At 68.2% G+C, this 50,025-nt stretch carries 51 protein-coding genes, 1 other RNA gene and 3 pseudogenes; 21 read left to right on the top strand and 34 right to left on the bottom strand.

Features of this window, described 5'->3' with window-relative positions:
• Positions 1-100: 100 nt before the first annotated feature.
• Positions 101-472, bottom strand: coding sequence for a cupin domain-containing protein (locus Q0480_RS16715; protein ID WP_299134654.1), 372 nt, complete (start codon positions 470-472; stop codon positions 101-103).
• A gap of 7 nt (positions 473-479) precedes the next feature.
• On the opposite strand from Q0480_RS16715, the gene ssrA reads away from it, so the two are divergent.
• The 3 genes from ssrA to Q0480_RS16730 all read left to right on the top strand — a co-directional run bounded on the left by ssrA (position 480) and on the right by Q0480_RS16730 (position 2,241).
• Positions 480-832, top strand: a transfer-messenger RNA (tmRNA) gene (gene ssrA, locus Q0480_RS16720).
• A gap of 273 nt (positions 833-1,105) precedes the next feature.
• Positions 1,106-1,537, top strand: a complete 432-nt coding sequence (locus Q0480_RS16725) for a ClpXP protease specificity-enhancing factor SspB (protein ID WP_299134657.1) — start codon at positions 1,106-1,108, stop codon at positions 1,535-1,537.
• A complete protein-coding gene (locus Q0480_RS16730) occupies positions 1,534-2,241 on the top strand; it encodes a gamma-glutamylcyclotransferase (protein ID WP_299134659.1) in 708 nt (235 codons plus the stop codon). The genes Q0480_RS16725 and Q0480_RS16730 overlap by 4 nt, the downstream gene beginning before the upstream one ends.
• 20 nt (positions 2,242-2,261) lie before the next feature.
• On the opposite strand, the gene Q0480_RS16735 is transcribed toward Q0480_RS16730, so the two are convergent.
• From Q0480_RS16735 to Q0480_RS16745, 3 genes are read right to left on the bottom strand one after another with little or no spacing between them, the layout of a single operon-like run.
• Positions 2,262-3,584 carry an MATE family efflux transporter gene (locus Q0480_RS16735; protein ID WP_299134661.1) on the bottom strand — a complete coding sequence of 441 codons (1,323 nt, stop codon included), beginning with the start codon at positions 3,582-3,584 and terminating at the stop codon, positions 2,262-2,264.
• Entirely contained in the window at positions 3,574-4,083 is a 510-nt protein-coding gene (locus tag Q0480_RS16740; RefSeq protein WP_299134663.1) for a PaaI family thioesterase, read from the bottom strand. The genes Q0480_RS16735 and Q0480_RS16740 overlap by 11 nt, the downstream gene beginning before the upstream one ends.
• A complete protein-coding gene (locus Q0480_RS16745; RefSeq protein WP_299134665.1) occupies positions 4,083-4,517 on the bottom strand; it encodes a PaaI family thioesterase in 435 nt (144 codons plus the stop codon). The genes Q0480_RS16740 and Q0480_RS16745 overlap by 1 nt, the downstream gene beginning before the upstream one ends.
• A gap of 223 nt (positions 4,518-4,740) precedes the next feature.
• Here Q0480_RS16745 and Q0480_RS16750 point away from each other — a divergent pair, with 223 nt between their 5' ends.
• Both Q0480_RS16750 and pth read left to right on the top strand, forming a co-directional pair.
• Positions 4,741-5,346 (top strand): 50S ribosomal protein L25/general stress protein Ctc, encoded by a 606-nt coding sequence (locus Q0480_RS16750; RefSeq protein WP_299134667.1) that lies wholly within the window; start codon positions 4,741-4,743, stop codon positions 5,344-5,346.
• Between the two features lie 99 nt (positions 5,347-5,445).
• Positions 5,446-6,168 carry an aminoacyl-tRNA hydrolase gene (gene pth, locus Q0480_RS16755; RefSeq protein WP_299134669.1) on the top strand — a complete coding sequence of 241 codons (723 nt, stop codon included), beginning with the start codon at positions 5,446-5,448 and terminating at the stop codon, positions 6,166-6,168.
• A gap of 183 nt (positions 6,169-6,351) precedes the next feature.
• On the opposite strand, the gene Q0480_RS16760 is transcribed toward pth, so the two are convergent.
• Positions 6,352-6,702 (bottom strand): hypothetical protein, encoded by a 351-nt coding sequence (locus tag Q0480_RS16760; protein ID WP_299134671.1) that lies wholly within the window; start codon positions 6,700-6,702, stop codon positions 6,352-6,354.
• A gap of 117 nt (positions 6,703-6,819) precedes the next feature.
• The gene (locus Q0480_RS16765; RefSeq protein ID WP_299134673.1) at positions 6,820-7,353 is read right to left on the bottom strand and encodes a LuxR C-terminal-related transcriptional regulator; all 534 of its coding nucleotides are present in this window, start codon (positions 7,351-7,353) and stop codon (positions 6,820-6,822) included.
• 215 nt (positions 7,354-7,568) lie between these two features.
• Between Q0480_RS16765 and Q0480_RS16770 the strand changes: the two genes are divergently transcribed.
• Complete coding sequence (locus Q0480_RS16770; RefSeq protein WP_299134675.1) at positions 7,569-8,180, top strand: hypothetical protein; 612 nt, start codon at positions 7,569-7,571, stop codon at positions 8,178-8,180.
• Positions 8,181-8,221: 41 nt separating this feature from the next.
• On the opposite strand, the pseudogene Q0480_RS18005 reads toward Q0480_RS16770, so the two are convergent.
• The 7 genes and pseudogenes from Q0480_RS18005 to Q0480_RS16800 form a co-directional block, all read right to left on the bottom strand.
• A pseudogene (locus Q0480_RS18005) lies at positions 8,222-8,443 on the bottom strand (hypothetical protein); the annotation flags it as partial.
• Positions 8,444-8,741: 298 nt separating this feature from the next.
• Positions 8,742-9,962 (bottom strand): tryptophan synthase subunit beta, encoded by a 1,221-nt coding sequence (gene trpB, locus Q0480_RS16775; protein WP_299134677.1) that lies wholly within the window; start codon positions 9,960-9,962, stop codon positions 8,742-8,744.
• 312 nt (positions 9,963-10,274) lie between these two features.
• Positions 10,275-11,843, bottom strand: a complete 1,569-nt coding sequence (locus tag Q0480_RS16780; protein WP_299134678.1) for an AMP-binding protein — start codon at positions 11,841-11,843, stop codon at positions 10,275-10,277.
• A 239-nt stretch (positions 11,844-12,082) separates the two neighbouring features.
• A complete protein-coding gene (gene phbB, locus Q0480_RS16785; protein WP_299134679.1) occupies positions 12,083-12,808 on the bottom strand; it encodes an acetoacetyl-CoA reductase in 726 nt (241 codons plus the stop codon).
• A 111-nt stretch (positions 12,809-12,919) separates the two neighbouring features.
• A pseudogene (locus Q0480_RS16790) lies at positions 12,920-13,075 on the bottom strand (acetyl-CoA C-acetyltransferase); the annotation flags it as partial.
• A 184-nt stretch (positions 13,076-13,259) separates the two neighbouring features.
• Positions 13,260-14,531: an alpha/beta fold hydrolase gene (locus tag Q0480_RS16795; protein WP_299134681.1), complete on the bottom strand. Its 1,272-nt coding sequence runs from the start codon at positions 14,529-14,531 to the stop codon at positions 13,260-13,262.
• On the bottom strand, positions 14,528-14,728 hold the full coding sequence (locus Q0480_RS16800) for a hypothetical protein (RefSeq protein ID WP_299134683.1): 201 nt from the start codon (positions 14,726-14,728) through the stop codon (positions 14,528-14,530). Before Q0480_RS16800 ends, Q0480_RS16795 begins: the two co-directional genes overlap by 4 nt.
• Positions 14,729-14,842: 114 nt before the next feature.
• Here Q0480_RS16800 and phaR point away from each other — a divergent pair, with 114 nt between their 5' ends.
• Positions 14,843-15,424 carry a polyhydroxyalkanoate synthesis repressor PhaR gene (phaR, locus tag Q0480_RS16805; RefSeq protein WP_299134685.1) on the top strand — a complete coding sequence of 194 codons (582 nt, stop codon included), beginning with the start codon at positions 14,843-14,845 and terminating at the stop codon, positions 15,422-15,424.
• On the opposite strand, the gene Q0480_RS16810 is transcribed toward phaR, so the two are convergent.
• Positions 15,411-15,725 (bottom strand): hypothetical protein, encoded by a 315-nt coding sequence (locus Q0480_RS16810; protein WP_299134686.1) that lies wholly within the window; start codon positions 15,723-15,725, stop codon positions 15,411-15,413. The two genes, phaR and Q0480_RS16810, sit on opposite strands and share 14 nt — an antisense overlap.
• A gap of 422 nt (positions 15,726-16,147) precedes the next feature.
• Here Q0480_RS16810 and Q0480_RS16815 point away from each other — a divergent pair, with 422 nt between their 5' ends.
• Positions 16,148-16,912 carry a Bax inhibitor-1/YccA family protein gene (locus tag Q0480_RS16815; RefSeq protein WP_299134687.1) on the top strand — a complete coding sequence of 255 codons (765 nt, stop codon included), beginning with the start codon at positions 16,148-16,150 and terminating at the stop codon, positions 16,910-16,912.
• An 82-nt stretch (positions 16,913-16,994) separates the two neighbouring features.
• On the opposite strand, the gene Q0480_RS16820 is transcribed toward Q0480_RS16815, so the two are convergent.
• Both Q0480_RS16820 and Q0480_RS16825 read right to left on the bottom strand, forming a co-directional pair.
• Positions 16,995-17,681 (bottom strand): D-lyxose/D-mannose family sugar isomerase, encoded by a 687-nt coding sequence (locus Q0480_RS16820; RefSeq protein WP_299134688.1) that lies wholly within the window; start codon positions 17,679-17,681, stop codon positions 16,995-16,997.
• 95 nt (positions 17,682-17,776) lie between these two features.
• Positions 17,777-19,321 carry a CYTH and CHAD domain-containing protein gene (locus tag Q0480_RS16825; protein WP_299134689.1) on the bottom strand — a complete coding sequence of 515 codons (1,545 nt, stop codon included), beginning with the start codon at positions 19,319-19,321 and terminating at the stop codon, positions 17,777-17,779.
• A gap of 402 nt (positions 19,322-19,723) precedes the next feature.
• On the opposite strand from Q0480_RS16825, the gene Q0480_RS16830 reads away from it, so the two are divergent.
• Positions 19,724-20,239, top strand: a complete 516-nt coding sequence (locus tag Q0480_RS16830; protein ID WP_299134691.1) for a hypothetical protein — start codon at positions 19,724-19,726, stop codon at positions 20,237-20,239.
• Positions 20,240-20,339: 100 nt separating this feature from the next.
• Here Q0480_RS16830 and Q0480_RS16835 read toward each other — a convergent pair whose 3' ends face one another.
• The 9 genes from Q0480_RS16835 to Q0480_RS16875 form a co-directional block, all read right to left on the bottom strand.
• Positions 20,340-20,822 (bottom strand): histidine phosphatase family protein, encoded by a 483-nt coding sequence (locus tag Q0480_RS16835; protein ID WP_299134693.1) that lies wholly within the window; start codon positions 20,820-20,822, stop codon positions 20,340-20,342.
• A 26-nt stretch (positions 20,823-20,848) separates the two neighbouring features.
• On the bottom strand, positions 20,849-21,646 hold the full coding sequence (gene cobS, locus Q0480_RS16840; protein ID WP_299134695.1) for an adenosylcobinamide-GDP ribazoletransferase: 798 nt from the start codon (positions 21,644-21,646) through the stop codon (positions 20,849-20,851).
• Complete coding sequence (gene cobT / locus Q0480_RS16845) at positions 21,643-22,656, bottom strand: nicotinate-nucleotide--dimethylbenzimidazole phosphoribosyltransferase (protein WP_299134696.1); 1,014 nt, start codon at positions 22,654-22,656, stop codon at positions 21,643-21,645. The genes cobS and cobT overlap by 4 nt, the downstream gene beginning before the upstream one ends.
• Before the next feature lie 64 nt (positions 22,657-22,720).
• Positions 22,721-23,611, bottom strand: a complete 891-nt coding sequence (locus Q0480_RS16850) for a DMT family transporter (protein ID WP_299134697.1) — start codon at positions 23,609-23,611, stop codon at positions 22,721-22,723.
• Between the two features lie 67 nt (positions 23,612-23,678).
• Positions 23,679-23,969 (bottom strand): HU family DNA-binding protein, encoded by a 291-nt coding sequence (locus Q0480_RS16855; protein WP_299134743.1) that lies wholly within the window; start codon positions 23,967-23,969, stop codon positions 23,679-23,681.
• A 179-nt stretch (positions 23,970-24,148) separates the two neighbouring features.
• The gene (locus Q0480_RS16860) at positions 24,149-25,639 is read right to left on the bottom strand and encodes an AMP nucleosidase (RefSeq protein WP_299134698.1); all 1,491 of its coding nucleotides are present in this window, start codon (positions 25,637-25,639) and stop codon (positions 24,149-24,151) included.
• Positions 25,640-25,652: 13 nt separating this feature from the next.
• Entirely contained in the window at positions 25,653-27,449 is a 1,797-nt protein-coding gene (gene ade, locus Q0480_RS16865; protein ID WP_299134699.1) for an adenine deaminase, read from the bottom strand.
• A gap of 177 nt (positions 27,450-27,626) precedes the next feature.
• Complete coding sequence (locus Q0480_RS16870; protein ID WP_299134700.1) at positions 27,627-28,976, bottom strand: ammonium transporter; 1,350 nt, start codon at positions 28,974-28,976, stop codon at positions 27,627-27,629.
• Between the two features lie 28 nt (positions 28,977-29,004).
• A complete protein-coding gene (locus Q0480_RS16875; protein ID WP_299134745.1) occupies positions 29,005-29,343 on the bottom strand; it encodes a P-II family nitrogen regulator in 339 nt (112 codons plus the stop codon).
• Between the two features lie 364 nt (positions 29,344-29,707).
• Between Q0480_RS16875 and Q0480_RS16880 the strand changes: the two genes are divergently transcribed.
• Positions 29,708-31,651 (top strand): transglycosylase domain-containing protein, encoded by a 1,944-nt coding sequence (locus tag Q0480_RS16880; protein WP_299134701.1) that lies wholly within the window; start codon positions 29,708-29,710, stop codon positions 31,649-31,651.
• A 50-nt stretch (positions 31,652-31,701) separates the two neighbouring features.
• Here Q0480_RS16880 and Q0480_RS16885 read toward each other — a convergent pair whose 3' ends face one another.
• Complete coding sequence (locus Q0480_RS16885) at positions 31,702-32,541, bottom strand: hypothetical protein (RefSeq protein WP_299134703.1); 840 nt, start codon at positions 32,539-32,541, stop codon at positions 31,702-31,704.
• Complete coding sequence (locus Q0480_RS16890; RefSeq protein ID WP_299134705.1) at positions 32,538-33,632, bottom strand: GSCFA domain-containing protein; 1,095 nt, start codon at positions 33,630-33,632, stop codon at positions 32,538-32,540. The genes Q0480_RS16885 and Q0480_RS16890 overlap by 4 nt, the downstream gene beginning before the upstream one ends.
• 181 nt (positions 33,633-33,813) lie before the next feature.
• Between Q0480_RS16890 and fabI the strand changes: the two genes are divergently transcribed.
• The 3 genes from fabI to Q0480_RS16905 are packed head-to-tail and all read left to right on the top strand — an operon-like array spanning position 33,814 to position 35,639.
• Entirely contained in the window at positions 33,814-34,641 is an 828-nt protein-coding gene (gene fabI, locus Q0480_RS16895; RefSeq protein ID WP_299134707.1) for an enoyl-ACP reductase FabI, read from the top strand.
• Between the two features lies 1 nt (position 34,642).
• Positions 34,643-35,143, top strand: a complete 501-nt coding sequence (gpt, locus tag Q0480_RS16900) for a xanthine phosphoribosyltransferase (protein ID WP_299134709.1) — start codon at positions 34,643-34,645, stop codon at positions 35,141-35,143.
• Between the two features lie 7 nt (positions 35,144-35,150).
• Positions 35,151-35,639 carry a DUF2127 domain-containing protein gene (locus Q0480_RS16905; protein ID WP_299134712.1) on the top strand — a complete coding sequence of 163 codons (489 nt, stop codon included), beginning with the start codon at positions 35,151-35,153 and terminating at the stop codon, positions 35,637-35,639.
• A 115-nt stretch (positions 35,640-35,754) separates the two neighbouring features.
• Here Q0480_RS16905 and Q0480_RS16910 read toward each other — a convergent pair whose 3' ends face one another.
• On the bottom strand, positions 35,755-36,210 hold the full coding sequence (locus Q0480_RS16910; protein ID WP_299134714.1) for a hypothetical protein: 456 nt from the start codon (positions 36,208-36,210) through the stop codon (positions 35,755-35,757).
• Positions 36,211-36,344: 134 nt separating this feature from the next.
• On the bottom strand, positions 36,345-36,569 hold the full coding sequence (locus Q0480_RS16915; protein WP_299134715.1) for a hypothetical protein: 225 nt from the start codon (positions 36,567-36,569) through the stop codon (positions 36,345-36,347).
• 558 nt (positions 36,570-37,127) lie between these two features.
• Between Q0480_RS16915 and Q0480_RS16920 the strand changes: the two genes are divergently transcribed.
• The 4 genes from Q0480_RS16920 (at position 37,128) to Q0480_RS16935 (ending at position 41,031) form a co-directional block, all read left to right on the top strand.
• Positions 37,128-37,400 (top strand): lipid-A-disaccharide synthase N-terminal domain-containing protein, encoded by a 273-nt coding sequence (locus Q0480_RS16920; protein WP_299134717.1) that lies wholly within the window; start codon positions 37,128-37,130, stop codon positions 37,398-37,400.
• Positions 37,397-38,965, top strand: a complete 1,569-nt coding sequence (locus Q0480_RS16925) for a glycosyltransferase family 39 protein (protein WP_299134720.1) — start codon at positions 37,397-37,399, stop codon at positions 38,963-38,965. Before Q0480_RS16920 ends, Q0480_RS16925 begins: the two co-directional genes overlap by 4 nt.
• Before the next feature lie 105 nt (positions 38,966-39,070).
• Positions 39,071-39,730 (top strand): response regulator transcription factor, encoded by a 660-nt coding sequence (locus tag Q0480_RS16930; protein WP_299134723.1) that lies wholly within the window; start codon positions 39,071-39,073, stop codon positions 39,728-39,730.
• Complete coding sequence (locus Q0480_RS16935) at positions 39,727-41,031, top strand: histidine kinase dimerization/phospho-acceptor domain-containing protein (protein WP_299134726.1); 1,305 nt, start codon at positions 39,727-39,729, stop codon at positions 41,029-41,031. The genes Q0480_RS16930 and Q0480_RS16935 overlap by 4 nt, the downstream gene beginning before the upstream one ends.
• A 118-nt stretch (positions 41,032-41,149) precedes the next feature.
• Here Q0480_RS16935 and Q0480_RS16940 read toward each other — a convergent pair whose 3' ends face one another.
• The 4 genes and pseudogenes from Q0480_RS16940 to Q0480_RS16955 all read right to left on the bottom strand — a co-directional run bounded on the left by Q0480_RS16940 (position 41,150) and on the right by Q0480_RS16955 (position 45,003).
• A complete protein-coding gene (locus Q0480_RS16940; protein WP_299134728.1) occupies positions 41,150-42,673 on the bottom strand; it encodes an FAD-dependent monooxygenase in 1,524 nt (507 codons plus the stop codon).
• Positions 42,674-42,980: 307 nt separating this feature from the next.
• A complete protein-coding gene (locus Q0480_RS16945) occupies positions 42,981-43,529 on the bottom strand; it encodes a TetR/AcrR family transcriptional regulator (protein ID WP_299134730.1) in 549 nt (182 codons plus the stop codon).
• 145 nt (positions 43,530-43,674) lie between these two features.
• Positions 43,675-43,826, bottom strand: a pseudogene (locus tag Q0480_RS16950) (IS3 family transposase); the annotation flags it as partial.
• A gap of 79 nt (positions 43,827-43,905) precedes the next feature.
• On the bottom strand, positions 43,906-45,003 hold the full coding sequence (locus tag Q0480_RS16955; protein ID WP_299134731.1) for a tRNA-dihydrouridine synthase: 1,098 nt from the start codon (positions 45,001-45,003) through the stop codon (positions 43,906-43,908).
• A gap of 471 nt (positions 45,004-45,474) precedes the next feature.
• On the opposite strand from Q0480_RS16955, the gene Q0480_RS16960 reads away from it, so the two are divergent.
• The 4 genes from Q0480_RS16960 (at position 45,475) to Q0480_RS16975 (ending at position 48,919) form a co-directional block, all read left to right on the top strand.
• Positions 45,475-46,575 (top strand): ABC transporter substrate-binding protein, encoded by a 1,101-nt coding sequence (locus Q0480_RS16960; protein WP_299134732.1) that lies wholly within the window; start codon positions 45,475-45,477, stop codon positions 46,573-46,575.
• Between the two features lie 88 nt (positions 46,576-46,663).
• The gene (locus tag Q0480_RS16965) at positions 46,664-47,728 is read left to right on the top strand and encodes an iron ABC transporter permease (RefSeq protein ID WP_299134734.1); all 1,065 of its coding nucleotides are present in this window, start codon (positions 46,664-46,666) and stop codon (positions 47,726-47,728) included.
• Positions 47,725-48,492, top strand: coding sequence for an ABC transporter ATP-binding protein (locus Q0480_RS16970; RefSeq protein ID WP_299134736.1), 768 nt, complete (start codon positions 47,725-47,727; stop codon positions 48,490-48,492). Before Q0480_RS16965 ends, Q0480_RS16970 begins: the two co-directional genes overlap by 4 nt.
• The gene (locus tag Q0480_RS16975) at positions 48,473-48,919 is read left to right on the top strand and encodes a pseudoazurin (protein ID WP_299134738.1); all 447 of its coding nucleotides are present in this window, start codon (positions 48,473-48,475) and stop codon (positions 48,917-48,919) included. The genes Q0480_RS16970 and Q0480_RS16975 overlap by 20 nt, the downstream gene beginning before the upstream one ends.
• 199 nt (positions 48,920-49,118) lie before the next feature.
• On the opposite strand, the gene Q0480_RS16980 is transcribed toward Q0480_RS16975, so the two are convergent.
• Positions 49,119-50,025, bottom strand: a 907-nt coding sequence (locus Q0480_RS16980; RefSeq protein WP_299134741.1) for a CopD family protein, incomplete at its 5' end; no start/stop codon positions are given.

Raw genomic sequence — 50,025 nt, forward strand, 5'->3', positions numbered from 1 at the left:
CGCTCACCGCCGTCATGCGGAAGCTCATCATCCTCGCAAACGCTCTTCTCAAGGCCGATCGAACCTGGACCCCCGCAAAGCCCTGATCATCACGGATACTCTAGTCGGCGTCGAGGATCGCGTAGATCTTCGTCACCCGCCCGATCGATTCCCAGGTGCCGCGAAAGCCTGGCTTGATCAGGAACGCCTCACCCGGACCGAAGGTGACGGACCCGGTTTCGTCGGTCAACCGCGCATTGCCCTCGATCAGCACGCAGAGCTCGGTCTCGGAATAGTCGACGGCGATCACTCCCGGCTCGGCCTGCCAGTGACCGACATGGAACCGGCCCGCGGGATCGGAAAAGCAGTTCCAGACCCGCGCCTCGCCCGAACCCTCGCGCAACCGATCGCTGGGCGCGTCCGCCGCCTCTGGCGCGTGGATGCGCGAGACGAGCAGCACATGCTCCAGCGGATGGGTGATGTCGCTTTCCATGATCGGGGCCCTTTCGTTTCAATGCGACGCGCACTATATTGGGTCCGTTCCAGCAATGGGACTATGGTGATAAACGCGCACGGAATAAGCGGATCGGACCCGGGGGCGGTACCCGGCGGCTCCACCAGACGCCCTTCGTTGGGGGCAAGCGGGGCCGAAACAGGATCGACGGACGTGTAAAGGTGTTTGCTTTCACTCGGCAGGACGCCACCGTTATCGGCTCAAGAGCAATAGTTGCCAACGACAACCATGCTCCGGTCGCGCTCGCCGCGTAAGCGGTAGGCAAGACCAAGTCTGAAGTCCTGGGCCTTAGCCGGTCCAGGCGGGGTTCGCAGGCACCTGGCAACAGAAGCCTGCACTTCCCGCCCTCGCCTTTCGCCGCGGATGCTCCGCCGTCAGCGAGGTGTCGGTTCGCGGCGCCGAGGTGACGATCGGGGGCGCCCGTCTCAGCCAGTTCGACGCCCCGGACTTCATTCCCTGACCGACCCGTGACCGGATCCCGACCGGCTCCCCCCCGGGTGGCGGGGACCGCCGCGCGGGAGCGTGATCGGCGGCGCACCGGCAGCGCGGCGTTTCCATCTTTTCTGTCCGGAAGAATCGGCTAAGGTCTCGCGGAGAACAAGGAGCCGCGCCATGGCCAAAGGGATCGACTACGGCCAGCTGATGAACAAGGCGTTCCGCCGGTTGATCGCCGACGTGCTGACCCAGGTCGCGCGCGACGGCCTGCCGGGCAAACATCACTTCTTCATCTCCTTCGACACCGCCCACCCGGGCGTCGACATGTCCAACCGGCTGCGCAAGCTTTATCCGGGCGAGATGACGATCGTCCTGCAGGAATGGTTCACCGATCTCGCGGTGATGAAGGACCGTTTCACCGTCACCCTCAATTTCGGCAATATCCCGGAACCGATCGTGATCCCGCTCGACGCCATCGTCTCCTTCATGGATCCGTCGATCAAGATCGGCTTCAAGTTCGACGAGCGCGAACGGCTCGGCGAAGAGGACGACGACGAGGCCGCCGAGCCGGAGGTGGTCGTCAGCCTGGACAAGTTCCGCAACCGGTGACGCGCGGCGCGATGCGCCTGACGCCGGAGCTCGTCGCGCGCTGCTTTCGCGTGGTCGAGGACGCCGGCCCGGGTCCCGGCTTCACGCCGATGCCGGAGGAGGAAGCGGCGGCCCTGACCGACCGCGTTCTGGCGCAAGGCGGGATCGACGCCGGCGCGGCGCCGCTCCGGGTCTTCGCCTATGGCTCGCTGATCTGGAAGCCCGGGTTCGAGGTCGCCGAGACCGAGCGGGCGACGCTTCGCGGCTGGCACCGGTCCTTCTGCATCCGGCTGAACCGCTGGCGGGGCGATCCCGCCGCGCCCGGACTGATGATGGCACTGGAACGGGGCGGGACCTGCGTCGGCGCGACGCTGCGGCTGTCGGACCCGCGGGCCGATCTCCTGACGCTGATCCGGCGCGAGATCCCGCATCGCGAAGGCGCCGACATGGTGCGCTGGGGCGAGGTCGAGACGCCGCGCGGCCGCGAACAGGCGCTGGTCTTCTGGGCGGGGCCGAAGGGTCCGGGCATCGAGCACCGCCTGCCCCTGACGATCGTCGCCGCCCGGCTGGCGCGGGCTTGCGGCCAGGCTGGGTCGGGGGCGGACTATCTCTACCAGACGGTCGCGCATCTCGAGGCGCTCGGCATCCGCGACCGCAACCTCTGGCGGCTGCAGGCCCTGGTGGCCGACGAGATCGGCCGCCTGGCCCACCCCGTTTCCGGCTGACGCCGCGCCGCCGTTGGCTCTCAGGCGGCCCGCGCCTCCAAAGCCGGATAGCGCAGGCCGAGCGTCACGCCCCGTGTCATGTTCAGCACCATGAGCGCCGCCCAGAGACCATGATTGCCGATCGCCGGCAGCAGGATGGCGAGCGCGCAGGCATAGACCGCCACCGAGATCATCGCCGCGTTCCGCATCTCGCGGGTCTGGGTCGCGCCGATGAAGATCCCGTCGAGCATCCAGGCCGCGATGCCGATCAGTGGCGCCGCCACCAGCCAGGGCAGATAGTGTCGCGCCGCCTCGCGCACGTCGGGCGCCGTTGTCATCAGGTCGATCAGCGCCGGACCGAAGGTGAGGAACACCGCGGCCAGCACCAGCGCGAAGCCGACGCCCCATTGCGAACTGACGATCGCCGCCCGCCGCAGATCGGCCCGCGCATGCTGGCCCATCGTCTGGCCGACCAGCGCCTCGGCCGCGAAGGCGAAACCATCGAGCGCGTAGGCGGTGATCTCGAGGAACTGCAGCAGCACCTGGTTCGCGGCCAGCGTCACGTCGCCGAGCCCCGCGCCGAAGAACATGAAGGCGGTGAAGCTCGCCTGCAGCACCACCGAGCGGATCATGATGTCGCCATTGACCCGCGCCATCCGCGCCAGCTTCTCCCGGTCGAACACCCGCCCCCAGTCGCGCCATTGCGCCCCGGCGAATGCCGCGCGACAGAGCCAGAGGCCGAAGGCGAGGCCGGACCATTCCGCGATCAGCGTTCCCGTCGCAACGCCGGGGATCCCCCAACGCAGGCCGAGCACGAACCAGACCGTCAGCGCCACGTTGATCCCGTTCGTCAGCAACTGGAGCATCAGCACGCCGCGGGTGCGCTCCATGCCGATCAGCCAGCCAGTGACGGCATAGGCGCCGATCGCCGCCGGCGCGCCCCAGATGCGGATCGAAAGATAGGTCCGCGCCAGCCCCTCGACCTCGGCCGAGGCCGGCGCGACACGAAAGGCGGCCCAGAGCAGCGCCGCCTGCCCGACGATCATCAGGCCGCCCGCCCCGGCCGCGATCATCAGCGCCCGGGTCAGCAGCGCGCCGGTCTCGGCCGCGTCGCCCGCGCCCCGCGCCTGAGCGACGAGGCCGGTCGTGCCCATCCGGAGAAAACCGAACACCCAGTAGATGGTGACAAGGATGATCGCGCCGAGCCCGACCGCCCCGATCGGCGCCGCCTGCCCGAGCTGCCCGATCACGGTGGTGTCGACCGCGCCGAGAATCGGCACCGTGGCGTTGGACAGCACGATCGGCAGGGCGATGTTCAGCACGCGGCGATGGGTGACCGCCCCGCTCGGCCCGCTACGCCCCATTGGACGGCATGAGGAAATGGCCGGTCGCCTGGGCGAACAGTCGCGCGCGGTTGTCCTGCCAGGCCTCGACATGGACACTGGCATAGCGTCGGCCCATCCGGTTCACCCGCCCCCGGGCATAGGCGTCGCGCGGTAGTCCCGCGCGCAGATAGTCGACCGTGATGTCGATGGTCCGGGGCAGCGGCGGAAAGCGCCCGGCCTCGATCTCGGACGCGGCGGCGCCGCCGTTCTCCATCCGCTCCCAGACCACCGTCCAGGCGAGCTCCATGATCGCGGTGATCTCGAGAAAGGCGCCGATCGCCCCGCCGTGCAGCGCCGGGATCCGGGAATTGCCGATCAGCCTTTCGTCGAAGCGCAGCTGCGCGGTCAGTTCATCGCCGCGTCGGTCGAAGCCGACGCCCAGCCGCTGGATATAGGGCACGCTCGCCACCATGCGGGCCAGCGCCGCGTCGCGTCGATTCTTCAGCACCTGCACCGGTTCGATCGGACCACGCGCCATCAGCGCCCCTCGACCGTGAAGGCGCCGGCCGCGGCCGCCACCGGCTCGGCCTCGTCGTCGGTATAGGCATAGGCCCGGGTAAAGGCGACCGTGCGCGTCACCCGGTAGCATTCCGCCCGCGCATGCAGCCGCGCGCCCGGCGCCGCCGGCCGCATGTAGTCGATGCGAAGATCGATCGTCGCCGTTCCCGCCGGCGCCACCGGATGGCTCATCACCGCCGCGCCGCAGCAGGTGTCGAGCAGCGCCGTCACCACGCCGCCATGCAGCACCCCGGTATCCGGATCACCTACCAGCATGGGATCGTAATCGAGCGCCATAACCGCGGTGCCGGCCCCGACCGAAACGACCTTCATGCCGAGATCGCACGCGTGCGGCAGCGCGTCGATGAACCGCTGCGCAAGCCCGGCCTTGCCGTCGGCGTCGTCCTGGGACATGTCTCTTTCCACTGCTCCTCCGGGGGACAAGGCCACAATCCCGCGCCGGGTTCAAACCGAAACCACACCAGCCAGGCGGTGCGCGACGTCCGGTCAGGGCTCAGGCATGACCACGAGGCGGGGAAGCCCCTTTCCATTCCGCCGGCGATCGCGTATAGGCGCCGCTCGCGGTCCCGCACCCTTGGAGGCGGCCGCGACCAATGCCATTCTAGGAGCAAGCACAATGGCTGAGACACCAGTTCTCGAAGCCCTGGCGCGCGAGGGGGTCGGCAAGGGGGCCGCCCGTTCCGCCCGCCGCGAGGGATACGTTCCCGGCGTGATCTATGGCGGCGGGTCCGCGCCCGAGCCGATCAACGTCAAATTCAACACCCTGCTGAAGCAGCTGAAGGCGGGCAAGTTCCTGTCGACGCTGCTCAACGTCAAGATCGACGGGCGCGACAACGTCGTGATCTGCCGCGGCGTGCAGCGCGACGTGGTCAAGGACCTGCCGATCCATGTCGATTTCCTGCGGCTGGCGGACAATTCGCGGATCAACCTCTTCATCCCGGTCGAGTTCATCAACCGCGAGAAGTCTCCGGGCCTGAAGCGTGGCGGCGTGCTGACCGTGGTGCGCCAGGAGGTTGAGCTCGTCGTGACCGCCGGTGACATTCCGGAGCGGCTGGTGATCGACCTCGCCGGCACCCAGATCAACGACACGCTGCATATCTCGAACGTGACGCTGCCCGCCGGGACCCGCCCGACGATCGCGGACCGCGACTTCGTGATCGCGAACATCCAGGCGCCGTCGGGCCTCAAGTCCGCCGACAACGAGGAAGCCGAAGAGGCCTGATCGGCTGAAAGCGTGGCCATGGTTTCCCGGGCCGATCGTGATAGACAAAAGCGCGCCGCGGAGATTTCGAGGCGCGTTCGCGTCTGGGCGGAAGGGTCGATGAAACTCTGGGTCGGTCTCGGCAATCCCGGTGCGCAATACGCGCGCAACCGGCACAATATCGGCTTCATGGCGGTCGATGCGATCGCCGACGTCCATGGCTTCGGCCCCTGGCGGTCCAAGTTCCAGGGTCAACTGGCCGAGGGCCGCGTCGGCGGCGAAAAGATCCTGCTCCTGAAGCCCGAGACCTTCATGAACCTGTCCGGCGACAGCGTGCGGGCGGCGCTCGCCTTCTTCAAGCTCGCTCCGGGCGACGTCACCGTCTTCCATGATGAGCTCGACCTCGAAGCCGGACGGACGCGGGTCAAGGCCGGCGGCGGCCACGCGGGCCACAACGGGCTGCGCTCGATCGACGCCCATATCGGCCCCGCCTTCCAGCGCGTCCGCCTCGGCATCGGCCACCCCGGCGACAAGCGTCTGGTCACGAACCACGTGCTCGGCGATTTCGCGAAATCCGACGCGGACTGGCTCGACCCCTTGCTCACCGCCGTCGCGAAAGCCGCGCCCGCCCTCGCCGCCGGCGACCCGAGCCGCTTCCAGTCGCAACTCGCGCCCGCGCCGGCGCCAAAACCGGCGAAGGTGGCGCGACCCGCGGCGGAGACATCACAGCCGGAGGCGGCGGGCGGAACGCCGGAACCGGGCGCCAAGTCGGCAAACGCCGGCCCGGACGCGGTGGAAGACCCTTTGTCCGCCCTCCGCCGCCTCGCCGACCGTTTCCGATAGGGGCAAGGGTCCGGTCATCCGACAAATGTCTCGGCCGAAACGACTATCCCGTTCGGCCAGCCATCATTCAGCGCCGACGGCGAGCGTTCCGCGGCTCACATCCGAGGCGCACGACAAGCCGCTGTCCGGGGGTTTACCCCGAACCTCGATCTCCCCCAGGTTCAGACCCGGGGCGACGACGCCTCAGCTGTCCTTGCGGAAGAACTTCTTTTCGCGCGGTTTGCCATCCCAACCGGGCTTGCCGCGCGGCTTGTCGTCGCGCGGCCGATCCTCGCGGGATCGGTCCTCGCGGGCGGCGTAAGGCTTGCCGCCCCCTTCGCGATCCCCGCGATACGGCTTCGCCGCCGGCCGCGAGCCGCGATCCTCCTCGCGATGCTCCCACTTCTTCAGCAGGCGCGCGTCGAAACCGTCGCGGCCGATCTGACCTTCGTGGCACCAGACGCAGGCGACCCGATCGCCTTCGACGCTCTCGACCGCCATGCGCATCGACCCCGCCGTGAGGACCACCAGGTCCCCGATTTCATAATTGCTCATACCGTAACGTGCTCTCTCATGGGACGAACCCCTCGGCGCGGCGTCTCGCCGCCGCGCGGGCTCCCGGCGCCTTCCCTACCCGCTCAGGCGCCGCGCGGCAAGCGCGGCCGCGCCCGATCACTTCGCCGCGCGCTTCAGCGGAAGCGGTGGCTGTGGAGGTGGCGCGGTGAGCAGATCCTCGAGGAAGAGGCTGAGCAGCTGGGTCCGACCCGCGACGCCCGATTTGCGGTAGATCGCGTTCGATTGCGCCTTGACCGTGCCCTCGCTCGTCTCGCGCAACTTGGCGATCTCGGCGATGGTCATGCCCTTGATGGTGAACCAGGCGACGTCGCGCTCGGATCGCGTGAGGCCCCATTCGGTAAACCGCTGGTCGAGGAGCGCGGCGAAGGCGCCCGAGGCGCGGCGCAGCTGGTCCTCCATCGAGCGATTCCGCCGCAGGATCCGCGCGAGCATCATCGCGCCGAACACGATGCCGAGCGCGAGGCCGATGGCCGCGCCGATCTCGATCAGCTCGCGGAACTCCCAGCTCAGCGGCTCGCGCTCGATGCCGAATATACCGATCAGGATATCGGCGATAAAGAACATCGAACAGACGACCTGAACCAGCACGACCAGGATCAGCGCGACGTTCCAGGAAAGCCGGTCGCGCATGGATCAGAAGTACATCCGGCGCGCGGCGAAGGCCCGCGCCCCGACCTCAGTCGGCGCTTTCGGTATTTCCCCCCGAATTTCCGCCCGAATCGCCGCTACCACCGGAGTCGCCCCCCGAGTCGCCGCCGCTGTCCGAGCCACCCGACTCGCCGCCACCGGAGTCACTCCCGGAATCGCCGCCACCACCGGAATCCGACCCGCTGGATCCGCCAGAATTGTCCGAACCGCTGGACCCCGAGCCTCCCGAATCCGAACCTCCCGAATCCGACCCGCCGGAATCGCCGCCCGAGCTCGTCCCGCCGGAGTCGCCCCCGGACCCACCGCCGCCCGAACCGCCGCTCGATCCGCCGCCCGATCCGCCATTGTCGGACCCGCCGCTCGAAGCGCCACCGTTGGAGCCGCCACTGTCCGACGATCCGCCACCCGAACCGGAACTGTCCGAGCCACCGCCCGAAGCCCCGCCGCCGCTCGAGTTCGAGCCCCCATTCGAGGACGAGCCCCCTGAGTTCCCCGAGCTTGAGCCGCCCGAACTTGAGCCCCCCGAATTCGAGCCTCCCGACCCGGAGCGGTCCGCACTCGCGCCGCCCGAACCTCCGCCGCGCGAACTCGAACCGCCCGAACTCGACCCGCCCGAGCCGGATGCGCCCGCGCGCGATCCATTCGAACTCGACGCACCGGATCTGGACGCGCCCGCGCGCGTTCCGCCCGAAGTCTCGCCGCTGGCCCGTCCAGTCGGGCGGGCCGTGGCGGGACTGGCCGTCGCAGGCTTCGCCGGCACGGTCTTGGCGCGTGCGGTCGCGGCCGGCGCGACGGGCTTCGGCGCCTGACCTCGGCTCGGGGCGTCCTCGACATAGTCGCGCAGGATTTCGCCGGTCGTGCGGTCGAAGACAATCTCACGTTTCCGCCCTTCGCTGACCGCCTCGACCTTGATGCGGCCGAGTAGCGTCCGCCGCACATCCACGACCTCGTAGCCCTGGCCGCGCAACTGCGCCACGATCTTGTCGACCGGCGCCTGCGCGCCGGCCTGACTCCCGGCCATCATCGCGGTCATCACCGCGAAAAGCCGGAGGATCGCCGAGCCATACTTCATATTCAGTCCGATCACGCTAGCAGAGCCCCACACCCCCGAACAGGGACCCTGAAAGAGGCGAACCCGGCCCAACACCAAAGCGCTGGACCGGGCCCCCTACCCCTCGAAACTCTTCTCCGTCACCTACCGGTTCGGGAGCACCCCTTAAGCAGACTTTCACGCCACCCGGCGCTTGAGGAGGTGAATGCCCGTCCGTCGCGGGGAACGCCATTCGCTAAACGTTTATTGGACCACCCAAAGACTAAACCGAACGCCGATAAACCAAGGTTTATGGACGTTTCCGCGCCCCTAAACCCACTCAGGCCTGGGCGCCGAGCGCCTCGGCGACAGTGAAGATGTCCTTGTCGCCCCGCCCGCAGAGATTCATCACGAGCAGGTGGTCGGACGGCAGATCCGGGGCGATTTTCGACACATGTGCCAGCGCATGCGCGGGCTCCAGCGCCGGGATGATTCCCTCGGTCACACAGCAGAGCTGGAACGCCGCCAGCGCCTCGGCATCGGTGACCGAGACATATTCCACCCGTCCGATGTCATGCAGCCAGGCATGCTCGGGTCCGATCCCCGGATAGTCGAGCCCGGCCGAAATCGAATGTCCTTCCAGGATTTGCCCGTCCGCGTCCTGCAGGAGATAGGTCCGGTTCCCGTGCAGCACCCCGGGCCGCCCGCCGGTCAGCGACGCCGCGTGCTCCATCCGCTCATCGACGCCATGACCACCGGCCTCGACGCCGATGATCCGCACCTCGGCATCGTCGAGGAACGGATGAAACAGTCCCATCGCGTTCGACCCGCCGCCGATGCAGGCGACCAGGCTGTCCGGCAGCCGCCCCTCGCGCGCCAGCATCTGCTCGCGCGCCTCCTTGCCGATGATCGCCTGGAAGTCGCGCACCATCGCCGGATAGGGATGCGGCCCCGCCACCGTGCCGATGCAGTAGAAGGTGTCGCGCACGTTGGTCACCCAGTCGCGCAGCGCCTCGTTCATCGCGTCCTTGAGCGTGCCGCGTCCGCTCGTCACCGGCACCACCTCGGCGCCGAGCAGCCGCATGCGGAACACGTTCGGCTTCTGCCGCTCGACGTCGGTCGCGCCCATGAAGACGATGCATTTCAGCCCGAAGCGCGCGCAGACCGTCGCGGTGGCGACGCCGTGCTGCCCCGCCCCGGTCTCGGCGATGATCCGGGTCTTGCCCATGCGTCGGGCGAGCAGAATCTGCCCCAGCACATTGTTGATCTTGTGCGCCCCGGTATGGTTGAGCTCGTCGCGCTTGAAATAGATCCTCGCGCCACCGAACCGCTCGGTCAGCCGCTCGGCGAAATAGAGCGGCGATGGGCGGCCGACATAGTGCTTCCAGAGATCGTCCATCTCGGCCCAGAAGTCCGGATCGATCTTCGCGCGCTCGTATTCGGCCTCGAGGTCGAGGATCAGCGGCATTAGCGTCTCGGAAACGAAACGCCCGCCGAAGTCGCCGAACCGGCCCCGATCGTCCGGCCCCGTGCGATAGGAATTCAGCGTCTGTATGGTCATGGCCCCGCCCCGCTGGAAACGCCGCCCTACATAGCCGCCGCCCGCCGGGTCGTCGACGACGGAATCGCGAACGGCCGCCCCGCGGAGGCGACGAGCTGGAGCAAAACAGCGGTGAGGGCCCTGTTCCGTCATGGCCGATGCGAAACCACTGCCCGTCTCGTCAGAGTCTGTTGGAAATTCGGCGGCGGCGGGCAGGCAAGGGATTTTAGTGCCCCCGGCGGGAGGTCATGGGCGGCAATATCGGAGATACTGGTCCCATGACCGACGCGACCCAGGCGTGGAAAGACCCGCCGGACCGACCCGTCCGGGCTTTCAATCGGACACTCGGACCTCCCCGGCCTCCAGAAGTGCCCGCAGACGCGGAAAATCGGTCTTTCCCGAGGCCATGACCGGGATTTCGGCCAGTATGCGCAGTTCGGACGGCAGCTGGATCTCCGCCATTCCCGCCTTGCGCGCCCGCGCGCGCAGCATGTCGAGATCGCCCGCCGGATTGGCGATCGCCAGCACGACCTTCTGGCCCTTGCGCGGACAGGGAAGCGCGACCGCGCCGACCGGCTCGCCGGGCCAGACTTCGGAGGCGAGCGCCTCGATCGCGGCCAGTGAAACCATCTCGCCCCCGACCTTGGCAAAGCGCTTCGCGCGGCCGACGATGGTTACGTGCCCTTCCTCGCCGATCCGCACGATATCACCGGTATCGTACCAGCCGCCTTCCAGCGCCGTGATGCCGCCGCCGTCCCCGGGCCGAAGATAGCCGAGCATCACGTTCGGCCCGCGGACCAGCAGCCGCTGGCCGTCCACCCCGGCCACCGGTTCCAGCCGATACTCGATGCCGGGCAGCATCCGGCCGACGGTGCCGGGCCGCTGATCGTCAAGATCGTTCAGCGCCAGCACCGGGCCGGTCTCGGTCGCGCCATAGCCTTCGAGGATCGTCGCGCCGAACCGCTCGGACCAGACCGCCCGCGTCGCGGCCTTCACCGGCTCGGCCCCGGCGACGACCGCGCGCAGCGACGCGAAATGCTCGGCCGTCGCCCGCCGGCCCCAGCCCGTCAGGAAGGTGTCCGTGCCGAACAGGATCGTGGCCTGAAGCTTCCGGGCCAGTTCCGGGATGACGCGGTAGTGCAGCGGCGAGGGATGCAGCCCGGTGCGGATGCCGGTCACCAGGGGCAGGACAATCCCCGCCGTCAGTCCGAAACTGTGAAACAGCGGCAGCGCGGAAACCGCGCGATCGGTCTGCCCGATAGGTGCGCGCGCGCGCAGTTGGGCGACGTTGGCGAGGAAATTGCCATGCGAGAGCACGACACCTTTCGGCGCACCCTCGGTGCCGGAGGTGAAAAGCACGGCGGCCTCGGTTGCCGGCCCCACGTCGCGCGGCGCGATGTGTGAGGAAACGAACGCCACAGCCTTGTCGAGAAGCGTGGCCGAAGCCCGGAGGTCCTCGGTCCAGAGCATCCGGATCCCCGCCACCCGCGCCGCGGCGACGAGATCGCCGAGGTCGCCCTTTTCCACGAAGGCGCGGCTGGAGAGGACCGTCCCGCAACCGGCGGTGCGCAGGGCCGACAGCACCGGCCCCACGCCAACCGTCGGGTTGACCAGCGCCGGAACCCGGCCAGCGCGCCAGAAGGCGAACAGCACCGCGATCGCACCCGGCGCGGCCGGCAACAGCAGGCCCACCCGTTCGCCAGGCGCGAACCGCGACCGCAGCGCGCGTTCGAGCACCGCCCCGGCCAGCGCCAGCTGGCCATAGGTCAGCGCGCTCCCCTCGATATCCTCGAAGGCGACCGTCGCGGAGCCGTGCGCACGGCGGGCGGCCAGAACCGCTTCGGGGAGCGAGCGGAACCGCCGCAGGGATTCGAAGCGATCTTCTTCCGACTTGGGTCGCATCCGGCACACCTCAGGGATACCGGCCAGCCGAAAACGGTCTGATCTTCGGCGCCGACCGGCCAGACAGACAGGCCATGCGAAGCCTGTTCCGCCTCGCATCGCGCCCCGAAATATCGCCAATCGATCCTGCCACGCAAGCGTACAGGCTCCGGCGACCAGGCGGCGGTCACCGGAGCCTGCGCGAGGCGCGAGCGGGAGGCGATACGGGCCGGCCGGTGGCCGGCAGGCCCGCAACCGTCTCAGCCGAAGAACTGACCGCCGTTCGCCGATATGGTGGAGCCGGTGATGAAGCCGGCTTCCTCGGAGGCGAGGAAGACCACCGCGCGGGCGATCTCGCTGGGCTCGCCCAGACGCCCGACCGGGATCTGCGGGATGATGCGCTCGTTCAGCACCTTCTCGTCGATGGCCTTCACCATCTCGGTGGCGATGTAGCCGGGGCAGATCGCGTTGACGGTGATGCCGGCCTTGGCGCCTTCCTGCGACAGCGCGCGAGTGAAGCCGATGTCGCCGGCCTTGGCGGCGGAATAGTTCGCCTGGCCCGCCTGGCCCTTCTGCCCGTTCACCGAGGAGATGTTGATCACGCGGCCGAACTTGCGGTCGCGCATGCCGCCCCAGACCGGATGGGTCATGTTGAAGACGCCGCTGAGGTTGGTGTCGATGACCTCCTTCCACTGCTGCGGGGTCATCTTGTGGAACATTCCGTCCCGGGTGATGCCGGCGTTGTTGACCAGCACGTCGACCGGGCCGAGATCGGCCTCGACCTGCGCGATGCCGGCCTTGCAGGCGTCATATTCCGCGACCGACCACTTGTAGGTCTTGATCCCGGTTTCGGCGGTGAACTTCTTCGCCGCCTCGTCGTTGCCCGCGTAGTTCGCGGCGACGGTGTAGCCCGCCTCCTTCAGCGCGATCGAGATCGCCGCGCCGATGCCGCGCGACCCGCCCGTGACCAAAGCCACTCGTCCCATGGTATTTCCTCCGTTCTTTCAAGCTTTTCACGTCACGTCAGGCCTTTTCGCGACCCGACGCCGGGCGTGCCCATGACAGCTCGACCTGCCAGGGCATGACGATTCCGCCCCTTACGACCGTTCGGCGCAGAGCGCTACGCCCATGCCGCCGCCAATGCGGAGCGTGGCGAGGCCTTTCCTGGCGTCGCGACGCTTCATCTCGAAGAGCAGGGTGTTCAGCACCCGCGCGCCCGACGCCCCGATCGGGTGGCCGATGGCGATGGCGCCGCTGAAGCCGCCGACGGCGGTCCGTCCCGCCGATGCGATAACAATGCTGGTCATGCCATTCCTCCAAAACGGGGATCGCAGACCGATCCCGTCCCCCGTCCCCCGTCCCTTGAGACGCGGCGCGCAATATTGTTACGACTCGTCATCCTCGCGATTCCTCTCCTCGCATACCTCGCACGCCGGCTCAACGGGCATGACTCGCGAGGAACTCGGCGATCGGCCGCCAGACGCGATCCGCGGCACCGCCTCCGACCACCATGCCGACATGGCCGGTCGCCGGACGTATCAAGTGCCCGCGGGGGATGAGCTCGGCCAGCGGCTCGGTCAGCGGCGGTGAGGCGATCGTGTCGTTGCGCGCACAGACGATGAGGGCCGGCACCCCGATGGCGCGCGGATCAACCCGGTCACCAAGGAAGCGCCAGCGGCCGGCCGCCGTCTCGTTGCGGATCTGCCAGCCGATCAGAAGGTCCTTCGCTGCGCCGACCGGCATCGGTATCCCGTCGGCGAGCCAGTCCTCGAGTGCCACGAAATGCGTCGCCTCGGGGCTCTCGGGATCGAGTCGCGCGAACTTCTGGAACTTGACCGCTGCCTGGAGTGGGTTGACGGCCCCGAACAGCGCCTGGAACAGGAATACCGGCGCCGCGCCGAAGATGTCGCCAAGGGCGGTCAGCATCCGCTCGGACTTCGCCGCGCCCAGGGCGCGGAAGATGGCGCGAAAGCCGCCGGCCATGCCCTCGGTCGAGGCGAAATCCCAGGGCGTGCCGATGGCGACGAGGCTCGCAATTCCCTCGGGCCGGCAGGCGGCGAGGCCGGTGGCGAGCGTGCCGCCCATGCAATAGCCCATGACCGACACCGAGCGGCCGGTCAGTGCCCGGACATGATCGAGCGCGGCCAGAAGGCGCGCGCCATAGGCCTGAAGATCGAAGCCGAGTTCCAACCGCCCGGGCGGCCCCCAGTCGAGCAGGAACGGCCGCGCGCCCCGCGCGGCCAGCCAGCGCAGCATCGACCTGCCGGGCTCGAGGTCGAGGATATAGGCGCGATTGATCAGGCTCGGCACCATCAAGACCGGCGGGCCGTCCGGGGCGGCGGCCTCGGGCGCCGCCCCATAGTCGAGCAGGCGCGAGCAACCGAGGCCGAGAATGGTCGGCGGCTCGACGACCGCGCGGCGGTAGGGATGGCACTGCCACATCTCGAGGCCGCGGATCATGCCGGTCAGCCGCGCCGCGATCTCGGCTGCGACCTCCATCTGGTCGAGGTCGGGCCCCAACGCGGCGGCGGCGCGCCGCTCCTCGGACGACCAGGGAAAACTCGGGGAATTCGCCCGCGGCGCGGCGAGCAGCGCCTGACCATAGGCGGCGAGCGCGCTGGCAAGGTGAAAGGAAAGCGGACTGGGCTCGCCGATCCGGTGGGCGGCCGGCGTCCTTGCGACGATTTCCGCCACCGCCTCGGCGATCACCGAGAGAACCAGAGCGCTGATATTCCCTTGCCATGCGCCGCCGCGTCGCCGACATGCCGCTCCCAGAGATCGAGATAGGCCGCCGCGCGCACGCGCTCCGGCGCGGCGCCCCGCTCGGCTTCCGTCCGCGCCGCGTCATCCGCGGGCCCCCTATCAGCGTCGGCCGTCTCGCCCGGCCGTGTCCTGACTTCGCTCACGCGCGTTCCGCCTCCCGTCGGGCGTTTTCGCATCTGCGATATTTGCTTTGCGGCATGCCGCGCCGGCTATAAGGTATACGTCCCCGAAGCGCACATTCACTAGGAGACATGCGCGTGACTGAAAAGCAGGAAAACGCGGGCGAGCCGATCATCATCAAGAAATACGCGAATCGGCGGCTCTACAACACGGCAAAATCCAGCTACGTCACGCTTGACCACCTGGCCCAGATGGTGCGGGAGGGACAGGACTTTCTGGTGAACGACGCCAAGACCGGCGAGGACATCACCCGCGGCGTGCTAGCCCAGATCATCTTCGAGGAGGAAGCCAAGGGGCCGACGATGCTGCCCGCGAACTTCCTTCGCCAGTTGATCCGTCTCTATGGCGACACGCTGCAGGGCTTTGTGCCAGGCTATCTCGACGCCTCGATGGAAACCTTCTCGCGCAACCAGGAAGCGATGCGCGAACAGGTGCACAAGGCGTTCGAAGCCAATCCGGCGCTGGCGAATTTCGAGGCGCTGGCGCGGACCAACATGGAATGGTTCGAGAATGCGATGCGGATGTTCGCGCCTTTCGCGACCGGCATGGCACCGATCGGCGGCGGCAAGAACCCGCGCAAGGATGTCGAGCTCGAGGAATTGAAGGAACAGCTGGCGGTGATGCAGTCGCAGCTGGCCAAACTGGTCAAGGACAATTGAGGACGGCGGGGACAAGCCCCGCCGCGGGTCCCGACCCGCTCGATCCGCGGCGTCCCTTCGAGCTCCGGCCGGAACCGGCCCCGCCCGGCACGGCGGGCCGACCTCCGTGCTTCGGCCCGGTCACGCCGCGATCCCCTTGGTCTGCGAACCCGTTGATCTGCGCGGAGATGAACCGGTCGATCTCATCGGCGAGTTCATTCTCTCCGTCCTCGTCCGCGAAGATTTCCAGATGATTGTCCGCGTTGCGGGTCCGGGAGATGGCAACGAGCAGGACCAGGGCCCGGGTCAGGTTGTCGTTCATGGTACTGGTTCCCCCCGATAGCGTCGGCGTGGCTGTGCGCCTCGTGACGGCATGTTGCGATCGAAGGCCTTGCGATTTCCTCAACGCCGCCGTCCGTCGGAATAGTGAACCCGGTGTCGTGCATGGTTGTCGCCGTCGAGCCGGACAGCGGGGCAGCGGGGCAGGATGTCTCGGCCCCTTGTCCTGACCGACGGCGGCTCCCGAAATCCGTTGCCAGGCACCGAGACACCGCGTCCCGCGCGATTCTGAGGCAATCCGTTGCGCGATGCCCGCGTCGCCGGGGCCGAACCGGTAGACTTCTCCAATGAATTTTATCATATACGCGAGGACTTGAACCGGCGCCCGGTTGAAACCGGGGCACGCCTGACCGATATTCCAACTTGGCCCGCGCTCGCGGGATCAAGGCTGACACGGAGGACCCAATGGCCGAATACGAGACTATCCGTCGGACGGGCGCCGGCGCAGGAACCGCGCGGATCGACGAAGGTCTGCGGTCGCACATGAACCGTGTCTACGGCCTGATGGCCGTCGCCATGGTCATCACGGGTCTCGTCGCCTGGATCGTCGGCACGGACTTCGTCCGCGCCTCCTCCGGCCAGCCGACGGCCATCATCCCCGTCGGCGTGCTGCAGGCGATGTTCACCTCGCCGCTGAAGTGGGTCGTCATGTTCGCGCCGCTCGGCTTCGTCTTCGCCATTTCGGCGGGCGTCAACCGGATGAGCCAGGGCACGCTGCAGCTCCTGTTCTGGGCCTTCGCGGCGGTGATGGGCCTGTCGATCTCCTGGATCTTCGCGATCTTCACCGGCGCCTCGATCGCGCAGACCTTCTTCGTCACGGCGGTCGCCTTCGCGGGCCTCAGCCTCTATGGCTACACCACGAAGAAGGACCTGTCCGGGATGGGCACGTTCCTGTTCATGGGCCTGATCGGCCTGATCGTGGCGTCGCTGGTCAATATCTTCCTGCAATCCTCGGCGCTGCAGTTCGCCGTCTCGGTGATCGGCGTGCTGATCTTCGCTGGCCTGACCGCCTATGACACGCAGACGATCAAGAACCAGTACCTTCAGCTGCGCGCCGCCGAGGGCCAGGAATTCCTCGGCAAGTCGGCCATCCTCGGCGCGCTGAGCCTCTATCTCAACTTCATCAACATGTTCATGTTCCTGCTGCAGCTGTTCGGCAACCGGAACTGACGGGATACCTCGCGAGACGGATCAAGGGCCGGTGGAAACACCGGCCCTTTTCATTGGTAGGGTGACCGCGGACCGGTGCGCTTCAGGCCAGGAACTTCGGATAGTCCGAGACGAGCAGACGCAGCGGCTCCTCGTCCTCCTCGATCTCGGCGAAGCGGCCGATCGGTTCGGCGAAGATATTGTCGGTGAGGTCGTTGTTGACGGTCGAAACCTCGCCGATCAGCACGTCACCGCCCTCGCCCCAGAAAGCGTGCCAGTTGCCGGGCATCAACGTCACGCTTTCGCCCGGGTTCAGGCGCAGCACGTCGCCCGCCTTCTGCCGGCGCAGCACACCGTCCGTCGCGACCTCGACCACCGATGTCTTGCAGATCTGGCCGGCCGCGTCGGAATTATAGAGCTTGAGCGCCAGCGTGGCGCCGCCCCGGTTGATGATATCCTCGGCCTTCACCACGTGGCGATGCATGGGCGAGACCTGCTCGTTGCGCGAGATCATGATCTTCTCGGCGTAGCACATGCCGCCGCCGCGCCGCAGATCCTCCTCCAAGCCGTTGCGGACGGTGAACAGGAACAGCCCCATTCGCTCGAAACGATCCTGGCCGTAGTCCGTGATGTCCCAGCCCAGCCGCGCATCGACGATCCCCGCGATCTTCCCCCGACGGGCGCGCATCTCGTCGGGGGACCAATAGGCGAAGGGCGGCAGGATGAAGCCGAAGGAGCGGATGAAATCGTCCGACGCGCGGATGATGTCGTTGACCTGCGATCTTTTCATTGGTCCTCCCGTGCGATTTCAACCGCTTTTCCCTGCGATAACACGGGCGTTGCCGTCGCGCCACAGGATCGCCGAGGATCGGCGCGGCTGCGCGGTCAGGGCCAGAAGGCATCCGCCTTCGCCAGGCGTTCCCAACGCTCGAACAGCTTCGGGCGGTCGTCTCGTACCTGGACGGCGAGGGCGCCGAGCACCCAGCCGGCCGCGCGCTGCGCGTCCGGGCTGCCGTGTCCGGGCGCGTCGGGACCGGTCAGCCAGCCCTCTGCCATCGCGGCGTCGGTCATGCTGCCGAAGCTGTCCTGAATGTCCTTCAGCGCGCGCAGATAGACGCCGACCTTGCGGGCGGGAAACAGGCTGTCGAACATTTCGGCGGCGTAGCGCAGCTTCTTCAGCTCCTTGCGCAGCGTGTGCAGTCCTTCGGAATCGAGGTTCCGCACGTCGCGACCGAGCTTCATCGCCTTGCGCCGCCGCTTGCCCAGAATGGCGGGCGCCACCTCGGCGATCGGCGCGGCGAGCCGTGTTGTCTGGTCGTAGTCCGACGGCGCGAGCCAGCCGCGTGCCTCGATGAAGCGGCCGAGATCGAAGAGGAACCCCACCGCCTCGGGCGCGGCCAGCGCCGCCCGCACCTCCGCCCGCCGCCCCTCGCGCAGGTCGCGCAACGCGGCGAGCAGCGCGTCGCGCGCCGCGTCGTCGAGGCCGAGTTCCGCCAGATTCGCGACATCACCGATCAGCACATCGAGATCGCGCAGCCCGCTGACCACCTGCCCCAACCGCCGCGCCTCGTCGTTGAGCGGCTCGGTGGCGCCGCCGCCGAAACTCGGCGAGAAGACCGCGAGCGCGGTGCGGAGGCGTCGCAGCCCGACGCGCAGCTGGTGCGGCCCCTCGATCATGTCGGACGCCGCGACCACCACCATGTTGCGCGAGATCTGCGCGAAGCAGTCGCGCAGCACATCCCGCGCGACGGTCTCGACGCTGGCCGACGGTGCGCATTTCAGGGCCCCGGCGGTGCGCGCCGTCAGCGGCTCGTCGACCGCGGCGCCACGGGCCAGGGCATAGCCGCGCGCGGACTTGTTGGCCGTGGCGAAACGCACCGGCCCCTGGTCGAACAGCGCGCGCGCCACCTCGAAGACCGCGCCGGTATCGCCGGCCTTGAGCTCGAATTCCGCCTCGAGGATCGGCGTGGTCAGTTCGCCGGCGACGATCGTGCCCCGGTCGAGCGCCAGCTCGATCTCGCCGCCGCCGGGCGCGCCCAAGCGCTCGACGGTGCGGCGCACCCGGGTCTCGAAGAGCGGCGCCAGCGGGGCGCCGGCCCGCGCTTCGGCCACGGCGGCGAACGCGGGATCGGCGCCGCTCGGTACCAGCCGCCCGCCCGGCGCCGGACATTCGGTCTCGTGGTTCGAGAAGAGGCCGTTGCCCGCGTCGTCGGCCCGGCGCTTGATCGTCTGGATCCAGCGCCGCCCGACCTTGCGCAGCCGCAGCGACATGCCCGCCGCCGCCAGCGCCTGGTCGGGCGTGTCGTAATAGATCGAGACGAGGTCCTGGGTCCGTCGCGGCGCGAGGCGCATCGCCTCCAGCCCCGCGTGGCGCCGAAGCCGCGCCTCGCCCGCCGCGTCCAGCGTGAACTTGAGCTCAGTCTCGATCATCGTGTCCGCTTCGCCACAATTCGCCGCATGTCCCGCTGCTCGCTGTTGGAAATGACGATTCCATGATACACTTCGGACCAGTAACGCGTTCCCCGGTGATTGGACCCGATGGCAGTACGCTCACGCGCCCCGGAAATTTCTACGCGCAGCGTCGCCGTCCCTTTTCGCACCCGCTCACTTCGCGCCGCCCTGCCGGGTCGCGTATCGCCGTCCTCGCGGCCATCACCAAGCTCGCGCAGGGAGCGTTTACCAATGGCGGATATAGTCGAGGCGTTCAAGGTCCCGCGGGACCGACCAGCATGAGGTGAAGATGGCGCATCCTGTCCAGGGGAACCGATCCGAAGGCCGGCGGCTTTGCCCGCCGAGCGCCTCGCACCTCTCGACCGGACAGGAGACGCGGCCATGAACGACGCGACGCTCGGCATCGCCTCGGATTTCGTGAAATCCGGTATTGCCAAGGCGGGTATCCCGCTGACCGAGAATCTCGAAGCCTATCTGTCGATCACCTTCGCCCGCTTCATCGGCGCCGAGATCCACGTCGACCGGCTGACCGTGCGGGTGGCGAAGGCGATGGACGAGAACGCCCCGCGCGACACGATGCGCGGCCTCGCCGACGAATGCCTGATCGCCACGGCCTTCTTCGAGGATCGCCTGCGGCGGAACGGCGCGATCCGCCACTATGTCGGGCTCGGCCAGATGACCTATGACGCGGCGGCGATGACCGAACAGGCCTATGGTTTCGTCCATATGCGCGACGTGATCGCCAGCGCTGTCGAGCCCACCGAGCCGCGCGATGGCCGGATCCTGTTCGATCAGGCCCGGGCCGGCAGCGCGACGGCGCGGGGCGAACTCGCCGCGCAGAACGTGATCGTCGGCCCCTGGGCCAAGGCCGCGAAGCCGGGCCTGCTCTGGCGCTAAAACGGGGCCCGACCCAGCAAGGCCGGCTAGCCCCGCTCCAGCATATTGATTTGACACAATAGTTTTGGCACCGAACGATTCCATCCGGTTGGCTATCGCGCTAGCCGCGCAGGTCGAGCCAAGCGCCGAAGTCGAGGCGGGTGTCCCAGCCCTCGGCGATGCCCAGCGCGCCGCAGGCGGCCCGCGCCACACCGGCATGCGTCACCCAGAGCAGCGGCGGTTCACCGGCTGGCGCCTCGGCCAGCGCCGCCTCCACCCGCGCCGCGAGCATGGCGACGCTCTCGCCCCCATGCGGCCGCGCATTTCGAAAGTCCGCCGCCCAGGCGTCAAGCTCATTCCGCGGCAGGTCTGTCCAGCGGCGGCCTTCCCAGGCGCCGAAATCGAATTCGATCAGCCGCGCATCCTCGGCGAGCGGAAGGCTTCTCGCCGCCGCGACCCGCTCGGCCAGCCGGCGGCAGCGGCCGAGCGGGCTGGTCACCACGCGGGCGACCGCCGGCAGCGCGGCGAGGGCCGCGTTCGCCGCCGCTTCGAAATCAGGGCCGAGCGCCAGATCGCTCCGCCCGTAGCAGACCCCCTCCGCCACCGCTGGACGCGTGTGGCGCAGAAGGACTACAGGCAAGCAAGCAGGCCGAGATAGAAGCCGACCTCGCTCGTCTGCTGCACCGCGCCGAGGCAGTCGCCGGTATAGCCGCGCAGCCGCCGCTCGAAGACAAGGCGCATCAGCGCATGGCCGAAGAACAGGCCAACGATCCCGCCAAGCAGCGCGAGGATCGGCGCGACGCACAGCACCGCGAGCAGGGCGAGGGCCGCGACCAGCAGCGCCAGCCCGAGGCCACGCCGCCCGAGGCCCTGCGCGATCGGACGACCCGCGCCCTCGAACCGGATATAGCGGCTGGTCGCGATCACCACCACGGCGGACGCGCGGCTGGCCGCGTGACCGGCGATCAGGATCAGTGGCACGGCGTGCGGCGGCAGCGCGCCGAGCGCCAGCACCTTGGCGCCGAGCACGAGGAAGAGCCCCGCGACGCCAAAGGTGCCGAGGCGGCTGTCCCGCATGATCTCGAGCGACTCCCTGCGCGAGGTGCCGCCGCCGAGGCCGTCGCAGGCGTCGGCGAAACCATCCTCGTGAAAGCAGCCGGTGATCAGCAGGCCCGCCGCCGTGGAGATCAGCGCGGCGAGGACGGGCGGATAGAGCGCGGTCGCGACCCAGTAAAACAGGGCCACCAGCACACCGATGATCAACCCGACGCCGGGATACCAGCGCGGCGTCGCCGCCATGCGGCGCAATGTCCAGCCGCGCCGCGGCATCGGCAGACGGGTGAGAAAGGCGGTGGCGATGGCGAGGATGATCATCTCCTCGCGCGCACGCGCGACGAGACCGTGGCGGCGGGGTTTGGAGCGTTTCATTGTCTTCCGCTGACCCCGGCGCTCTCGAAACTCGCCATGTCGCACAGCATGGCCGACGCCGCCTTGACCAGCGGCCAGGCGAGCAGCGCGCCGGTCCCCTCGCCGAGCCGCATGTCGAGCGACAACAGCGGGTCGGCGCCCATCCAGGCCAGCACCCGCGCATGTCCCGGCTCGGCCGAGACATGCGCGAAGATCATCGCCCCGCGAACGGCCGGGTCCAGCGCCGCCGCCACCAGCGCGGCGGACGTCGCAATGAAGCCATCGACCAGCACCAGCTTGCCGACGCGCGCCGCGCCGATCATCGCGCCCGCCATCATGGCAATCTCGAAGCCGCCGAACTCGGCGAGCGCCTCGCCCGCCGAGAGCTTGCCCGGGACCCGCGCCGAGGCCCGCGCCAGCACCGCCGCCTTGCGGGCGAGGCCGACGTCGTCGAGACCCGTGCCCGGGCCGACCAGTTCGCCGATGTCGACCCCTGTCAGCCGGTGCGCGAGCAGCGTCGCCGAGGAGGTGTTGCCGATGCCCATTTCGCCGAAAGCGGCCACGTCGCCGACCGGCTGGCCGCCGAGCATTCCGCCCTCCTCCAGCGCCCGGTCACGCTCGGCGCCGGTCATCGCCGGTCCGCGCAGGAACGAGGCCGTACCGGGCCCGATCCGGCGCGAGATGAGCCGCGGATCCTCGATCGGCGTGCCGGCGACGCCCGCGTCGATCACGCGCACCGGAACTCCCAGGCTGGCCGCGATCACCGTCGCAGCCGCGCCACCGGCGAGGAAATTGCCGACCATCTGACGCGTCACCGCCTGGGGATAGGCCGAGACGCCCTCCGCGGCGACGCCGTGATCGGCGGCGAAGATGGTGAGAGAGCAACCCTCGATCCGCGGCGCTACCGTGCGCCGCGCGCGGGCGATCGCCGCGGCGAGATCCTCGATCCGCCCGAGCGCGCCGACCGGCTTTGTCTTGCCGTCGATCGCCCGCCGGATCGCCGTCTCCAGATCGTCCCCGTCTCGTGCCATGTGCTCCCTCGAAAGCCGCCCGGCGCTACCGTTACCCGCCCCCCGGCCCGGGCGCAACCGACGCTCAGGCCCGCGGCGCCGTCGGTCCGCCCGGGGTCAGGCGCGAGAGTTGGACGGCGAGAATGCCGGCCATGATGATTGCGACGCCGATCAGATCCCGCGTGGTCACGGGTTCGCCGAGGATCAGGGCGGCGGTGGCGAGGCCGAAGAACGGGTTGAGGAAATGAAAGGTCGAGGCGCGCGTCGCGCCGATCCGGCCGACGAGCACGAACCAGATCATGGTGGCGGCGACCCCGGGAAACAGCACGGTATAGAGGAAGGCCCAGCCGAGCGAGGCGGTCCATCGGACTGTCCAGTCCTCCAGCAGCCAGGCGACCGGGAACAGCGCGACGCAGCCGACCAGCATCTGCAACCCGACGATGATCCAGAGATTGCCGCCGCTCGACGCGCCCCGCACCACCAGGGTCGCAATGCTGAGCGCCAGCACGCCGACGAGGCAGAGCGCGACGCCGAAGACATCGGCGCCATGGCCGAGGCGCGCCGACATCACCACGAGTACCCCGCCGAACCCGGCCACCAGTCCGGCGAGACCGAGGAACGACAGCCGCTCACCGAGAAACATCCGGCCGAGCCCCGCGACCATCAGCGGCAGGAGGCTCGCGATCACGGCGGCGAGGCTGGCGTCGATGGTGCGCATCGCCTCGAAATTCAGACCGAGATAGAGCGCGTTCTGGCAGAGACCGAAGATCACCACCGCGCCCCATTGCGCGCGGGTGAGATGGATGCGCTGTCCCGTGGCCAGCCCGATGCCGAGCGCCAGCAGACCCGAGATCAGGAACCGGACGGACAGGGCGATGAACGGCGGCGCATGGGCGACGACGATATGCGCCGAGGTGAAGGCCGAGCTCCACATCACGACGAAAGCGATCCCGAGCGCCAGCGCCCGCCAATCCATGATGATCCCCCCGAAACGACACAGGCCGCGCGACGGCGCGGCCTGATGGCGTCGTCATCCCCGCGGATCAGGCGTTGATGACGTCCTTCAATTGCTTGGCGATCGTCACCTTGGCGACGCGATCGGCTGGCTTCTGCATCCGCTCGCCGGTCGATGGATTTCGCACCGTGCGCTCGGGCCGCGCACGGCAGGCGAACTTGCCAAGGCCGGGCAGATTGACCGCGCCACCGGACGCGACCTCCTTCGTCACGATCTCGGCCAGCGCATCGAGCGCGCGGTTCGCGCTGGCCTTGTCCAAGGCGGCGGTCTCGGCGATGGCAGCGACCAGCTGCGTTTTTGTCATGGGCTTTTGTGTCATCTTGATTTCCCTGTCGAGCCTCGCGTCCATCGGCGCGCGACCCCGCGCCGGAAGGGCACTAAAGCGGCTCGCCGTTGGAAACTCAATCACCGAATCGGCCGCGAAACCTGTCCTTGGTGAAGAAAGTGCAATCAGTGGGCGACTGTTGCATAAAATCTTCTCGCAATCCGATAGGAACGCTACAGGAACGCAGTCTCGTCGAAGCTGCGCAGTTTGCGGGAATGCATCTTCTCGAGCGGCATGTCCCGCAAGGATTCCAGGGCCCTTACGCCGATCTGGAGATGCTGCGCCACCTGGCGCTTGTAGAAGGCCGTCGCCATGCCGGGAAGCTTCAGCTCGCCATGCAGCGGCTTGTCGCTCACGCAGAGCAGCGTGCCGTAGGGCACGCGGAAGCGGAAGCCGTTGGCGGCGATGGTGGCACTTTCCATGTCGAGCGCGATGGCGCGCGCCTGACTTAGCCGCGCCACCGGGCCGGACTGGTCGCGCAGCTCCCAGTTGCGGTTGTCGATGGTGGCGACCGTGCCGGTGCGCATGATCTTCTTCAACTCGTAGCCGGTCAGGCCGGTGACCAGTGCCACCGCCTCCTCGAGCGCCACCTGCACCTCGGCGAGCGCCGGGATCGGCACCCAGATCGGCAGGTCGTCGTCCAGCACGTGATCCTCGCGCATATAGCCGTGCGCCAGGACATAGTCGCCGAGCGACTGGCTGTTGCGCAGTCCCGCGCAATGGCCGAGCATCAGCCAGACATGCGGCCGCAGCACCGCGATATGGTCGGTGATGGTCTTCGCATTCGAGGGGCCGATGCCGATATTGACCATCGTGATGCCCGACTGGTTCGGGCGGGTCAGGTGATAGGTCGGCATCTGCGGGCTTTTCGGCGGCGGTGCCGAGGGCGTGCTGTCGCGGCTGGTCACGAGATTTCCGGGCTCGATCAGGCTCTCGTAGCCGGACGCCGGATCGGCCAGTGCCAGGCGCGCGAATTCCACGAACTCGTCCATGTAGAACTGGTAGTTGGTGAAGAGCACATGGTTCTGGAAATGCGCCGGGCTGGTCGCGGTATAGTGCGCGAGGCGGGCCAGCGAATAGTCCACCCGTTGGGCCGTGAACGGCGCGAGCGCCCGCGCGCCCTCCGCCGTCGGCCGGCCCTTGCCGTTGACGATATGGTCGTCGGTGGTGTTCAGGTCCGGCACATCGAAGAGATCGCGCAGCGGCCGGTGCAGCGTATCCTCGATCGAGCCTTCAACATGCGCGCCTTCGGCCATCGCGAAATGCAGCGGGATGGCCGTGTCGGAGGTGCCGATCCGCACGGGCATCCCGTGGTTCTGGATCAGGAGCCCTATCTGCTGGGTCAGGTAGCCCTGGAACAGATCGGGGCGGGTGATCGTCGTCGCATAGGTTCCGGGTTCGGTCACGTGACCGAAGGAGAGGCGGCTGTCGACCTTGGCAAAGCTGCCGGTGGTCACGCTGACCTGCGGATAGAAGGCGCGGTAGCGGCCTTTTTGCACCGCGCCTTTCATCACCTTGGTGAAATGCTCGCGCAGGAAGCGGGTGGCGACATCGTAGCGCCGGCGCAGGTCGGCGACCGCCTCGGCGGCGTCGTTGAACAGCCGGTCCCCCTCCGGCTCGGGCGAGATGACGGGCAGTTCCGACAGCGGACCCTGGGGACACATTGCTCGCTCCTCCTCACCGGCCAACGAAAAGCTCGGTCTTCTCGAACCGCGTGACGTCGATCAGACCGAGATCGGAGATCCGCAACTCGGGAATCACGACCAGCGCCAGCAGGGAATGCTGCATATACGCATTATTCACGTCGCAGCCACAGTCACGCATCGCGGTGACCATCGCCTCGGCCGCCGCCGCCACCTCCCGCGGGGCGGCGTCCGACATCAGCCCGGCGATCGGCAGCGGCACGGAGGCGAGCTCGCGCCCCTCGCGCCAGACCGTCACCCCGCCGCCAAGCGCGCGCAGATGGTTCGCCGCCAGCGCCATATCGGCGCGCGAAGTGCCGACGACGATCATGTGATGGCTGTCATGCGCGACGGTCGAGGCCACCGCGCAGGGCACGGCGTAGCGAAAGCCCGAGACGAAACCGTTCGTCACATGCCCGGTGGCGCGGTGACGCTCGACCAGCGCGATCTGGCAGATGTCGGCGGCGGCGTCGCCCTCGACCAGCCCGTCGGTCACTTCCAGCTCGGCTTCCAGCGCCTTGGTCGGAGCCTGGTTCTCGACGACGCCGATCACTCGCGCGCGTACCCGGTTGGCACCCGCCGGCGCTGCGATCTCGAAATCCGCCGCGTCGAGGTCGCGGGCCATGTTGACGGTGCGGCGCGAGGCTTCCGGCCAGGCGAAGCTCGTCGGCGGGACGAGGCAAACGCCGCGCTCGGCCACGATCTCGCCGTGAGCGACCACCGTCTCGATCGGCAGCGTCACGAGGTCCGAGGTCAGCACGCAATCGGCGCGGCGGCCGGGCGTGATCGAGCCGAGCTCGCGCTCCAGCCCGAAATGCGTCGCGGTATTGATCGTCGCCATCTGCAGCGCCACCAGTGGATCGAGGCCGCAGGCGATCGCATGCCGCACGACGCGGTTCATATGCCCCTCGTTGACCAGCGTGCCGGAATGGCAATCGTCGGTGCAGAGCACGAAGTTGCGCGGATCGAGGCCCTTTTCCGTCACCGCCGTGATCTGCGCCTTCACGTCGTACCAGGCGCTGCCGAGCCGCAACATCGCGCGCATCCCCTGGCGGACCCGGGCGATGGCGTCGGATTCGCGCGTGCCCTCGTGGTCGTCGGCGGGCCCCGCGGCGACATAGGCCGGAAAATCGGTGAGATCGGGGCTGGCATAGTGCCCGCCGACGACCTTGCCGGCGCGCTGGGTGGCGGCGATCTCACCGAGCATGCTCGCATCGCCGGCGACGACGGCCGGATAGTTCATCATCTCGCCGAGGCCGATGATGTTCGGCCAGAGCATCGCCTCCGCCACGTCGGCGGGGCCGAGTTCGGCGCCCGTGGTCTCGAGGCCCGGCGCCGAAGGCGCGCAGGACGGCATCTGGACATAGACATTGATCGGCTGGATCCGCGCCTCGTCATGCATCAGCCGCACACCCTGGAGGCCAAGCACGTTCGCGACCTCGTGCGGATCGACGAACATCGTGGTGGTGCCATGTGGTATCACCGCGCGGGCGAACTGCCCAACGGTCAGCATGCCGCTCTCGACATGCATGTGCCCGTCGCAGAGGCCGGGGATCAGGAACCGCCCGCCCGCCTCGATCACGCGGGTATCGGGCCCGATCATCGGACCCGCGTCCGGGCCGCAATAGGCGAAGCGTCCCGACTTGATGGCAATGTCCGTGCCGGGGATCACCTCGCGCGAATGGACATTCACCCAGGCGCAGTTCCGGATCACCATGTCGGCCGGGGCGCGGCGGGCGGCGACCTCGACAAGGGCGGGGGCCACGTCGGGCCAGGGACGGATATCGGTCATGGCGCTACTCTGCCGGCGCGCGCGCCGCGATCAACCCCCACCGCGCGCATGTTGCGAAGATTCAACATGAAAAAGCCCGGACCTCGCGGTCCGGGCCAGTCGCCAGGCGAGCCTCGCGGCTCGGCGCTGGGGGGGGGAATTGGCGCGCGGGGGGCGGTATGATGCCCCCGGCGCGGATCAGTAGGCGTAGGCGCGCTCGCCATGATCCGTGAGGTCGAGCCCCATATGCTCCTCCTCGGAGGTGACGCGCAGGCCGACCAGCAGATCGACGATCTTGAAAAGGATGAAGGAGACGATGCCGCCCCAGCCCAGGGTGATCAGCACGCCCTCGATCTGGACCCAGACCTGATGCCCCATCTCGTAACCGTCGATTCCGACGCCGCCGAGCGCGGGGCTGACCAGGATGCCGGTCCCGATCGATCCGAGGATACCACCCACGCCGTGGATGCCAAAGACGTCGAGCGTGTCGTCATAGCCCAAGGCGTTCTTCACGGTGGAGCAGAAGTAGAAGCAGACGATCGACACGAGGAAACCGAGCACGATCGCACCGACCGGACCGATGAAGCCGGCGGCCGGGGTGACGGCGACGAGACCCGCGATCGCACCCGAGACGACGCCGAGCAGGGACGGATGGCCCTTGGTCGTCCATTCGATGAACAGCCAGCCCAGCGCCGCGCCGGCGGTGGCGACGAAGGTGTTGAGCATGGCAAGCGTGGTGCCGCCGTTGGCCTCGAGGTTGGACCCGGCATTGAAGCCGAACCAGCCGACCCAGAGCAGCGAGCCGCCAACCATGGTGAGGGTCAGCGAGTGCGGCGTGTGCGACTCCTTGCGGTAGCCGATGCGCGGGCCGATCACGATCGCGCCAACCAGCGCGGCGATACCGGCGTTGATATGGACAACCGTTCCGCCCGCGAAATCGAGCGCGCCGCGCAGGAAGAGGAAGCCATCGGAGTACCAGACCATATGGGCGATCGGCAGATAGACGAGGGTGGCCCAGAGAATGGTGAACAGCAGGACGGCCTTGAATTTCATGCGCTCGGCGAAGCCGCCGACGATGAGGCCGGGGGTGATCGCGAAGAAGGTCATCTGGAAGCAGATGAACACGAATTCTGGGATCACCACGCCGTCGGTGAAGGTCGCGACCGTGGAATCGGCGTTGATACCCTGGAGGAACAGCCGGCTGAAGCCGCCGAAAAAGGCGTCCATGCCGCCGCCCGGGTTCAGCGCGACGCTATAGCCGTAGACGACCCAGAGAACCATCATGACGCAGGAGATCACGAAGGTCTGCATGAGGACCGACAGCATGTTCTTCGCCCGCACGAGGCCGCCATAGAAAAGGCCGAGGCCCGGGACGGTCATCAGGAGCACGAGCAGCGAGGCGGTGAGCATCCAGGCCACGTCGCCCTTGTCGACCGTCGGCACGACCTCGGTGACCGTCTCGACGATGGCGGGCGCCGCTTCCTGCGCGCAGGCGATGCCCGCGGTCGCGAGCAAGGCGAAGGGAGAGAGCTTCAGCACGTCTTTCATTTGTTTCCTCATTGCAGGGCGCCGTCGCTCAGAGCGCATCATCGCCGGTTTCGCCAGTGCGGACCCGATGGGCCTGAAGCACGTCCAGAACAAAAATCTTGCCGTCGCCGATCTTGCCGGTCTTGGCGGTCGCGGCGAGCGTCTCGACGACCTGCGCCACCGCGCCGTCCGCGATCACGATCTCCAGCTTGATCTTGGGAACGAAATTCACCACGTACTCGGCGCCTCGGTAGATCTCGGTATGACCCGACTGCCGGCCGTAGCCCTTGACCTCCGATACCATCAGGCCCTGCACGCCAATGCCGGTGAGCGCCTCTCGCACCTCCTCGAGCTTGAAGGGTTTGATGACGGCTATGATCAGTTTCATGAGTTCCTCGCTCATTTGTTCCGGCGGCGCAGGACGCGACGAATGTGGATATGCAATATCCGTGCCACTCAACAGGGTATGCCGCATCCAACTGAAATCACTGGCGTAACCGTTCCAGATCGCTGCATGCAATTTCAACGCTGGGGTAATCTTGGGCAAATCTTAACTCTTCGCTAACGACTGCTCATTATTTGAGCAAATTTCGCGCGGACCCGTGAACGCCGGGCGGCGGCAAACCGCTGGCGCCAACGTCGATTTCTTAGTACCGTCCGTGCAAAACAACGAGCAGGCGACCACCGACATGGCCCAGACGGGCAATCGACGCAAAAAGGCCAAGCCCCGGCTTGGTCGATCCGAGCGCATATTGCGGGGGATCTTCAGGAAGACCTTCCGGGTCTTCTGGTGGGTCGGGCTGCGCGTCGCCATCGTCGGCGCCTTGGCTCTCGCGGTCGGGGTCGCCTATTACTCCGCGCGCCTGCCTCCGGCGGAGGAACTGCTCGACGGGCGCGACGAAGGCTCGGTGACACTGATCGACGCGAATGGCGACGTTTTCGCCTGGCGCGGCCAGCAGATGGGCCTGATCCGCGCCGACGAGGTCTCGCCGCATCTGGTGAACGCCATCGTCGCGACCGAGGATCGCCGCTTTTACTGGCATTTCGGCGTCGATCTGCGCGGGACGCTGCGCGCGCTTCTGGTCAATCTGCGCGCCGGCACGTCGGTTCAGGGCGGCTCCTCGATCACCCAGCAGGTGGCGAAGCTGCTCTATTTCGACAACAACCGCACGCTGGAACGCAAGATCAAGGAGATCCCGGCGGCGCTGGCGCTTGAACTGAAATTCTCCAAGAACGAGATCCTGTCGATCTATCTCAACCGCGCCTATCTCGGCGCCGGCGCCACCGGCTTCGAAGCCGCCGCCCAGCGCTATTTCGGCAAGTCCGCCGCGGAAGTGAACCCGGCCGAGGCCGCCATGCTCGCCGGTCTGCTGCGCGCGCCGTCCAAGTTCGCGCCCACCAACAATCTCGACCGCTCGCAGCGGCGCGCCGAGGTCATCGTCGGGCTGATGGAGGAGCAGGGCTATCTGACCGCGCGTCAGGCGGCCGAGGCGCGGGCGCATCCGGCCGTGCTGTCACGGGCGGCGGCGGCCAGGGCCGGCGGTGAATTCGCCGACTGGGTCATGTCCTCCGGGCCGGACTTTCTCACCCGCTCCACGACCGAGGACGTCGAGGTGCTGACCACCTTCGATCCGCGCGTGCAGCGCGCGGCCGAGGCGGGCCTGCGCCATGTGTTCGAGAACAAGGTGAAGGAAGGCTCGAACGCCCAGGCCGCCGTGGTCGTGCTGTCGCGCGACGGGGCTGTGCGGGCGATGATCGGCGGCCGCGATCTCGGCGGCAGCGATGGCGAGTTCAACCGGGCGACCCAGGCCCGGCGCCAGACCGGTTCGCTGTTCAAGACCTTCGTCTTCGCCGCCGCGCTGCAGGCGGGTGCCAATCCCTTCGACCCGGTGCTCGACGCGCCGCTGACCCTCAATGTCCCCGGCTCCGGCCCCTGGTCGCCGCAGAACTACAGCCGCGAATATCTGGGCCAGATCACCCTGGCCGACGCGCTGGCGAAATCCATCAACACCGCCACCGTCCGCGTGTCCGAGGCCACCGGCCGCGCCCGGGTGCGCGCCGTGGCCGAGGACCTCGGAGTCACGTCCCCCATCGCCGACGGCCCGGCGCTGGCGCTCGGCACTTCCGAGGCGACGCTGCTCGAAATGACCGGCGCCTACGCCGGCATCCTGAATGGCGGCGTGCGCGCCCTGCCCCACGGCATGCGCGAGATCCGCCTGAAATCGGACGGCGGCCAACTGATGGCCGGGGACGGCGCCGCCCCCCGCCGCGTCCTCGACGAGCGCGCGGCCGGACAACTGACCTGGATGATGACCCAGGTGATCGAGCGCGGCACCGGCACCCGTGCCAGCCTCGGCGAGCGCCCGGCCGCCGGCAAGACCGGCACCACCCAGGCCGCGCGCGACGCCTGGTTCATCGGCTTCACCGGAGATTACGTGACCGGCGTCTGGATGGGCTACGACGACAATACGCCGCTCCGGGGCGTGACCGGCGGCGGACTGCCCGCCGAGATCTGGCGGGAGACCATGCTGCGGATCGAAGACGGCATGCCGACGCGGCCGCTGCCGATGATCGTCCCGACGCCGCCCGTCGCCCGCCAGCCCGGGCCGAACCCGGTCGAAGTCGTGCAGAACGTCGGCGACGCGGTCGAGTCGGTGTTCAAGAGTGTGCTCGGCGGCCTCTTCGGCCGCAACTGATCTCCGGGCGACCGCCGTCGAATGGCGACCGCTCGCTGGATCGCGCGGCCTCAGGCGCCCTGCCGCATGGGCGCCGAGAAGACCACGTCGAGCGCGGCGGCGATGTCGCGCAGCCGCGCGGCGCCGAACTCGGCATTCATATGCCATGGGTCGGCGGTGGATTTTTCGCGGTGCCAGTTCTCCGCCCGCGTGACTTTCGGCGGGGCGAGGCCTACCGCGCGGTGATTCAGCGCCTCCCTGGTGAAGCCTGGCGCGGCCAGCGTGTCGTCGCTCTGCGGGATGAACATCGCCCCGACGGAAGCCGCGGCGGAATCGGCGCACTGGACGAAGAAATCGACCAGATCACCGAAATAGGACGTGCCACGCAGCTTGCGCAGGTGCGCGTTCACCTTGTCGCCGATGATCGTCTCCGACGGATAGGGCGAAGACAGGAAGATGACCGGCGCCGGGCTCGCAGTCCGAATGAGCCGCGTGAGGCCGTAGCCTGCCCGGTTGCGATAGGCCCGGGCCAGAAACTCGGTGAAGAAGGAGTCGCTGATCACCTCGCGCCCGGCGCTCAGCTTGCGGTCGGATGCGAGGCAATGCATGCGGAAGAGCTGGAAAAGATCGCGATATTCGATGCCGAGCCCGACCATGACGAAAGCGTCGTACTCGCGCATGTCGATCCGGTCCCGACCCGCCGAGGTAGAGGTCATCTGCGTCAGCAGATACGCGTCGTCCGTGGTCAGGAAATGGCCGTCGACCAGATGGAACTTGTCCATGAGATAGCCGGAGCCGGCGAAATAATCGACCGAGCGCGCGAGGAGCGCCGACCGGTCCGCGTCTATGGCAAGCTTGACGCAGGCGAGGTGCGAGTTGCCGATGAAGCAGAGGCGATTGACCGGGCTCATGGCTTGAACGCCTCCAGAAGCGCTTCCTCGCACTGGACATCCTCGGCCGCCTTGCGCCGCGCGCGGCGCGGATCGCCGGACGTGGCGGCCGCGTGCTCGTCGAAGAAGGTGCGCATCACGGTCTCGACCCCGGCCGGGCTGACCGACCGCAGGTTACCCTCGAAGAAGAAACCGCGCGACGGATGCGCCGCGATGATTTCGTAGGACGGGAAATAATCGAGATCCTCGAACTCGGCGTAGAGCTGGCCCGCCACCGCGCGCAGCACCGATTTCGAATACATCGTCGCCACCAGCACATGCTGATCGGCGGCGGTCGCGGTCAGTGGTACCGGCGAGACGGTAATCAGGTGGCGCACACCGGGATTGAACTTCGCGAGCTCGGCATGAAAGGTCCGATAGTCCGCGATGATTTCCTCGTAGTTGAAGTTCTTGAAGGCATGGATCGAGGAATCGAAGGTGCCGGCGATGGTGCCCGGACAAGTCGGCAGGGTGCGCCCCGCCTTGGTATCGACCCATGCCTCGGTCAGGCCCATGGTGAAGACGAAGACGCGGGTCTGCCGGAAGACCTGGCGCACCCGCGCGAGATGCGCCGCGCGATGCACGACCACCTCCCGGCGCGTGGCAAGGCCGTTCGGCTCGACCCCGGGCCGCAGCGCGTCGTAATAGCGCCCGTCCTTCTCCCAGACCAGCACCGGCCAGGGCTTCTCCGCCGTCGCCTCACGGAGGAGTTCGAGCAACTGGCGCACGGTGTAGATATTGGCATAGCGCGCGGAATAGACGCCGTAGCCAAAGGCCTTGGCGAGCTCCGGATCCTTGGACGCCGGCGCCCGCTCCTTGTCGAGAACGCGAAAGCCGCGGGCGCGGAAATTGGCGGCGATATGCTGGGCAAAGCAACTGCCCGCGGTCGCGATCCAGTCGTCCTGCGTGATCTCGAACCGCTTCCTATAGAGGCCGTGCATGATCAGCGGATTGGTCTCCGCGACGCCGGTGCGCCAGAACTTGGTATCGTCGAGACTGGCGTAGGGAGAGGTGTCCGGCTTCTTCCGCGCCCCTCCGACCTGGCCGTTGGCGATCTTGTCGAAGGAAGGCATCAAGTTACCGTCCATTGGCACCCTTTCCCGCGGTCACGATATTGTATCCCGATTGTCATCGCGGGTGTTTGTTGTCAACGCCGATGCCGCGCGGGCGCCCGGCCGGGGGCGATCGCCCGACTTGAAGGGCACGATGCCTTCCCCTAAACCGGCTCACGCGGAAATAGCTTGGGGGCGTGGCATGGCAACCGGACTGATGAGCGGAAAGCGCGGGCTCGTCATGGGCCTTGCAAACGACAAATCCATCGCCTGGGGCATCGCACAGGCCTGCCACGAGCAGGGCGCCGCGCTCGCCTTCACCTACCAGGGCGAGGCGCTCGGCAAGCGTGTAGCGCCGCTCGCCGCGCAACTCGACTCCGACATCGTGCTGCCCTGTGACGTCACCGACGAAGCCTCGCTCGACGCGGTTTTCGCCGATCTCGCCGCCCGCTGGGGCCGCCTCGATTTCGTCGTTCATGCCATCGGCTTCTCCGACAAGAACGAGCTGCGCGGCCGCTATGTCGAGATGACCACGGCCGCCAACTTCACCCAGACCATGCTGATCTCGGTCTATTCCTTCACCGCCGTCGTGCAGCGGGCCGAGAAGCTGATGACCGATGGCGGCTCCTGCCTTACCCTCACCTACTATGGCGCCGAAAAGGTGATGCCGCACTACAACGTCATGGGGGTCGCCAAGGCCGGGCTCGAGGCATCGGTCAAGTACATGGCGATGGATCTCGGTCCGCGGAACATCCGGGTGAACGCGCTCTCGGCCGGTCCGATCAAGACCCTCGCCGCCTCGGGCATCGGCGACTTCCGCTACATCATGAAATGGAACGAGCTGAACTCGCCGCTGCGCCGCAACGTCACCCAGACCGATGTCGGCAAATCGGCGATGTTCCTGCTGTCGGACCTGTCCTCGGGCGTCACCGGCGAGAACCTGCACGTGGACGCGGGCTATCACGTCGTCGGCATGAAGGCCGAGGACGCGCCCGACATCGACGTCGTCTCCGGACGCAAGGAGGCCTGAGATGCCCGACCGCCTGCCGCACGAGAAGGGCTTCCACGTCAGCTGGGACCAGATCCACCGCGACGCGCGGGCGCTGGCCTGGCGTCTCGACAACCGGGGCCCCGACAACGGCGCCTGGCGCGCGGTGGTCGCCATCACCCGCGGCGGCATGGCGCCGGCGATGATCGTCGCCCGCGAGCTCGACATCCGCGTCGTCGATACGATCAGCGTCAAGTCCTACAACTGGCAGGATCAGGCCGAGCCCAAGGTGATCAAGGCGCCCGACGCCCCGCTGATGGGCGACGGCACCGGCATCCTCGTCATCGACGACCTCGTCGATACCGGCAAGACGCTGGAACTGGTGCGCAGGCTCTATCCACAAGCGCATTTCGCGACCGTCTATGCCAAGCCGCATGGCCGCGCCATGGTCGATACCTATATCACCGAGGTCAGCCAGGACACCTGGATCTTCTTTCCCTGGGACATGGCGCTGCAGTATGTCGAGCCGTTCCGGGGCAAGTAGGACCGCCATGCCTCCGGCACCCCGCGCGACCTCGAACCTGCTGCACGAGAGCTTCCAGGCGGGCATCCTGGTCAAGGGCGTCTTCGCGCTGGTCGAAGCCCTCGGCGGCGTCCTGCTCTGGCTGTTCGGCGACCGCGCCGTCACCCTTGTCCAGCGGCTGACCTTCCACGAGTTGACCGAACATCCCGGCGACCGCGTCGCCTCCGGCCTCTCGCGCCTCGCCGCTGCCTATTCGCTCAGCAGCCAGGAATTCTACGCGCTCTACCTGCTCGGCCACGGCCTCCTGAAGCTCATCCTCGTCGCCGGCCTCTGGCACGAAGCGCGCTGGGCCTTCCCCGTCTCGATCGTCGCCATTCTCGGTTTCATCGCCTATCAGCTGCACCGCTACGCCCACACCGGGTCCATTGGCCTGCTCCTGCTGACGGCGGTGGATATTGTCGTGCTGATCCTGATCTGGCAGGAGTATCGCGCGCGGCGCCGCGCCGGATTGGCCTAGCGCCGAACTGGCCAGAGCAATATCCAGGCCAGACGGGATCGTCCGGTGGTCAGAACACTGCGGCAAATCAACATGCCGGAGCGGACGGCCCGGTTCCGCCGGAACGGCCCTCGCTCTAGCGGCGGTCGGGACAGACGACCGGCGCCTCGGCGGCGCGATATTCGCGCCCCGCGTTCAGTCCGTCGGGGTCGATCACCAGCGCCATCTCCCGCCGCTCGATCACCGCCACGTCGGCGCGGATCGACTTGCCGTCCTCCTCCCAGACCAGGGTGCCCTCGTCGATCCAGCGCCACGGCGCGAGGCGATAGACCTCGCCGCAGCTGGTCATGACCAGAGTCCCGTCCGACAGAAAGATCCGCAGATCGCCGGCCGGCGCGTCCGCGCCCTGATCGAGCCAGACGCGATTCTCGAACAAGGCCTCGCGACCCTCGTTGCCCCAGCCCGCCCCCGGCAGGTCCACGCTCGGCACCTTCACGCCGCAGCCGGCGAGCACGAGACATCCGAGCCCCATCCCGACCAGCCGTCCCGGACTGGCCGGCGCCTCTCGGGCGGATGCTCCTTCGTCCCGCATCTCGGCCGATCCTCCCCCGGGCGCCCACGCTCCGCGGCGCGTTGCTACCCGGATCATCGACGCCCGGGGCCGCTTGTTCAAGCCCTCCGCCCCACGCGGCGCGAGATCACCTACCGGCATGAAGGAAAGGTCCCCTATTTCGTCCCTCCGCCGCGCCGATCGATCCCGGTGAAGCCGGCGAACATCCGCCGTTCGAACCGTGCCTCGGCCTCCTCCATGCCGAGACGTCGCGCAGAATTGTCAGCCATCGCCTGAAACTGGGCCGGGATCGCCGCGCGCGGCCCCAACCGCCGGTAGCGCGGCGCCGCGAGCAGGGTATCGAGCTTTCGCCCCGACATGGTATGGAGGCCTGACCCCATCCGATCAGTCCTTTCCAGGAGCGACCGCCGCTGCCAGATACGCGAGAAATCCCTGTTCGAATCCGACCCTCACCTAAATCATCAACAAAAAATACACGAGCAACGGATCATCGCCTTGGAAACATACGAAACCCGTACCAGACGGCAGTATACGTGAGGATCGGCACGCGGTCTATTCTATCGCTTCGCGCCGGAGTTCCGCTCCCTCCAGGGAAAGTGCAAGCTCCGGCGTTCGCGCGGAAGCGCGGTAGTCCACCGGACCTCGTAGCGCGACCGCGCGCCGGCGATCCAGAGCGCGACGCCAGGCGACGCCGCGCCGCCGAGCACCCGAACACGGCGACCAGCGCCAGACCCGGCTCCCGTCGCCGCGAGCCGGACGAGCAACCCGACCCCGCGGTAGCGAGAGGGTCGGGGCGACCACGCCGGCCCCTCTTGTCCACGGACCTTCGCAGGCGACGGGATCGGGATGGTGATCTTCCGCGTTCAGACTGCTGTCAGCATTCCGTCGTGAAAGCGACCGTTGGCTCTGGGCCGGCGGATCAACCTGAAAACGCTGGAATGCCGCAAGTCTCTTTCTGGATCGCCGTCGGACTGCTCGGCCAACTCCTCTTCACCTCCCGCTTTCTGGTCCAGTGGATCGCCAGCGAGCGGTCGGGGCGCAGCACGGTGCCCGACGTTTTCTGGTGGCTCAGCCTGGCGGGCGGCGCGACCTTGCTCGCCTATGCGATCTGGCGACGCGATGTCGTCTTCATCTTCGGCCAGAGCGTCGGCCTCGTCGTCTATCTTCGCAACCTCACGCTGATCCGGCGCGCCAGGGAGGAGGCGGCATGACAGGCGGCCACGCCCCGCGCGACCAGACCTGGCCGGCGATGGCGGCCTTCGCCCTGGTCGCCGTCCTGGGCGTCCTGACGCGGCCGCTACTGCCGGTCGACGAGACCCGCTATCTCGCGGTCGCCTGGGAGATGCGGCTCGGCGGCGACTGGATCGTGCCACATCTGAACGGCGCGCCCTATTCGCACAAGCCGCCGCTGCTGTTCTGGCTGATCAACCTTGTCTGGGCCGGGACCGGCGTCTCCGCCACCGCCGCGCGGCTGGTCGGGCCGGCCTTCGGCGTGGCTGCGATCTGGGCCACGAGCCGCCTCGCGCGCCGCCTCTGGCCGGAGGACGCCGGGATCGGCGGCCGCGCGGCCATGGTGCTGGCGGGCTTCGGCGCCTTCGCGCTCTTCGCCGGACTGACGATGTTCGACGCGATGCTGACCGTGGCGGTCATCGGCGGCGTCTTCTCGATCTGGACCGCGGGCCGGGCCTGGCGCGGCTGGGTCGCCCTCGGGGTGGCGCTGGCCCTGGGCGCGCTGGCCAAGGGTCCGGTCATCCTGATCCATCTCGCGCCGCTCGCGCTGAGCGCGCCGCTCTGGGCCGGGGTTGCCTGGCGCCGGACGTTGCTCGGCTTCGCCTTGGCGCTCGGCGTCGGTCTCGGGCTGGTGGCGCTCTGGCTCGTGCCCGCCGTGATCACCGGCGGCGCCGAATATCGCGACGCCGTGCTCTGGACCCAGAGCGCGGGACGGATGACCGAGTCCTTCGCCCATGCCCGGCCCTGGTGGTTCTTCCTGGCGCTGGCGCCGGCCGTGCTCTGGCCCTTCGCCTGGTCACCGTCGCTCTGGCGGCGGATCGCGGCCCTGAACCCGCGGGGCGAGCCGGGCCTGCGGTTGGCGACGATCTGGGTCGGATCCGCGCTCGCGCTCTTCAGCCTGATGAGCGGCAAGCAGATCCACTACCTGCTGCCCGCCCTGCCCGCCGTCGCCCTGATCTTCGCCCGGGCGATGCGCGGCGCGCCCATTGGCGCCTGGCCGGCGGCGCTGCCGCCCGGGATCATCGGAATCGCGTGTTTCGCCATCGCCCTCGGGTTCGTCCCCAAGGATCTCGCCCTCGTCCCGCGATCAAGCGCCCACATGGCGGCGATCGGCCTCGGCTGCCTCGGCCTCGCCGCGCTCGCCTTCCGGCTTCGCGGGACGCGGATCGCCTGGCTCGGCCTCTCGCTCGTCGCGCTGGCCAACCTCGTCTTCGCGCCAGGCGCGCCCGGGAGGGTCTATGACGCGTCCACCATCGCCGCGCTGATCGCCCCGTCCGACGCGGCCGGCATCGGGGTGCTTGGCAATGACTACAACGGCGAGTTCACCTTCGCCGCGCGGCTGCGCAACCCGGTGGCCCTCCTGTCGCCAGGCGAGGCGGCGGATTGGCTGGCCGCCGATCCGGACCGGGCGCTGGTGGCGCGGCTCGACCGCGACCACCCCTCCGGCGAACCTCGCGCGACCGTGATCTATCGCGCCCACGCCTACGGCGTCTGGGGCGGACCGGACAACGCGCCGAAAGGGGCGAAGGATGTCGCGCTCGACTGAACCGCCCCGGATTGAACGGCCATTGATCCGGTGTCGCGGCCGCCAGCGCTTTGTCCTTGCTTGTCGCAAGCCCGGAAACCACCCTGACGCCCTGGAGGCGAAAAGGTGCGCATACTTCTGGTCGAGGATGATCGCGGGCTCGGCGCCGCGCTGCGCGACCAGATCATGGCCGAGGGGCACATCGTCGACTGGGTCGAGATCCTCGCCGACGCTCGCGCCTGCGTCGAGACGGTGGCCTATGATCTCGTGCTGCTCGACCTCGTCCTGCCTGACGGAAGCGGCATCGACTTCCTGCGCCATCTGCGGGCCGAGGATCGCAGCGTGCCGCTCATCATCCTGACCGCGCGCGACCGGATCACCGACCGGATCGGTGGGCTGAACGCCGGCGCGGACGACTATCTGGTGAAGCCCTTCGACCTCGCGGAGTTGTCGGCGCGGATCGGCTCCGTATCACGGCGCTACGCGCGCAATCCGAATCCGCGGATCGCGTTCGGCCCCTTCGTCGTCGATCTCGTGGCGCGGTCGATCGCAGGGCCGGCGGGGCCGGTGGACCTCAGCCAGCGCGAATGGGTGATCTTCGAAACGCTGCTGCGAAGCCCGCGCGCGATCGTCACCAGATCGCGGCTGGAGGACCGGCTCTATTCCTTCGACGCCGAAGTCGAGAGCAACACGATCGAGGTCTATGTCAGTCGGCTGCGACGCAAACTCGGCCGCGACAGCGTCGAGACGGTGCGGGGTCTCGGTTACAGGCTGGGGCGACCGTGAGCGGACCGCGCAGTCTGCGCCGCGATCTGGCTCTCGGTCTCGGCGCCGGCGTCGTGGCGCTGTGGCTCCTGGCCATGGCCGGCGCCTGGGCGGTGCTCCGCGATGAGGTGAATGAGGTTTACGACGCTGTGCTCGGGCAGGCGGCCGACCGGATCCTGCGGCTGCCGGGCGAGTCCATGACCGAGCCGGCGCCCGAGGTCACGCCCCGGCGCGGCGAGGACATGAGCTACATTCTGCGCCGGCCCGACGGCGCGATCCTGATGCGTTCCGCCGGCGCGGATGCGACGGTCTTCGGCGAAACGCCGCGAACCGGCTACCGCGAGAGCGCCGACTACCGCGTCTTCGGCCGGCGCGCCCCTGGCGACAACGTGCTCGAGGTCGCCGACCCGCTGGCGGAGCGGCGGGAAGCGACGCGGGAGGCGATGGTGAGCCTGCTGGTCCCTGCCCTCGCGTTGGCGCCGCTGATCTTCTTCGGCGTCGCCTGGTTCGTCGCCGCGCGCTTGCGGCCCGTCGGGCTGCTGGCGAAACAGGTGGCGCGGCGCGACTCCGCCGATCTGCGCCCGATCTCCGCGCCTGGACTTCAGCTCGAGCTGATCCCGATCCAGGACGCCGTGAACCGCCTGATGCGGCGGCTCGCCGACGCGATGGAGGTCGAGCGAACCTTCTCGGCCAACGCCGCCCATGAACTGCGCACCCCCATCGCGGCGGCGCTCGCCCGGACCCAGCGGCTGATCGCCCAGGCGCCGGAGGGCGCGCCGCGCCAAGGCGCGCGGGCGATCGAGGCGGAACTGAAGCGGATGGCGCGCCTGTCCGAGAAGCTGCTCGATCTCGCCCGGGCGGAAGCCGCGGGAGTGGCCGCCGGATCGGGGCAGGATCTGCGGCCCATCCTGTCGATGGTCGCGGAGGACTTCGGCGCGGCGGCCGGGCTGCGCGTGACGCTACCGCCGGTCCCGGTGGTCGCCTCCATCGACCCGGACGCCTTCGCGATCCTGGCGCGCAACCTGATCGAGAACGCGATCCTTCACGGGACGCCTCCGATAGAGGTCGCGCTCGAGCCGGACAGCACGTTGCGGGTAACGAACGGTGGCCGGCCGTTGACGGCGGACAAGCTCGCGCTTCTGACACGCCGCTTCGAGCGGCTCGGCAGTCGCCGCGGAGGTTCGGGGCTCGGTCTCGCGATCGTCGAGGCGCTGGTCCGCAACGCCGGCGCGAATCTCGAATTCCGCTCGCCGGCGCCGGGCCGCGATGGAGGGCTCGCCGTCATCGTCGCCCTGCGGAACGCGGAACCCGAGGTTCCGTGACGCCGGACCGGTCGTCCTCGGCTGATCTGTCCGGCCTTGCGATACCTGTCCCGCCGCCACATGCATTGCCCGCCGGAGCAAGCCGCCCGGTCGGCGCCCATGGGGATCGGCGGAATGATCATGCCGGAAGCGAGTGCGCGGGTTCCGCGCCGCGCGCGATCGGTTCATTTCCGGTCAGCCCGTCAAGATAGTCGCCGACCGACCGCCAATCGCCAGCGGAGGCGCTCATCGCCACATATCCATCGGGGCGAACGAGCCAGATGCCCCCGGCGGCGACCGCGGGCCGGACCGCGCCTTCGAGGAGGTTCGCGTGCCGCTCGATGATCGCGGCGGACGCGGCGCTGGACTCATCCGCGAAGAGTGCGAAGCGCGGCGTCGGGCCGGCGCCGATCAGGTCCCTGCCTCGGGGCGACAGTCTGTGGCCAGGGAGAGGACCGTTCAGACCCCGGACATGGCCACCGTTGAGCGGGCCGCCGTCATAGGCGATCGCCAGTTCGGACAGGATTCCCGCCGCCGCCGAGCGAACCGACCGGAGCCCGAACAGGTGCCGGGCGATGAAGTTTCGCGCGGCCTGCTCGAAATGCCCCGACAGCATTGCGACCTTCGTCAGGCGCCCGGATTCCTTGATCACCGTCTCGGCGACGGCGCCACGCTCGGAGCTGTAGCTTGCGAGAACCTGCTCGTGAGCCTCGCCGCGGCAGACGAGGGCCAGTTTCCAGGCGAGGTTGAAGGCATCCTGCATGCCGGTGTTCATGCCCTGACCTCCGGCCGGGCTGTGAATATGCGCGGCGTCGCCGGCGAGGAACACACGGCCGGAGCGAAAGTCGGCCACCTTGCGTTCGTTGATCCGGAACCGTGCCATCCCGACCGGGTCCGATGCGACCAGGCCGCCGGGCGTCCGCTCGTCGATGATGGCCTGAACTTCGGCGAGGGTCGGCTCCGGCGCCTCGGCGCCCGTGCTTGCTTCCATGTTGGCGAGCAGGCGAAGGCGATTGCCGGGCAACGGGAGGAAGATGACGACGCCCTTCTCGTGCCAGTAGGACACCAGTTCCTCGACCGGCGGCCCGTCACCGGAAATGCGCAGGTCGGCGAGGATGAACTCGGCCGGGATGGTGTCGCCGTCGAAGGCCATGCCGAGGCCGTGGCGAACGAAACTGTGCGCCCCGTCGCAGCCCACCAGCCAGTCGGCTTCGATATCCTCGGCGGTTCCATCGGCGCGCGTCACGGACGCCCGCGCTCCCGTTCCGGTATCGACGAACCGCGCGAGTTCGACCCCGCGCTCGACGGTCACGCCCAGCGACCGGAGGTGGGTGTCGAGGATTCGCTCGGTATCATACTGCGGGATCATCAGCGCGTAGGCGTAGTCGGTGTCCACGCCATCGAAGGCGACACGCGCGATCTTCGTGGTACCGGCGATGATGTTCGCCGCCTTCACCTTTACGCCGGCCGCGACCAGCGGCTCGGCGAGCCCGGCGCGGTCGAAAAGTTCGAGCGTCCGCGCCCAGACAGCGACAGCCTTGGACTTGTCGGTCGGGGCGGGCGCCTTGTCGAAGATGCGAACCGGGATGCCGAAACGCGCGAGTTCAATGGCGAGGGTCAAGCCGACGGGGCCGGCGCCCGCGATGAGGACCTTGGGGTTCATGATGGTTCCCTTGATTTGAGATGTGGGCACGCGGTGGCGCGATCAGACACGCGGCGGAGCTCGACACAGGTCTCTGGCCCGTGGCGCGGACTGTCGCGGAAGAAATACGGCGGCGCCTGCGTGTCGAACCGCGGGTGGTCGTGGCTGATGTCGCCGCGCAGCGGATCGGCGCGGCTGCCAATCCCGAGGCGCGGCCTGTCGCCCGGCCTCGGCACCGGAGGTCCAGCCGACCCCAGTCGCGGACCGCGCAGACCGCCCTTCAGGAGGATCGGATTGTCCCGGAAGCCGGCCCCGGGGCAAGCGGCGCTCATTCTCCCGATCCTTTTGCAAGCAGCGTGAATATCGTCTCCAGTACCGACGCGGCCCGCGCGGCGCCGTCGGGCCGATCGACCGCGAGATCGACGACGGCCAACCCGACCGAGAGGGCGTGCACCAGAAAGCGGTTCTCCGCGGTCGAGGGCAGACCGAGGTCTTCAAGCAGCCGGCCGGCGCGCAGCGCGATTCCGTCCGCCAGTTCCCGGAACAGCTCGCGCACCCGGGGCTCCTGATCGGCGGCCTGCGCCAGCGCCATCATCACCCGGGTGTTCTCGTGCCGAACCGCCACGTTGGCGATGACGGCCGACGCCGCCTCGATCGACCGTCCATCCAGCATCGCATCGATCGCCGCGAGTTGCCCGTCGATCGCCGCGCGCGCGACGGCGGCGAGGAGATCGGCCCGGGTGGGGAAGTAGTAGGTGAGATTGCTTTGGCGCAGGCCTGCCTTCGCAGCGACCCGCGGCTGGGTGAAGCCGGCGAAGCCGCTCTCGCGGATGACCGCGAGTCCGGCTGCGACAATGGCTTCCCGGCGATCACTCATTCTGGATTCGTTTTTTGGTGGTTTGGTATACCTACCAAATGAACCGGTTTGTCGAGTCGGTCAAGCCTTTCGAAACCGACGGCGAGGGAGCGGCGGCGAGTGCCGGCACCAGCCCGTGCATGGCGTTGTTTCCCTGAAAGATTGCCGGCGTTCGCGTCCCCGTGGCGCGCTCGCGACCGCGACGGCGGCGCAGGGCCAGCCCCTCCTCGGAACAGGGCCGGTAGAGCTCCTGTTCATGGTGATGCCTTTACGTTCGAGCAGGGCGAACGCACGACGCCAGCATCCGGAAGCGCGCCGCAAGGACGTCAATCACCGGAAACGGGCGATCTCGACGACGGCTCCGCCGCCCCGGCACGCAGTCACCGCGCGCCGGATTCTACGCCGGTTGCGCGTAGCCTCCGTTATAGGCCTCGCTCTTCCGTCGAACCCGGGAATGTTCGACGACCCTTTCGCGAGCGACCCCCCGAAACTCTTCGATCGACGAATATCCCTTGCGCTGCAAATAGTCGCCGAGATCGCTCGTCAACTCCTGGATGAGGTTGACGCCGATGCCACCGCTGCCCTTTTCCTCCATCGCGGCCGTGCAGACCTGCAGGTTCCCGGCGCCATGCGCGATGAAATTGAAGGCCTCGCGGAAGCCCCTTATCCCCCCGATGCCGGAAATCGACTTGTCCGGGAAAGCGCGCGAAACATCCGACACGCGCTGCAATGCCTGGTGCAGAATGGCCAGACCACCCAAGCCCCCGGACGTGACCAGCCCGTCCACCTCGACCTCGAATTTCATTGTCTCCGGATCCATGAGCGGGAGCGAGGGAAAGGTATTGCAGAGCGAAATCGACGAAGCGCCAGCCGCGTAGGCCGCCCTCGCCCCGTCGACCAGCGAGGATGACGATGGCGTGAGCTTGACCCAGATCGGCACGCTGACCGCCTCGGTCACGGCCTTGAGGATCGACCTGATGATGTCTTCGTCATTGGCGATATGCGCCCCCATGTCCTTGCGATCCATGTGGGGGCAGGACATGTTCAGCTCGAGCGCATCGCATCCGGCATTCACGCAAGCCCTTGCGAGCTTGCGCCAGTGGTCCATCTCCTCCTCGTTGCCGGCGCCGGCCATGATCGAGCCGATCAGCATGCGGTCCGGCCAGGTGGTCTTGATCTCTTCCAGATCGGGGAGCCACTTGTCGAGCGGCTGATCCGAGATCAGTTCCCAGTTCCAGGAGGAATGAGACACGCTTTCAGGTCGCTTGTTGCGCGAGACATAGGGCTTCGTTTCGGTGGCGCGCTGAAAGATCGTCTTGGGACCGGCGACGTTCTCCACCGGGTGCAGGCCGATCGTCTTGGTCACGACGCCGCCCCAGCCAGCCTCGAAGGCCCGCAGGATCTTTTGTTTGCTTTCCGTCGGCGGCGCGGAGGCCAGAACGAACGGATTCGCGAAGGCAAGACCAGTGAAGTTCGTAGCAAGCTCACATGGCATGGCGCACTCCCGGATTCCGACAGACATGACCGGATATTTTACCAATCAGTCAATAACTTCCTCGCCGCCCGCGCCTTGCGCCCGTCGGGCAGGACGACCTGTGACGCTTGTTGACCAAAACATGAGCAGAAGCGCGATTGCGATCCCGCCGCGTTCCCCGGAAAATCCTGGCGCGACGGCGGCCGCGTGTCGCCGGTCCGCTTGATCCCCCTCGCCGCGGGGAAGGGGTTGCGCCCTCCCCGGCGACTTCGGTTTCATCGAGATGCATCTTTCTCAAGGACAATGTTGTCCGCGCCATCCTGAGCGGCTTGACCTCACGCAAACGGCTGGTCTATTAGAAAAATAGCCAGATCTGGGGCATCTGCGGCCCCTCTCAAGCACTCCATCTCACGTTAAACTGACGCGGCTCGCCCGCAAGGAGGTGCTATGCTTGCGACGTTCTCTTCCCGGTTGTGTGCGGGCGTGACCGCGATGCTGTTGCTGACCACGCCTGTTCTTGCGGAGACTATCACGGTCACCGACATGGCGGGCCGTACCGTCGATGTGCCGCACGGCGCCGAGCGCATCGTCCTCGGCGAGGGCCGGATGATGTATGCCATCGCCCCGCTCATGACCGAACACCCGTTCGAGCGCATCCTCGGCTGGAAGGACGACCTCGTCAAATACGACCCCGATGCCTACCGCAAGCTTCAGGCCAAGTATCCCGAGGACACGGCGCGCCTCGTGGACTTCGGCAACCCGTATTCGGGCGACTTCTCTGTCGAGAACGTCCTCGCCAACAACGCCGATCTCGTGGTGCTGGACCTCGCCTCCCGGTTCAAGGCCGAGGAATCCGGCGTGGTCGAGAAGCTCGGAAAGGCCGGCGTGCCGGTGATCTTCGTCGATTTCCGCCAGAACCCCACGGAAAACACCGTCCCCTCGATGCTCCTCCTCGGAAGGGTGCTGAATGAGGAAGCGCGCGCGGCCGAGTTCATCGACTTCTACGTGCGCGAAACCCGCAAGGTCACCAATGTCGTGCAGGGTCTCGCAGCGGAGGACATGCCGCTCGTCTTCGTCGAGAACGCGCCCGGCTACGAGCCCGGCTTCTGCTGCAACACGTTCGGCCCCTTCAACTATGGCCGGTTCGTGGAACTCGCCGGCGGCAGGAACTACGGCTCCACCGTCTTCAGCGGCTATTCCACCGACGTCAGCCTCGAAGGCGTGATCTCGGCGGATCCCGACATCATCATCGGCACCGGCGCGAACTGGGGTGAGAGCACGCCCGGCGTTACCGCGGTGCCGCTCGGCTACGAGGCGAAGCCCGACGTGGTGGCGGAGCGGCTGGCCGGCCTCGTTGCCCGCCCCGGCTTCAAGGATCTAGAAGCGGTACAGTCCGGGAATTACTTCGTGATCTATCACCAGTACTACAACAGCCCGGTGCATTTCGTCGCGATGCAGCAGATCGCCAAGTGGCTCCATCCCGAGGAATTCGAGGATCTGGACCCGCAGGCGACATGGGAGGCGTTCCACGCGGAGTTCCTGCCCTACGAGCCTTCGGGCGTCTTCTGGGCGGCGGCGGCCAGCACGAACTGATCCGTGCCGCGATGACGAGGGCCGAAGCCGGACGGCTTCGACCTTCGTCCCGGTCCTCATTTCAGCCCAATTTCAGGACGCAACCGGCATGACCGAACTGTCCTCGACCGTCGAGGCGCTGACCGCGGACTATCGCGCGCGGAGCCGCCGGCGCCTGCTCGTCGTCGTCCTGCTCCTGGCGCTGATGGCGCTGTCGCTCGTCATCGACATCGTGTCGGGCCCCTCCGGGATGAGCATCGGCCAGATCGTGTCGATTCTCCTCGATCCCGCGGGCGCCGACGCGAACGACAGGGTGATCGTCTGGGATCTGCGTCTGCCCGTCGCGCTGATGGCGCTGATGGTCGGAGCGATGCTCGGCATCGCGGGCGCGGAGATGCAGACCATCCTCGCCAATCCGCTGGCCGACCCGTTCACCCTCGGCATCTCGTCCGCCGCGAGCTTCGGCGCGGCGCTGGCCATCGTCACGCATGTCTCGCTGATCCCCGGTTTCGGCCCGTTCATGGTCACGGTGAACGCCTTCGTGATGTCGCTCGTCACCGCGATGCTGCTCTTCGCCTTCACCCGGCTGCGCGGCGTCTCGACCGAGGGGATGGTGCTGGTGGGCATCGCGCTGATGTTCTCCTTCAACGCCCTCCTCGGCCTGCTCCAGTACGGCTCCACCGAGGTGCAGCTCGCGCAGATCGTCTTCTGGATGATGGGCTCGCTCGCCCGCGCCACCTGGTCCAAGGTGGCCGTCTGCGCCGCCGTTCTCGCGGTGGTCGTCCCCTGGTTCATGGCGCGCAACTGGTCGCTCACCGCGCTGCGCATGGGAGACGAGAAGGCGGCCGCCCTCGGCGTCAATGTCGCGCGGCTCAGGATCGAGATGCTGGTCGGCGTTTCCCTGCTCGCCTCCGTGGCGGTGTCCTTCGTCGGCACGATCGCCTTCGTCGGGCTCGTCGGCCCGCACATCGCCCGCATGGCCGTGGGCGAGGATCAGCGCTTCTTCCTGCCCTTCGCGGCCACGGCCTCGGCGCTCCTGATGTCGGCCACCTCGATCCTGTCCAAGACCATAAATCCCGGCGTGATCTATCCGATCGGAATGATCACCTCCCTCATCGGGATCCCCTTCTTCGTGAGCCTGATCCTCGGCGCGCGCCGGAGGAACTGGCAGTGACCGTCGCCGCCGAGGCGCTGGTCCACCGCTACGGCGCCCGTTCCGCGCTCGACGGGGTCAGCTTCGCCGCGCCGGCGCGCGGCTCCGTCACCATCCTGATCGGCCCCAACGCCGCGGGAAAATCCACGCTCTTCAAGGCGATGGCCGGGCTCGTGGCGCCCTCGGAAGGCAGGCTCATGCTCGGAGGCGCCGACATGGCCGGGCTGTCGCGGCGGGAGCGGACGCGGCGCGTCGGCCTCATGCCGCAGGCCTTCGTGTGCAATGCCGCCCTCACCGTCTTCGAGGTCGTCCTGCTCGCGCGCAAGCAACTCTCCGGCTGGTCGGTGGAGCGGGAGGATGTCGTCGCCGTCTCGGTCCTGCTCGAGCGGATGGGCATTTCCCATCTGGCCCGCGCGCTGGTCGGGGAGCTGTCCGGCGGGCAGGGGCAGATGGTTTCGGCCGCGCAGGCGCTGGCGCGCGGGCCAGAGGTGTTCCTGTTCGACGAACCCACGTCGGCGCTGGATCTCCGCCGCCAGCTCGAGCTCCTCGGCCTGATCGTCGCCGAGACGCGGGCGCGCAACGTCGTCACCTTCGTCGCGATGCACGACCTGAACCTCGCCGCCCGTTTCGGCGACGCCGCGCTCCTGATGCGCGACGGCCGGATCCTGGCGCAGGGCGCGCCGGACGACGTGCTCGCCGACCCGTGCGTCGGCGAGACCTACGGCGTGGTGCTCGACCTCATTCCGCATCCGAAAGGCGGTTTCCATGTTTCGGCTTCTCTCTAGCGTGTTCGTGGCAGCCCTGCTGGCGACTGGCGCGCAGGCCGAAACGCATCTGGTGCGGATGTACTCCGCCCATCCCACCGATCCGGCGCGGGCCAACGTCTTCGACCCGCCGTTCCTGAAGATCGCCCCGGGGGACAGCGTGACCTTCGTGCCGGCCGATCCGAGCCACAATACCGCGTCGAAGAAGGGCATGATCCCCGAGGGCGCGGAGGAGTGGAACTCGGCGGTCGACGACGAATTCACCGTCACCCTGACCGTGGAGGGCGTCTACGGCTACATCTGCTCGCCCCACTACGAGATGGGCATGGTCGGGGTGATCGTCGTCGGCGACGCCTCGGCGAATCTCGGGGCCGCGAAGAAGGCCCGCCATCTCGGCAGCGCCAAGAAGGCGTTCCGCGAGCTGCTTGACGGTCTCGAAAACGAATAGAGCCCCGGGCGGCGACAGACCCGAGCGCACCATGCCGAGAACCGCGATCACAGGCTGAACCGGGAACGCGGCGCCAAAGGGCTCTGCCCCGGCAGCGTCGGCTCTGCCGGATCGGGCTCCGCTCTGGATCAAATCCCCGGCGGACGGCGATGCCTCCATCGCAGGGCGCGCGCGGCGCTGGCGTCTTGTCCCCGGCGCGTCAGCGGTCCGGGACCTGGACAACCGTCCGCAGCGACACCTGTTCGAAGTCGTCGACGAGCACATCGAGGGTGACCTGCCACTCTCCGCCGCGGGGAAGGACGAGGGGGCCGGCGCTCCATGTCGCGCCGTCGCGCCGGGCGGCGAGGCGGATCGGCTCGACGCCGGCGGCGGGGGCGGCGAAGGCGATGCCCAGCTCGAGCGGCGGCGGGGCGGCGGGGGGAAACGTGACCGCGATCGTGTTCGGGCCGGGGCGTCCGGGGGCAAGCGCGAGGCCGGCCATCAGCGTCGGGTCGTGGAGATGGACGCGCAGCTCGGCCGCCGCCGGCGCGGCGAGCGCGCGCGGCGGCGGAGTCAGGCGGAAGCCGCTCGCGAGCGCGAGGATCGCGACGGCGAGGACGATCTCGGCCCGGACGGAGTGGCGGAAACGCGCGGGAGCGCCGGCCGCGCCGCGGGCGATGGCCGGGGTCAGGCGCAGGCGGTTGAGCACGGCGAGGCCGATGAGCGGCGCGACGAGGGCGAGCTTGGCGAGGAGCAGGCGGCCGTAGGCGGTGCCGGGAAGCGCGACCGGGTCGCGGAGCTGCGCGACGGCGAGGAGGCCGCCGCTCAGGACGAGCAGCCCGACCAGCGGCACCGCCACCGCCGAGAAGCGGCGGAGGCTCGGCGCGAGGCCGTGCCGGTCGGTCGCGGCGCGCTCGGCGAGCGCCGGCAGGGCGCCGATCCAGAAGATGACGGCGGCGGCGTGGAGCGCCACCGCCGGCGCCGCCAGCCAGCGCGGGCTCGCGGTGGCGGCGTGACCGAAGAGCGCGAACGAGGTGGCGGCGAGCCCCCAGGCGACGAGCGCGAGCGGGCCGGCGCCGCCGCGCCCGCGCAACGCCGCGACGGCTGCGGCGGCGGCGAGGATGGCC

The sequence above is a fragment of the uncultured Amaricoccus sp. genome (genome assembly GCF_937891315.1).
Taxonomy (GTDB): Bacteria; Pseudomonadota; Alphaproteobacteria; order Rhodobacterales; family Rhodobacteraceae; genus Amaricoccus.

What these genes read in the sequence shown, in the direction of transcription:
- Q0480_RS16715 (WP_299134654.1), bottom strand. Translation starts at nt 472, where the DNA reads ATGGAAAGCGACATCACCCATCCGCTGGAGCATGTGCTGCTCGTCTCG.
- Q0480_RS16725 (WP_299134657.1), top strand. Translation starts at nt 1,106, where the DNA reads ATGGCCAAAGGGATCGACTACGGCCAGCTGATGAACAAGGCGTTCCGC.
- Q0480_RS16735 (WP_299134661.1), bottom strand. Translation starts at nt 3,584, where the DNA reads ATGGGGCGTAGCGGGCCGAGCGGGGCGGTCACCCATCGCCGCGTGCTG.
- Q0480_RS16740 (WP_299134663.1), bottom strand. Translation starts at nt 4,083, where the DNA reads ATGGCGCGTGGTCCGATCGAACCGGTGCAGGTGCTGAAGAATCGACGC.
- Q0480_RS16745 (WP_299134665.1), bottom strand. Translation starts at nt 4,517, where the DNA reads ATGTCCCAGGACGACGCCGACGGCAAGGCCGGGCTTGCGCAGCGGTTC.
- Q0480_RS16750 (WP_299134667.1), top strand. Translation starts at nt 4,741, where the DNA reads ATGGCTGAGACACCAGTTCTCGAAGCCCTGGCGCGCGAGGGGGTCGGC.
- pth (WP_299134669.1), top strand. Translation starts at nt 5,446, where the DNA reads ATGAAACTCTGGGTCGGTCTCGGCAATCCCGGTGCGCAATACGCGCGC.
- Q0480_RS16760 (WP_299134671.1), bottom strand. Translation starts at nt 6,702, where the DNA reads ATGAGCAATTATGAAATCGGGGACCTGGTGGTCCTCACGGCGGGGTCG.
- Q0480_RS16765 (WP_299134673.1), bottom strand. Translation starts at nt 7,353, where the DNA reads ATGCGCGACCGGCTTTCCTGGAACGTCGCGCTGATCCTGGTCGTGCTG.
- trpB (WP_299134677.1), bottom strand. Translation starts at nt 9,962, where the DNA reads ATGACCATACAGACGCTGAATTCCTATCGCACGGGGCCGGACGATCGG.
- Q0480_RS16780 (WP_299134678.1), bottom strand. Translation starts at nt 11,843, where the DNA reads ATGCGACCCAAGTCGGAAGAAGATCGCTTCGAATCCCTGCGGCGGTTC.
- phbB (WP_299134679.1), bottom strand. Translation starts at nt 12,808, where the DNA reads ATGGGACGAGTGGCTTTGGTCACGGGCGGGTCGCGCGGCATCGGCGCG.
- Q0480_RS16810 (WP_299134686.1), bottom strand. Translation starts at nt 15,725, where the DNA reads ATGAACGACAACCTGACCCGGGCCCTGGTCCTGCTCGTTGCCATCTCC.
- Q0480_RS16815 (WP_299134687.1), top strand. Translation starts at nt 16,148, where the DNA reads ATGGCCGAATACGAGACTATCCGTCGGACGGGCGCCGGCGCAGGAACC.
- Q0480_RS16820 (WP_299134688.1), bottom strand. Translation starts at nt 17,681, where the DNA reads ATGAAAAGATCGCAGGTCAACGACATCATCCGCGCGTCGGACGATTTC.
- Q0480_RS16825 (WP_299134689.1), bottom strand. Translation starts at nt 19,321, where the DNA reads ATGATCGAGACTGAGCTCAAGTTCACGCTGGACGCGGCGGGCGAGGCG.
- Q0480_RS16830 (WP_299134691.1), top strand. Translation starts at nt 19,724, where the DNA reads ATGAACGACGCGACGCTCGGCATCGCCTCGGATTTCGTGAAATCCGGT.
- cobS (WP_299134695.1), bottom strand. Translation starts at nt 21,646, where the DNA reads ATGAAACGCTCCAAACCCCGCCGCCACGGTCTCGTCGCGCGTGCGCGC.
- cobT (WP_299134696.1), bottom strand. Translation starts at nt 22,656, where the DNA reads ATGGCACGAGACGGGGACGATCTGGAGACGGCGATCCGGCGGGCGATC.
- Q0480_RS16850 (WP_299134697.1), bottom strand. Translation starts at nt 23,611, where the DNA reads ATGGATTGGCGGGCGCTGGCGCTCGGGATCGCTTTCGTCGTGATGTGG.
- Q0480_RS16855 (WP_299134743.1), bottom strand. Translation starts at nt 23,969, where the DNA reads ATGACACAAAAGCCCATGACAAAAACGCAGCTGGTCGCTGCCATCGCC.
- Q0480_RS16860 (WP_299134698.1), bottom strand. Translation starts at nt 25,639, where the DNA reads ATGTGTCCCCAGGGTCCGCTGTCGGAACTGCCCGTCATCTCGCCCGAG.
- ade (WP_299134699.1), bottom strand. Translation starts at nt 27,449, where the DNA reads ATGACCGATATCCGTCCCTGGCCCGACGTGGCCCCCGCCCTTGTCGAG.
- Q0480_RS16870 (WP_299134700.1), bottom strand. Translation starts at nt 28,976, where the DNA reads ATGAAAGACGTGCTGAAGCTCTCTCCCTTCGCCTTGCTCGCGACCGCG.
- Q0480_RS16875 (WP_299134745.1), bottom strand. Translation starts at nt 29,343, where the DNA reads ATGAAACTGATCATAGCCGTCATCAAACCCTTCAAGCTCGAGGAGGTG.
- Q0480_RS16885 (WP_299134703.1), bottom strand. Translation starts at nt 32,541, where the DNA reads ATGAGCCCGGTCAATCGCCTCTGCTTCATCGGCAACTCGCACCTCGCC.
- Q0480_RS16890 (WP_299134705.1), bottom strand. Translation starts at nt 33,632, where the DNA reads ATGCCTTCCTTCGACAAGATCGCCAACGGCCAGGTCGGAGGGGCGCGG.
- fabI (WP_299134707.1), top strand. Translation starts at nt 33,814, where the DNA reads ATGGCAACCGGACTGATGAGCGGAAAGCGCGGGCTCGTCATGGGCCTT.
- gpt (WP_299134709.1), top strand. Translation starts at nt 34,643, where the DNA reads ATGCCCGACCGCCTGCCGCACGAGAAGGGCTTCCACGTCAGCTGGGAC.
- Q0480_RS16905 (WP_299134712.1), top strand. Translation starts at nt 35,151, where the DNA reads ATGCCTCCGGCACCCCGCGCGACCTCGAACCTGCTGCACGAGAGCTTC.
- Q0480_RS16910 (WP_299134714.1), bottom strand. Translation starts at nt 36,210, where the DNA reads ATGCGGGACGAAGGAGCATCCGCCCGAGAGGCGCCGGCCAGTCCGGGA.
- Q0480_RS16915 (WP_299134715.1), bottom strand. Translation starts at nt 36,569, where the DNA reads ATGGGGTCAGGCCTCCATACCATGTCGGGGCGAAAGCTCGATACCCTG.
- Q0480_RS16920 (WP_299134717.1), top strand. Translation starts at nt 37,128, where the DNA reads ATGCCGCAAGTCTCTTTCTGGATCGCCGTCGGACTGCTCGGCCAACTC.
- Q0480_RS16925 (WP_299134720.1), top strand. Translation starts at nt 37,397, where the DNA reads ATGACAGGCGGCCACGCCCCGCGCGACCAGACCTGGCCGGCGATGGCG.
- Q0480_RS16940 (WP_299134728.1), bottom strand. Translation starts at nt 42,673, where the DNA reads ATGAACCCCAAGGTCCTCATCGCGGGCGCCGGCCCCGTCGGCTTGACC.
- Q0480_RS16945 (WP_299134730.1), bottom strand. Translation starts at nt 43,529, where the DNA reads ATGAGTGATCGCCGGGAAGCCATTGTCGCAGCCGGACTCGCGGTCATC.
- Q0480_RS16955 (WP_299134731.1), bottom strand. Translation starts at nt 45,003, where the DNA reads ATGCCATGTGAGCTTGCTACGAACTTCACTGGTCTTGCCTTCGCGAAT.
- Q0480_RS16960 (WP_299134732.1), top strand. Translation starts at nt 45,475, where the DNA reads ATGCTGTTGCTGACCACGCCTGTTCTTGCGGAGACTATCACGGTCACC.
- Q0480_RS16965 (WP_299134734.1), top strand. Translation starts at nt 46,664, where the DNA reads ATGACCGAACTGTCCTCGACCGTCGAGGCGCTGACCGCGGACTATCGC.
- Q0480_RS16975 (WP_299134738.1), top strand. Translation starts at nt 48,473, where the DNA reads ATGTTTCGGCTTCTCTCTAGCGTGTTCGTGGCAGCCCTGCTGGCGACT.